This is a genomic window from Pseudooceanicola sediminis, from assembly GCF_003575965.1.
Taxonomy (GTDB): domain Bacteria; phylum Pseudomonadota; class Alphaproteobacteria; order Rhodobacterales; family Rhodobacteraceae; genus Pseudooceanicola; species Pseudooceanicola sediminis.
Genome location: NZ_QWJJ01000016.1, coordinates 1 through 56,047 on the forward strand (window position 1 = coordinate 1; position 56,047 = coordinate 56,047).

The 56,047-nt window shown below is 65.5% G+C and carries 53 protein-coding genes (1 of these 53 cut by a window edge); 29 read left to right on the forward strand and 24 right to left on the reverse strand.

What is annotated here, in order from left to right:
• The coding region (locus tag DL237_RS16465) for a lytic transglycosylase domain-containing protein (protein WP_147405370.1) at nt 1-1,908 on the forward strand (1,908 nt) is incomplete at its 5' end.
• On the opposite strand, the gene DL237_RS16470 is transcribed toward DL237_RS16465, so the two are convergent.
• Both DL237_RS16470 and mnmD read right to left on the reverse strand, forming a co-directional pair.
• Nucleotides 1,873-2,739 carry a DMT family transporter gene (locus DL237_RS16470; protein ID WP_119400190.1) on the reverse strand — a complete coding sequence of 289 codons (867 nt, stop codon included), beginning with the start codon at nt 2,737-2,739 and terminating at the stop codon, nt 1,873-1,875. The two genes, DL237_RS16465 and DL237_RS16470, sit on opposite strands and share 36 nt — an antisense overlap.
• Nucleotides 2,736-3,413 (reverse strand): tRNA (5-methylaminomethyl-2-thiouridine)(34)-methyltransferase MnmD, encoded by a 678-nt coding sequence (mnmD, locus tag DL237_RS16475; RefSeq protein ID WP_119400191.1) that lies wholly within the window; start codon nt 3,411-3,413, stop codon nt 2,736-2,738. Before mnmD ends, DL237_RS16470 begins: the two co-directional genes overlap by 4 nt.
• 86 nt (nt 3,414-3,499) lie before the next feature.
• Here mnmD and DL237_RS16480 point away from each other — a divergent pair, with 86 nt between their 5' ends.
• Nucleotides 3,500-4,534, forward strand: a complete 1,035-nt coding sequence (locus tag DL237_RS16480; protein WP_119400192.1) for an NAD(P)/FAD-dependent oxidoreductase — start codon at nt 3,500-3,502, stop codon at nt 4,532-4,534.
• 170 nt (nt 4,535-4,704) lie between these two features.
• On the opposite strand, the gene DL237_RS16485 is transcribed toward DL237_RS16480, so the two are convergent.
• Genes DL237_RS16485 through DL237_RS16525 form a run of 9 tightly spaced genes read right to left on the reverse strand, consistent with a single transcriptional unit; the run spans nt 4,705 to nt 12,647 of the window.
• Entirely contained in the window at nt 4,705-5,142 is a 438-nt protein-coding gene (locus tag DL237_RS16485; protein ID WP_199672126.1) for a PaaI family thioesterase, read from the reverse strand.
• A 20-nt stretch (nt 5,143-5,162) separates the two neighbouring features.
• The gene (locus tag DL237_RS16490; RefSeq protein ID WP_119400193.1) at nt 5,163-6,194 is read right to left on the reverse strand and encodes a phosphotransferase family protein; all 1,032 of its coding nucleotides are present in this window, start codon (nt 6,192-6,194) and stop codon (nt 5,163-5,165) included.
• Between the two features lie 8 nt (nt 6,195-6,202).
• On the reverse strand, nt 6,203-6,865 hold the full coding sequence (locus DL237_RS16495) for a histidine phosphatase family protein (protein WP_119400194.1): 663 nt from the start codon (nt 6,863-6,865) through the stop codon (nt 6,203-6,205).
• A 3-nt stretch (nt 6,866-6,868) separates the two neighbouring features.
• Nucleotides 6,869-8,071: an acetyl-CoA C-acyltransferase gene (locus tag DL237_RS16500; RefSeq protein WP_119400195.1), complete on the reverse strand. Its 1,203-nt coding sequence runs from the start codon at nt 8,069-8,071 to the stop codon at nt 6,869-6,871.
• A gap of 29 nt (nt 8,072-8,100) precedes the next feature.
• Nucleotides 8,101-9,027 (reverse strand): SDR family NAD(P)-dependent oxidoreductase, encoded by a 927-nt coding sequence (locus DL237_RS16505; protein WP_119400196.1) that lies wholly within the window; start codon nt 9,025-9,027, stop codon nt 8,101-8,103.
• The gene (locus DL237_RS16510; RefSeq protein ID WP_119400197.1) at nt 9,024-9,494 is read right to left on the reverse strand and encodes a MaoC family dehydratase; all 471 of its coding nucleotides are present in this window, start codon (nt 9,492-9,494) and stop codon (nt 9,024-9,026) included. Before DL237_RS16510 ends, DL237_RS16505 begins: the two co-directional genes overlap by 4 nt.
• The gene (locus DL237_RS16515) at nt 9,491-10,312 is read right to left on the reverse strand and encodes an SDR family NAD(P)-dependent oxidoreductase (RefSeq protein WP_119400287.1); all 822 of its coding nucleotides are present in this window, start codon (nt 10,310-10,312) and stop codon (nt 9,491-9,493) included. The genes DL237_RS16510 and DL237_RS16515 overlap by 4 nt, the downstream gene beginning before the upstream one ends.
• 7 nt (nt 10,313-10,319) lie before the next feature.
• Nucleotides 10,320-11,444, reverse strand: a complete 1,125-nt coding sequence (locus DL237_RS16520) for an acyl-CoA dehydrogenase family protein (RefSeq protein WP_233545034.1) — start codon at nt 11,442-11,444, stop codon at nt 10,320-10,322.
• 9 nt (nt 11,445-11,453) lie between these two features.
• Nucleotides 11,454-12,647: an acyl-CoA dehydrogenase family protein gene (locus DL237_RS16525; protein ID WP_119400198.1), complete on the reverse strand. Its 1,194-nt coding sequence runs from the start codon at nt 12,645-12,647 to the stop codon at nt 11,454-11,456.
• 142 nt (nt 12,648-12,789) lie between these two features.
• Between DL237_RS16525 and DL237_RS16530 the strand changes: the two genes are divergently transcribed.
• The 6 genes from DL237_RS16530 (at nt 12,790) to DL237_RS16555 (ending at nt 18,943) form a co-directional block, all read left to right on the forward strand.
• Nucleotides 12,790-14,025: a branched-chain amino acid ABC transporter substrate-binding protein gene (locus tag DL237_RS16530; protein WP_119400199.1), complete on the forward strand. Its 1,236-nt coding sequence runs from the start codon at nt 12,790-12,792 to the stop codon at nt 14,023-14,025.
• Nucleotides 14,026-14,124: 99 nt separating this feature from the next.
• The gene (locus DL237_RS16535; RefSeq protein ID WP_119400200.1) at nt 14,125-15,057 is read left to right on the forward strand and encodes a branched-chain amino acid ABC transporter permease; all 933 of its coding nucleotides are present in this window, start codon (nt 14,125-14,127) and stop codon (nt 15,055-15,057) included.
• The gene (locus tag DL237_RS16540; RefSeq protein ID WP_119400201.1) at nt 15,054-16,322 is read left to right on the forward strand and encodes a branched-chain amino acid ABC transporter permease; all 1,269 of its coding nucleotides are present in this window, start codon (nt 15,054-15,056) and stop codon (nt 16,320-16,322) included. Before DL237_RS16535 ends, DL237_RS16540 begins: the two co-directional genes overlap by 4 nt.
• On the forward strand, nt 16,319-17,086 hold the full coding sequence (locus tag DL237_RS16545) for an ABC transporter ATP-binding protein (protein WP_119400202.1): 768 nt from the start codon (nt 16,319-16,321) through the stop codon (nt 17,084-17,086). Before DL237_RS16540 ends, DL237_RS16545 begins: the two co-directional genes overlap by 4 nt.
• A complete protein-coding gene (locus DL237_RS16550; RefSeq protein ID WP_199672127.1) occupies nt 17,083-17,805 on the forward strand; it encodes an ABC transporter ATP-binding protein in 723 nt (240 codons plus the stop codon). The genes DL237_RS16545 and DL237_RS16550 overlap by 4 nt, the downstream gene beginning before the upstream one ends.
• Nucleotides 17,806-18,088: 283 nt before the next feature.
• Nucleotides 18,089-18,943 (forward strand): hypothetical protein, encoded by an 855-nt coding sequence (locus tag DL237_RS16555; protein ID WP_147405371.1) that lies wholly within the window; start codon nt 18,089-18,091, stop codon nt 18,941-18,943.
• Nucleotides 18,944-19,247: 304 nt separating this feature from the next.
• Here DL237_RS16555 and DL237_RS16560 read toward each other — a convergent pair whose 3' ends face one another.
• Nucleotides 19,248-19,997, reverse strand: coding sequence for a hypothetical protein (locus tag DL237_RS16560; RefSeq protein ID WP_119400204.1), 750 nt, complete (start codon nt 19,995-19,997; stop codon nt 19,248-19,250).
• A gap of 91 nt (nt 19,998-20,088) precedes the next feature.
• On the reverse strand, nt 20,089-21,729 hold the full coding sequence (locus DL237_RS16565) for a long-chain fatty acid--CoA ligase (protein ID WP_119400205.1): 1,641 nt from the start codon (nt 21,727-21,729) through the stop codon (nt 20,089-20,091).
• Nucleotides 21,730-21,996: 267 nt separating this feature from the next.
• On the opposite strand from DL237_RS16565, the gene DL237_RS16570 reads away from it, so the two are divergent.
• Nucleotides 21,997-22,965 (forward strand): NADPH:quinone oxidoreductase family protein, encoded by a 969-nt coding sequence (locus DL237_RS16570; protein WP_119400206.1) that lies wholly within the window; start codon nt 21,997-21,999, stop codon nt 22,963-22,965.
• A 185-nt stretch (nt 22,966-23,150) separates the two neighbouring features.
• On the opposite strand, the gene DL237_RS16575 is transcribed toward DL237_RS16570, so the two are convergent.
• The 4 genes from DL237_RS16575 to DL237_RS16590 all read right to left on the reverse strand — a co-directional run bounded on the left by DL237_RS16575 (nt 23,151) and on the right by DL237_RS16590 (nt 28,089).
• Entirely contained in the window at nt 23,151-23,969 is an 819-nt protein-coding gene (locus DL237_RS16575; RefSeq protein WP_147405372.1) for an IclR family transcriptional regulator, read from the reverse strand.
• A 93-nt stretch (nt 23,970-24,062) separates the two neighbouring features.
• On the reverse strand, nt 24,063-25,754 hold the full coding sequence (locus DL237_RS16580) for a long-chain-fatty-acid--CoA ligase (RefSeq protein WP_119400208.1): 1,692 nt from the start codon (nt 25,752-25,754) through the stop codon (nt 24,063-24,065).
• Nucleotides 25,754-26,527: an SDR family NAD(P)-dependent oxidoreductase gene (locus DL237_RS16585; RefSeq protein ID WP_119400209.1), complete on the reverse strand. Its 774-nt coding sequence runs from the start codon at nt 26,525-26,527 to the stop codon at nt 25,754-25,756. The genes DL237_RS16580 and DL237_RS16585 overlap by 1 nt, the downstream gene beginning before the upstream one ends.
• Nucleotides 26,524-28,089, reverse strand: coding sequence for a class I adenylate-forming enzyme family protein (locus DL237_RS16590; RefSeq protein WP_233545035.1), 1,566 nt, complete (start codon nt 28,087-28,089; stop codon nt 26,524-26,526). The genes DL237_RS16585 and DL237_RS16590 overlap by 4 nt, the downstream gene beginning before the upstream one ends.
• Before the next feature lie 127 nt (nt 28,090-28,216).
• On the opposite strand from DL237_RS16590, the gene DL237_RS16595 reads away from it, so the two are divergent.
• The 3 genes from DL237_RS16595 to rpe all read left to right on the forward strand — a co-directional run bounded on the left by DL237_RS16595 (nt 28,217) and on the right by rpe (nt 31,453).
• The gene (locus DL237_RS16595; RefSeq protein ID WP_119400210.1) at nt 28,217-29,437 is read left to right on the forward strand and encodes an acyl-CoA dehydrogenase family protein; all 1,221 of its coding nucleotides are present in this window, start codon (nt 28,217-28,219) and stop codon (nt 29,435-29,437) included.
• Between the two features lie 276 nt (nt 29,438-29,713).
• Complete coding sequence (locus tag DL237_RS16600; protein WP_119400211.1) at nt 29,714-30,655, forward strand: class 1 fructose-bisphosphatase; 942 nt, start codon at nt 29,714-29,716, stop codon at nt 30,653-30,655.
• A gap of 108 nt (nt 30,656-30,763) precedes the next feature.
• Nucleotides 30,764-31,453, forward strand: coding sequence for a ribulose-phosphate 3-epimerase (gene rpe / locus DL237_RS16605; protein ID WP_119400212.1), 690 nt, complete (start codon nt 30,764-30,766; stop codon nt 31,451-31,453).
• A 114-nt stretch (nt 31,454-31,567) separates the two neighbouring features.
• Here rpe and DL237_RS16610 read toward each other — a convergent pair whose 3' ends face one another.
• Together DL237_RS16610 and DL237_RS16615 are read right to left on the reverse strand one after the other, a co-directional pair.
• Nucleotides 31,568-32,704 carry a histidine kinase dimerization/phosphoacceptor domain -containing protein gene (locus DL237_RS16610; RefSeq protein ID WP_119400213.1) on the reverse strand — a complete coding sequence of 379 codons (1,137 nt, stop codon included), beginning with the start codon at nt 32,702-32,704 and terminating at the stop codon, nt 31,568-31,570.
• A 184-nt stretch (nt 32,705-32,888) separates the two neighbouring features.
• The gene (locus DL237_RS16615; protein ID WP_119400214.1) at nt 32,889-33,431 is read right to left on the reverse strand and encodes a PAS and helix-turn-helix domain-containing protein; all 543 of its coding nucleotides are present in this window, start codon (nt 33,429-33,431) and stop codon (nt 32,889-32,891) included.
• Between the two features lie 64 nt (nt 33,432-33,495).
• On the opposite strand from DL237_RS16615, the gene DL237_RS16620 reads away from it, so the two are divergent.
• From DL237_RS16620 to DL237_RS16650, 7 genes are all read left to right on the forward strand, one after another.
• On the forward strand, nt 33,496-34,785 hold the full coding sequence (locus DL237_RS16620) for an acetylornithine deacetylase/succinyl-diaminopimelate desuccinylase family protein (protein WP_119400215.1): 1,290 nt from the start codon (nt 33,496-33,498) through the stop codon (nt 34,783-34,785).
• A 174-nt stretch (nt 34,786-34,959) separates the two neighbouring features.
• Nucleotides 34,960-36,450 (forward strand): ABC transporter substrate-binding protein, encoded by a 1,491-nt coding sequence (locus DL237_RS16625; RefSeq protein WP_119400291.1) that lies wholly within the window; start codon nt 34,960-34,962, stop codon nt 36,448-36,450.
• Nucleotides 36,451-36,692: 242 nt separating this feature from the next.
• Nucleotides 36,693-37,640 (forward strand): ABC transporter permease, encoded by a 948-nt coding sequence (locus DL237_RS16630; protein ID WP_119400216.1) that lies wholly within the window; start codon nt 36,693-36,695, stop codon nt 37,638-37,640.
• Complete coding sequence (locus DL237_RS16635) at nt 37,637-38,509, forward strand: ABC transporter permease (RefSeq protein WP_119400217.1); 873 nt, start codon at nt 37,637-37,639, stop codon at nt 38,507-38,509. Before DL237_RS16630 ends, DL237_RS16635 begins: the two co-directional genes overlap by 4 nt.
• Nucleotides 38,506-40,092 (forward strand): ABC transporter ATP-binding protein, encoded by a 1,587-nt coding sequence (locus DL237_RS16640; RefSeq protein WP_119400218.1) that lies wholly within the window; start codon nt 38,506-38,508, stop codon nt 40,090-40,092. Before DL237_RS16635 ends, DL237_RS16640 begins: the two co-directional genes overlap by 4 nt.
• Before the next feature lie 40 nt (nt 40,093-40,132).
• Nucleotides 40,133-41,584 carry an aldehyde dehydrogenase family protein gene (locus DL237_RS16645; protein ID WP_119400219.1) on the forward strand — a complete coding sequence of 484 codons (1,452 nt, stop codon included), beginning with the start codon at nt 40,133-40,135 and terminating at the stop codon, nt 41,582-41,584.
• Between the two features lie 27 nt (nt 41,585-41,611).
• A complete protein-coding gene (locus DL237_RS16650; protein WP_119400220.1) occupies nt 41,612-42,352 on the forward strand; it encodes an SDR family oxidoreductase in 741 nt (246 codons plus the stop codon).
• A gap of 7 nt (nt 42,353-42,359) precedes the next feature.
• Here the strand turns inward: DL237_RS16650 and DL237_RS16655 are convergent, their stop codons facing one another.
• Nucleotides 42,360-43,268: an AEC family transporter gene (locus DL237_RS16655; protein WP_119400221.1), complete on the reverse strand. Its 909-nt coding sequence runs from the start codon at nt 43,266-43,268 to the stop codon at nt 42,360-42,362.
• Between the two features lie 243 nt (nt 43,269-43,511).
• Between DL237_RS16655 and DL237_RS16660 the strand changes: the two genes are divergently transcribed.
• Both DL237_RS16660 and DL237_RS16665 read left to right on the forward strand, forming a co-directional pair.
• Nucleotides 43,512-44,534 carry an aspartate-semialdehyde dehydrogenase gene (locus DL237_RS16660; RefSeq protein ID WP_119400222.1) on the forward strand — a complete coding sequence of 341 codons (1,023 nt, stop codon included), beginning with the start codon at nt 43,512-43,514 and terminating at the stop codon, nt 44,532-44,534.
• A 178-nt stretch (nt 44,535-44,712) separates the two neighbouring features.
• Nucleotides 44,713-46,347, forward strand: a complete 1,635-nt coding sequence (locus DL237_RS16665) for a DUF4139 domain-containing protein (RefSeq protein WP_119400223.1) — start codon at nt 44,713-44,715, stop codon at nt 46,345-46,347.
• Between the two features lie 259 nt (nt 46,348-46,606).
• Here the strand turns inward: DL237_RS16665 and DL237_RS16670 are convergent, their stop codons facing one another.
• Nucleotides 46,607-47,257, reverse strand: coding sequence for a carbonic anhydrase (locus DL237_RS16670; protein ID WP_119400224.1), 651 nt, complete (start codon nt 47,255-47,257; stop codon nt 46,607-46,609).
• Between the two features lie 207 nt (nt 47,258-47,464).
• Between DL237_RS16670 and DL237_RS16675 the strand changes: the two genes are divergently transcribed.
• The 3 genes from DL237_RS16675 (at nt 47,465) to DL237_RS16685 (ending at nt 50,238) form a co-directional block, all read left to right on the forward strand.
• Nucleotides 47,465-47,845 carry a hypothetical protein gene (locus DL237_RS16675; protein ID WP_199672129.1) on the forward strand — a complete coding sequence of 127 codons (381 nt, stop codon included), beginning with the start codon at nt 47,465-47,467 and terminating at the stop codon, nt 47,843-47,845.
• A 72-nt stretch (nt 47,846-47,917) separates the two neighbouring features.
• Nucleotides 47,918-49,345 (forward strand): leucyl aminopeptidase family protein, encoded by a 1,428-nt coding sequence (locus DL237_RS16680; RefSeq protein WP_119400225.1) that lies wholly within the window; start codon nt 47,918-47,920, stop codon nt 49,343-49,345.
• 5 nt (nt 49,346-49,350) lie between these two features.
• The gene (locus DL237_RS16685; protein WP_119400226.1) at nt 49,351-50,238 is read left to right on the forward strand and encodes a C40 family peptidase; all 888 of its coding nucleotides are present in this window, start codon (nt 49,351-49,353) and stop codon (nt 50,236-50,238) included.
• A gap of 197 nt (nt 50,239-50,435) precedes the next feature.
• On the opposite strand, the gene DL237_RS16690 is transcribed toward DL237_RS16685, so the two are convergent.
• Complete coding sequence (locus tag DL237_RS16690; protein WP_119400227.1) at nt 50,436-50,777, reverse strand: DUF2794 domain-containing protein; 342 nt, start codon at nt 50,775-50,777, stop codon at nt 50,436-50,438.
• Nucleotides 50,778-51,180: 403 nt separating this feature from the next.
• Here DL237_RS16690 and DL237_RS16695 point away from each other — a divergent pair, with 403 nt between their 5' ends.
• Nucleotides 51,181-51,618, forward strand: coding sequence for a c-type cytochrome (locus DL237_RS16695; RefSeq protein WP_158585670.1), 438 nt, complete (start codon nt 51,181-51,183; stop codon nt 51,616-51,618).
• 137 nt (nt 51,619-51,755) lie between these two features.
• Here the strand turns inward: DL237_RS16695 and DL237_RS16700 are convergent, their stop codons facing one another.
• Nucleotides 51,756-52,076, reverse strand: coding sequence for an I78 family peptidase inhibitor (locus DL237_RS16700; RefSeq protein WP_119400229.1), 321 nt, complete (start codon nt 52,074-52,076; stop codon nt 51,756-51,758).
• A gap of 148 nt (nt 52,077-52,224) precedes the next feature.
• Entirely contained in the window at nt 52,225-52,851 is a 627-nt protein-coding gene (locus tag DL237_RS16705; protein ID WP_119400293.1) for a TetR/AcrR family transcriptional regulator, read from the reverse strand.
• A 499-nt stretch (nt 52,852-53,350) separates the two neighbouring features.
• Between DL237_RS16705 and DL237_RS16710 the strand changes: the two genes are divergently transcribed.
• The 4 genes in view from DL237_RS16710 to DL237_RS16725 are tightly spaced (at most 48 nt apart) and all read left to right on the forward strand, a layout consistent with a single transcriptional unit that may run on beyond the window.
• Nucleotides 53,351-53,803 carry a YaiI/YqxD family protein gene (locus tag DL237_RS16710; protein ID WP_119400230.1) on the forward strand — a complete coding sequence of 151 codons (453 nt, stop codon included), beginning with the start codon at nt 53,351-53,353 and terminating at the stop codon, nt 53,801-53,803.
• 48 nt (nt 53,804-53,851) lie between these two features.
• Nucleotides 53,852-54,481, forward strand: coding sequence for an HAD-IA family hydrolase (locus DL237_RS16715; RefSeq protein ID WP_119400231.1), 630 nt, complete (start codon nt 53,852-53,854; stop codon nt 54,479-54,481).
• Nucleotides 54,478-55,395: an ornithine cyclodeaminase family protein gene (locus tag DL237_RS16720; protein WP_119400232.1), complete on the forward strand. Its 918-nt coding sequence runs from the start codon at nt 54,478-54,480 to the stop codon at nt 55,393-55,395. The genes DL237_RS16715 and DL237_RS16720 overlap by 4 nt, the downstream gene beginning before the upstream one ends.
• Nucleotides 55,392-56,047: the 5' portion of an alpha/beta fold hydrolase gene (locus DL237_RS16725; protein ID WP_158585671.1), read on the forward strand. 310 nt of this gene lie beyond the right edge of the window; 656 of the gene's 966 nt are visible here — the first part of the coding sequence; its start codon is at nt 55,392-55,394; its stop codon lies beyond the right edge, outside the window. The genes DL237_RS16720 and DL237_RS16725 overlap by 4 nt, the downstream gene beginning before the upstream one ends.

Sequence of the window (56,047 nt, forward strand, 5' to 3'; positions counted from 1 at the left end):
AGCCGGATGCCGCCGCGGCCGCTGGCCTGGGCGATGCAGGCGGCGCAGGACGGGGACTGGGCGCGCGCGGCCGAGGTTGCGCGGCGCGACGGCCCGGCGGCCGTGGCGCTGATCGAATGGCAACGGTTGCGGGCGGGTCTTGGCAGCCCGGACGAGGTGGAGCGCTTTCTGACCCGTCACGGGGACTGGCCCGGTCTGGACCTGCTGCGCCGACGTAGCGAGGCCGGCATGGCAAATGCCACGCCCGAGCAGATCATCGCGTTCTACGACGGTCGCAGCCCGACGACCGGCACCGGGGTGATCGCCCTGGCGGCGGCGTTGCGCGCGCGCGGCGCGGCGACGCAGGCGGATGGCGTCATCGTCAAGGCCTGGCAGACCATGCCCCTGACCGAAAGCGACGAGGCGGCGCTGTATGATGCGCAGGGCGACCTGCTGCGGATCTTCAACCGTGACCGGATGGAGATGCTGTTCTGGGAAGGTCAGCAAGAGGATCTGGACCGCATGAAGCCCCGCGTCGGTGAACGCGACTGGGCGCTGGCCCAGGCACGGCGGCTGGCGCGCGTCGGCGCGCCGGGCACGGCCGAGGCGATTGCCGCGCTGCCGGTGGCGGATCGCAAGGATGCCGCGCTGGTCTATGGACGTTTCAAGGCGCTGGTTGCCGTGGGCAAGACCGAACAGGCCCGCCTGCTGATGCGGACCCAGAGCCGTATCGAGGGCGGGTTGGGCCGCCCGGAAGCCTGGGCGAACGAACGCCGCATCTATGCGCGCGAAGAGATGCGGCGGGGCGACAACAGGCTGGCCTATGACCTGGCCGCCCACCACCAGCTGACGGAGGGCAGCGACTTTGCCGACCTGGAATGGCTGGCGGGGTTCATCGCGCTGCGCAAGCTGGCGCAGCCGCGGGTCGCGCTGAACCATTTCCTGGCGCTGGCCAACGGGGTCGAGACACCGATTTCGCTGGGGCGGGCCTATTACTGGATGGGGCGTGCCTATGAGGACCTGGGAGAGGCCGAGCAGGCAAAGGCGGCCTATACCGAGGGCGCGCGCCATCAGACCAGCTATTACGGGTTGCTGGCGGCCGAGCGCGCGGGCGTCGCGTCGGATCCGGCGCTGGGCGGGCAGGGCCCGCTGGCCGACTGGCAGGTGCCCGAGATCACGGGGTCGCTGCTGCGCGAGGCCAGCGCATTGCTGCTGGCCGCCGGTCAGCCCATCCAGGCCGAAATGTTCCTGATGCAGATGGCAGACGTGCAATCGGTCGCGGGGCTGAACCTGATGGGGGCGATGCTGGAATCGCGTAACGATGCACATATGCAGGTGATGCTGGGCAAGCGGGCCGCGGGCCGTGGCATCGTGCTGCCGCGCTATTACTACGCGCTGCATCCGCTGGCGCAGATGACGCTGCCGGTGGCGCCGGAGCTGGCGCTGGCGATTGCCCGGCGCGAAAGCGAGTTCGACATCGGCGTCAGTTCGGGGGCCGGGGCAGGGGGTCTGATGCAGCTGATGCCAGGCACCGCGAAGGAGGTCGCGCGCAACCTGGGGATCGACGACCACGACCAGGCGCGCCTGCTGTCGGACTGGCGCCACAACGCGACGCTCGGCTCGGCCTACCTGGCGCAGCTGGCGCGGCGGTTTTCCGGTAATGTCGTGCTGATTGCGGTCGGCTACAACGCCGGGCCGGGGCGGGCCGAACAGTGGATCGACCTGTTCGGTGATCCGCGCGACCCGGAGGTCGACGTCGTCGACTGGGTCGAGACGATCCCCTATCGCGAAACCCGCAACTACGTGCAGCGGGTTGCGGAAAGCCTGCCGGTGTACCGGGCGCGGCTGGGGGTGAACCCGCGACCCGTGCCCTTCAGCGCCGAACTGGGGGGATCAACGCTGCTGCCGCTCTCGCCAGAGAGTGAATAGGCCGGCGGCGATGATCAGCGCGGCGCCGATGGCGACGTTGGTGCGGATGCTTTCACCAAAGACGAAGATCCCGACAAGCGAGCCGAAGCCGAGCTGGAAATAGGCGAACGGCTGAACGGCGCTGGCCTCGGCCAGTTCGTAGACGCGGATCAGGGTATAGTGCCCGAGCGCCCCGGTGATGCACAGCACGGTCATCAGCGCCCAGTCAGGGCCGCTCATCGGTTCCCAGAACCAGATGCCGGTGGCGGTCATGACGACCGCGCCGGTCCAGCCGGTCCAGAAGAACGAGGTCGCCGAGGTATCGCGGCGCGCGACATACCGGTTCAGCAGGCCGTAGATGGCGAACATGAAGGCCGAGAGCAGGGGCAGGATGGCGGCGGGCGCAAAGACGCCGAAACCGGGTTCGAGGATGATCATCACGCCGACAAAGCCGACGCCGATGGCCGACCAGCGGCGCCAGCCGACGCTTTCGCCCAGGATCGGCCCCGACAGCGCCGCGATGATCAGCGGGTAGGCGATGAACACCGCCTGGCTTTCGATCAGGCCGAGGTAGGTAAAGCCCAGCACCATGACGCAGATTTCCAGCGCCAGCAGGACGCCACGCGTGGTTTGCAGGATCGGCTGGCTGGTCTTCGCGGCGGCGCGGATGCCACCGGCCTTGCGCGTCGCCACGGCGATCACGAAGGCGGCAAAGAACCAGTAGCGGATCATCACCACCATCATGACGTTGTATTCGCCCGCCAGATGGCGCGACAACCCGTCCTGAAGGGCAAAGATGAACGTGGTCAGGATCATCAGCCAGATCCCGAGCTTGGTGTTCTGTTCGGTCATGGGCGCAGATCTGGTCGCTGGGCCTGCGTCATGTGCCGTTTGCGCCCGAAGCCGGGGGCGCGGGTCACGGTGAACCCGGCAGAGGCAAGCTTGGCCCGGACATGGCCCGCGGCGGTATAGGTCGCCGCCGTGCCACCGGGGCGCGTATGGTCGTAGACGGCCTGCATCAGCGGCTCTTCCCACATTTCAGGGTTGCGGGCAGGCGAGAACCCGTCGAGGAACCACGCATCCGCCTGCCCCTGCCAGTCCGGCAGGATCTGTCGCGCATCGCCCTGTTGCATGGCAAAGTCCAGTCCGGGCAGGGTAAAGGCGGGTTTGCCCAGATGGGGGGCCATCTCGGCGGCGAGGTCGGCAATCTCGGGAAAGGCGGCCTGCGCGCGGGCCATGTCGGCGGGCGCCATGGGATAGGCCTCGAACGTGGTGAACCTCAGGGTGCCGGCCTGGCCGCTGTCGCGCCAGAGCCTGAGCGCGGCCAGCAAGTTCAGCCCGGTGCCGAAACCGAGCTCGGCAATGTGAAAGCCATCGTGAAAGCGCTCCGGCAGACCGTTCCCCGCCAGAAAGACATGCGCCGTTTCCGCCAGCCCGTTGCCAAGGCTGAAATAGGGGTCATCAAAGCGGGTGGCGACGGGCACATCGCCGTCTTTCCACTCAAGCTCGGGTGGCTGGCCCTGCATGGGGGGATCCTTTAGGTACGGGGTCTGAAAGCGGTTGCGCGGACGGTGTCATCAAGACGCGGCGACCATGCAGCGGAGGGCTGGCAATGGCAAGAATGGACGTGACGGTGCGCGGGGCGGGGATCTTTGGCCTGAGCTGCGCCTGGGCCTGTGTGCAGCGCGGCGCGCGCACGCGCATCGTCGACCCGTTCGGCGTGGGGGCCGGGGCCTCCGGCGGGATCGTGGGGGCGCTGGCGCCGCATGTGCCGGAGAACTGGAACGACAAGAAGGCCTTTCAACTCGACAGCCTGCTGATGGCCGAGCGATTCTGGGCCGGGGTCGAAGCGGTGTCGGGCATGGCCCCGGGCTATGGCCGCACGGGCCGGTTGCAACCGCTGGCCGATGACCATGCGGTCGCGCTGGCGCGTGGACGCGAAGCGACGGCGGCGCGGTTGTGGCAAGGGCACGCAGACTGGCAGGTCATCGCGGCGACCGGAGAGGGGGTCGAGCCGACCTCGCCCTCCGGCCTGCTGATCCGCGATACGCTGAGCGCGCGCATTCACCCTGGTCAGGCCTGTGCGGCCCTCGCCGCCGCCCTGCGTGCACGGGGGGCCGAGATCGCGACAGAAGCCCCGGACGAAGGCGCGGTGATCTGGGCCACCGGCGCCGCTGGGCTGGAAGAGATGAGCCGGCAAACCGGTCAGATGGTGGGCGTGGCGGTCAAGGGACAGGCCGCGTTGCTGGATTTCGACGCGCCCGGCGCGCCGCAGGTCTTTGCTGGCGGAGTCCATATCGTCCCGCATGCCGACGGTACGGTCGCCATAGGCTCGACCAGTGAACGCAGCTTCGAGGGCCTCGCAACGGATGCGCACCTTGACGCGGTGATCGCGGCGGCCCGTGCCGCCCTGCCGCTGCTTGCAGATGCCCGCGTGATTGCGCGCTGGGCCGGGTTGCGCCCCCGCGCGCGCAGCCGCGCCCCGATGCTGGGCCAGTGGCCCGGGCGCCAGGGGCATTTCATCGCCAACGGCGGCTTCAAGATCGGCTTCGGCATGGCCCCGAAAATCGCCGAGGTGATGGCTGATCTGGTGCTCGAAGGGCGTGACGCCATCCCCGAAGGCTTTCGCGCCGAAGCCCTCTTCTGAGGCACGACCTGCTCCCTGTCATCTGGCGGGAAATACCCCGGGGGAGGCAGGCGCAGCCTGACGGGGGCAGCGCCCCCATCCTACCCTCGGCAAGGGGCGCTGCCCCCCTGAGGCCATGCGGCCTCAGTTCCCCCGGGGTATTTTCGGCCAGATGAAAGAGCCTCGTCCGCTCAGCTGGCGCGCAGGCGAAAGACCCCCGTGGCGCGGGCTGACAATGTGCCCAGATCGTCGGTGATCGTCGCTTCGGCAAAAAACGTCCTGGCACCGCCGCCGGTCCGTCTTCCTTCGGCGATCAGGGTCGTACCCTTCATCTGGCCGATGAAGTTCACGCTGAGATTCAGCGTCATCGCCAGGTTGCGGTTTTCCGGATCGCCGGTGTAGGCGCCTGCGTAGCCCATGGCGGTGTCGCACATCAGCGAATGCACCCCGCCGTGCAGGATGCCGTAGCGGTTCATCAGGAAATCCTCCATCGGCAGTTCAAAGCGGGCGTAGCCCTGTGTCCAGTCGGTGATGTAGAAGCCGATGTGCCTTTGCAGCGGGTATGGGGGTTCAACCAGGGCCGGGTCGATCCTGGGTTCTGAGTTGGACGCGACGTTGCGGTCAGACATGGGGCCTTCTTCCTGTTCGTTCAGACGGTGCGGGCGGCATCGAGGCCCGCCGAGGCAAAGCGCGGCACGAGGGCCCCCATCTTGAGGGCGCGTTCCGGGTTCGAGGCATTGCCGTCGAGGGCGCGCTTGTAGACGCCCTGGATGATGCCTGCCATGCGGAACAAGGTGAAGGCCTGGTAAAAGCCAAACCCCTCGATCCCGGAAATATCTGCGTGCTGGCAGTAGGCATCGATGAAGGCGGCGTCGCTCATCAGGCCCTGCGCGTCGCGGTCCAGTCCCGCGAGGCCGCGCCCATCGGGGCCTGCGGGCATGTTCCATTGCATGATCACGGCGGCGACATCCGCAAACGGGTGGCCGATGGTCGAGAGTTCCCAATCCAGCACCGCAGCAATGCGGGGGCGGTCCTTTTCGAACAGCATGTTGTCGATACGGAAATCGCCATGCGCCAGCGTACGGCGCCCGTCATCGGCGGGGATGTTGGTGTCGAGCCAAGGGATCAGTTCTTCCATCGCCGCGATCCTGTCGGTCTCGGAGGCGCGGTATTGTTTGGTCCAGCGGTCGATCTGGCGGCGGTAGTAATTGCCGGTGGGGCCATAGTCGGAAAGGCCCGTCGCGGCGAGGTCGGTTGCATGGATTGCCGCGAGGACGCGGGCGATTTCCAGGTGGATCGGGCGGCGGTCCGCGACTGCCAGTTCGGGCAGGTCGGGCAGGTTGAAGTGGCGGCCCTGTACCTCGTCCATGACATAGAAGGGCGAGCCGATGACGCTGTCATCCTCGCACAGCACGTGCATTTTCGCGACCGGCACATCGGTCTCCGCCAAGGCCTTTTGCACGCGGAATTCGCGTTCGACCGCGTGGGCGGATTTCAGCAGCACGCCGGGCGGCTTGCGGCGCAGCACGTAGCGATGCGTCGGCGTGGTGAGGCGATAGGTGGGGTTGGACTGGCCGACATCGAACTTTTCGGCCCGTGCGGGGCCTTCGAAGCCGGGCAGGTGGCCGCGCAGCCAATGCTCGATTGCGGGCAGGTCCAGCTGGTTGGCATCTTTGGTCATGGCGGCCTCTAGCTGTAGGTCAGCAGGCGGTCTGCGGTGTCCGCCGTGATGAAGGGGGTGTCGTTGAAGCCGTGCAGGTAGCAATTGCGCGGCGAATAGACGAAGCGGGTGACCGCGCAGTTCTTGGTTTGCAGTTGCAGGGCCGTCTGGGTCTGGGGCGGGGCACCGAGTACGGCGGCGGTCATCTGGCCGATCGCGCCGCCAGAGGAGACGGCGAAGACGGTGGCGTCATCGCGCATCAGGTGGGCACGGGCGGCCTCGACCCGGGCCACGAAATCCGGCCAGGGTTCGGGGGCGTTTGCGATCTCGCCCCGCTGCCAGAGGTCCACGGTATCGCGCAGGGTGCGAAAGTGGCTCTTGCGGTCGTCGTGCAGGCCTTCGGGGGCGTCGCCGCCCGCAAAACGGGCGTTGAGCAGGGCCTTGAAGTCGAACTCGGACAGGCCGGGGTGAACCTCGGGCTGGGCGCTGTGCCCCATGCCGCGCAGGATCCCCTCCAACGTGTCGCGCTGGCGGCGCAGACCGCCGTGGGCGGTGCGGTCGGGCCGCACGCCTTGCGCCGCGAACCAGGCCCCGAGCGCCTGGGACTGTTCGTGCCCTATGTCGGAGAGCACGTCATAATCCGCAGCGCCGAAAGAGGCCTGGCCGTGACGTATGAGGTACAGGATGCCCAAGGGTCAGAGCACCTCGAACAGGCCGGCCGCGCCCATGCCACCGCCGACGCACATGGTGCAGACGACGTATTTCGCGCCGCGCCGCTTGCCTTCGATCAGGGCGTGGCCGACCATGCGGGCGCCGGACATGCCGTAGGGATGGCCGACCGAGATTGCGCCGCCGTTGACGTTGAGGATCTCGTCCGGGATGCCGAGGACGCGGGCCGAGTGCAGGACCTGGCAGGCGAAGGCTTCGTTCAGTTCCCACAGGCCGATGTCGTCCATTTTCAGCCCGTGCGCCTCGAGCAGTTTCGGCACGGCGTAGATCGGGCCGATGCCCATCTCGTCCGGGTTCAGGCCGGCGGCCATGACGCCGACGTAGCGGCCAAGCGGCGCGAGGCCGCGCTTTTCGGCCTCGCGCCCTTCCATGATGACGCAGGCAGAGGCCCCGTCGGAGAGCTGGCTGGCGTTGCCTGCGGTGATGAACCTGCCCTGCGCGACCTGCTGGCCGTCCTTGAAGACGGGGTCGAGGGAGGCGAGATTTTCCAGCGTGGTGGAGGGGCGGTTGCCTTCGTCCTGTTGCAACGTGACCTCCTTGAAGGAGACTTCCTTGGTCTGCTTGTCCATGACGCCCATGGTGCTGGTCAGCGGCACGATCTCGTCATCGAACTTGCCCGCCTGCTGGGCGGCGGCGGTGCGTTGCTGGCTGCGCAGGGCGTATTCATCCTGATCGTCGCGGCTGACGTTGTAGCGTTCGGCCACGATCTCGGCGGTTTCCAGCATCGACATGTAGAGCGCGGGCATGTGTTCGTTGATCCAGGGATCGCGGGCGCGGTCGGTGCGCATGTTCTGGTTCTGCACGAGAGAGATCGATTCGACCCCGCCGCCGATGGCGATCTGCATGCCGTCGTGGATCACCTGTTTCGCCGCCGTGGCGATGGCCATCATGCCCGAGGCGCACTGACGGTCCATCGACATGCCCGCGATGGTGTCGGGCAGCCCGGCGCGGATCACCGCCTGCCGTGCGATATTGCCGCCGGTGGAACCCTGTTGCAGGGCGGTGCCGATCAGGCAGTCCTGAATTTCCGAGCCATCCAGACCGGCGCGGCTGACCGCATGTTTCACGGCGTGGCCGATCAGCTCCTGTCCTTGGGTGTTGTTGAAGGCACCGCGAAAGGCCTTGCCGATGGGGGTGCGGGCGGTGGAGACGATGACTGCGTCACGCATGGGAGTATCCTTGGAAAATGTCAGGGAAATCAGGTTTCGGGAAGCTCGATGCCACGCTTTTCGGCGGCCATCCGGGCGTATTTGCGGGTCTGGGCGAAGGCGCCGGGCATGACCTGCTGGCCGTCTTGCGCGCGGATCCGGTCCATCGCGGCAAAGATCGTGTCGGGGTCGAGGTCGGCGTCCGAAAAGGCGAGGCCTTCGGTTTCATAGATGCGGGTTTCGGTGAAACAGCCGCCACCTGCACCGAGGATCATGCGGCTGGGCGCGTCTTCGTGCAGCAGGGTCAGCAGGCCGGGCGTGATGGTTTCGGGGCGCAGCAGGTCCAGCACCTGCTGGGGCAGCAGGCCCTCGGTCATGCGGGTCGCGGCGGTCGGGGCCAGCAGGTTGGCGCGGATGTCGAATTTCGCGCCTTCCTGGCAGAGCACGTTCATCAGCCCGACGAGAGAGGCCTTGGCCGCGCCATAGTTCGACTGGCCGAAGTTGCCGTAGAGCCCCGAGGCAGAGGTGGTGTAGACGATGCGCCCGTACTGGTTTTCGCGGAAATGATCCCAGAGCGCCTTGGTTGGCACGACGGAGCCCATCAGGTGCACATCGACGACGCGTGCGAAATCCGACAGGTCCATCTTGGCAAATGTCTTGTCACGCAGGATGCCTGCGTTGCAGACGAGGATGTCGACGCGGCCCCATTTGGCGATGGCGGTGTCGACCATGTCCTGCACCTGTTCGGCGTCGGTCACGTTGGCACCGTGGGCGATGGCGTCACCGCCCGCCGCGCGGATTTCCGCAACCACGGCATCTGCCTGCGCGGTGGAGGTTCCGGTGCCATCGGTGGCCACGCCGAGGTCGTTGACCACGACGCGTGCGCCGCGCGCGGCAAGGCCGAGGGCATGGCTGCGGCCAAGGCCGACACCGGCGCCGGTGACAATGGCCACGCGGCCGTCAAATCTGATCGTCATGCAGTCTCTCCAAAATAGCGCCGCCCAAGCCATTCCGCGACAAGGGCCGGTTTGTCCTGACCCTCGATCTCGACCGTCACGGTCATCGTGGTCTGGATTTCTGTCGGGCGGATGTCGTCGATCCGGTCGAGCGTGAAATGGCCCCGGATCCGCGCGCCCGAGGGCACGGGGCTGATGAAGCGCACCTTGTTCATTCCGTAGTTCACGCCCATCACCGCGCCTGCGACGGCGGGCATTTCATAGACCATCGCCGAGAGCATCGAGAGGGTCAGGAAGCCATGCGCGATGGTGGTGCCAAAGGGCGTTTCGGCGGCGCGCGCGGGGTCGATGTGGATGTACTGGTGATCTTCGGTGCAGTCCGCGAAGGCGTCGATGCGGTCCTGCCCGATCTCGTACCAGCGCGAGGTGCCGATGGTCTGGCCCACCCTTTCCTGAAATTGTGCGCGGGTCAGGGTCTGGCTGGTCATGCGTCATCCTCCAGGAACGCCGCCTGTGCGGTGGCGACCTGCATACCGCCCGACAGCGGGATGATCGCGCCGGTGATATAGCTGCCGCCGCGCCCGCAGAGGAATTGCAGGGTGCCGGCGATATCCTCTTCGCGACCGACCCGGCCCAGCGGGACCGATGCGGCAGTCTTGGCGCGCCCTTCCTCATGGCCGATGGCAAAGGCCATCATCTTGGACATGAAGGGCCCCGGCGCGATGGCGTTGACGGTGATGCGGTCGGCGGCCAGTTCATTGGCCAGCACGCGGGTCATGTGGTGCACCGCGCTTTTCGAAACGGCATAGGAATAGGCGCCCTGACCCTTGGGGATTTCGCCCATGACCGAGCCGACGTTGACGATGCGCGCGGGGTCGTCATCGGTGGCCGCGGCGCGCAGCAGATCCAGCAGGGTCTGCGTCAGGTGGAACATGCCGGTGACGTTCAGCCCCAGCACCTTGCCCCATGCCTCATAGGGAAAGTCGCCCATCGGCGCGCCCCAGGTGCGGCCCGCGTTGTTCATCAGGATGTGCAGCTTGTCGGTGCGCGCGCGCAGATCCCGGGACAGGGCCGTGATGCCCGCCTCGGTGCCGACATCGCCGCCGAAGCCTTCGGCGGTGCCGGGCAGGCCGAGGGCGTTGAGGTCCTCGGCCACCGCCGCGCAGGCCTCGGCCTTGCGCGAGGCGATCAGCACGCGTGCGCCAGCGGCAACCAGCCCTTCGGCGGCCATGCGGCCAATGCCGGTGGCTCCGCCGGTGACAAGGGCGACCTTGCCCGAGAGATCGTTGAGGGTGTGTGGTGTCATCTGCATGTCAAAAGCCCCTTGCGGCTGCGACGCGGGCGGCGTGATAGCCGTAATCGCCCAGCCATTCCGCGCCGACGCGGGCGCGTTTCATGAAAAATCCCATGTCGAAATCATCCGTCATGCCGATGCCGCCGTGCATCTGCACGCCTTCGCTGACCGCCAGTTTCGCGGTTGCCGTGGCGCGGGCCTTGGCGACGGAAACGGCCAGCGCGGCCTCCTCCGGGGTTTCGTCCAGGACGCGCCCGGCGTTTGCGATGGCGCTGGCGGTGATCTCGATCTCGCTCCACAGATGTGCGGCGCGGTGTTGCAGGGCCTGAAAGCTGCCGATGGTGCGGCCGAACTGGCGGCGGTCCTTGAGATAGGCGGCGGTCATGCCGAAGGCGCCTGCGGACAAGCCCAGCAATTCGCCCGCCAGCGCCGCCTGCCCGGCGTTCAGGGCGGGGCGCAGGACGGTCATGGCATCGTCGAGCGTGCCCACCACGTCCGCGCCGGTGGCGGCGACATCGGTCAGGTCAAGCTGCGCGTGGTCGCGGCTGTCGATGGTGGGGCGCGCGGTGCGGGTCACGCCCGCACGGTCGGCGTCGATATCGAACAGCGTCAGGCCCTGCGCGTCACCGGGGCTGCCGGAGGTGCGGGCGAGGATCAGCAGGCGGGTGGCACTGGCCCCGTCGGCCACAAAGCGTTTCTGGCCGGTCAGGCGAAATCCGTTGCCGCTGGCCGCGGCACGCAGGGCGGTGGCTTCGGGGGCGTGCTTGGTGCCCTCGTCCACCGCCAGCGCATAGGTGACGTCACCGCCCGCGATGTCGGTCAGGCGCGCGTGCGCTGCGGCGCGCAGGGCCGTGGCGGCGATGACGGCGGTGGAGAGGAACGGCGAAGCGGCGAGGACCTCGCCCATTTCCTCGGCCAGGATGCCGGCGGCGCGGTGCCCCATGTCGGCGCCGCCCGCATCCTCGGGCACCAGCACCCCGGCCCAGCCCATCTGTGCCATTTCGCGCCAGAGGCCGGGGTCAAAGGGGCGGTTGGCGTCACGGTTGTCACGCAGGGCCGACACCGGGCTGGCATCGGCCAGAAAGCCACGGGCCGCGTCGCGCAGCATCACTTCATCCGTCGTGGGGATCAGACTTTGCGTCATCGAATGTTCCTATTGGGTCGGCAGTTGCAGGACGCGTTTGGACAGGATGTCGAGCATCACCTCGCTGGTGCCGCCCTCGATCGAATTGGCCTTGGTGCGCAGCCAGTCGGGGGCGAGCGCGCCCTGCGGGCCGTCCCATTCCACGCCGTCGCTGCCGCTGACGGACATCAGAAGTTCATAGCGGCGCTTGTTCAGCTCGGTCCCGGCGTATTTCAGCATGGCGCTGGCATCGCCGACGCCGCCCTGCCTGGCCATGTCACCGTAGCGTTCCAGCGTCATGGCGGTGGCGAGGCTGTCGATTTCCAGCATCATCGCCTCGGCTCGCAGGATGGGATCGGCCATGATGCCCGGGTCTTGCGTCGCAAGGAACGCGCCGAGAGAGCGCCCGCCCAGCAGGCCACGCGCCCCGCCGCCGATCATTTCGCGTTCGTGGGTCAGCAGATGCTTTGCCACGTCCCAGCCGCCGTTCAGCGCGCCCACGATTCGGGAATTGCCGTTTTCATCCACCTTGGGGACGATGACGCCGTCAAAGAACGTCTCGCAGAAGGGCGATGCGCCCGAGATCAGGCGGATGGGGCGGGTGGTCACGCCTGCCGCCTCCATGTCGATCAGCATGAAGGAGATGCCCTTGTGCTTTGGCGCGTCGCGGTCGGTGCGCACCAGCGCAAAGATCCAGTCCGCCTGATCGGCATAGGATGTCCAGATTTTCGAGCCGGTGACGACCCAGTGATCGCCGCGATCCTCGGCGCGGGTCTGGACCGAGGCGAGGTCGCTGCCTGCGCCCGGTTCGGAATATCCCTGACACCAGCGAATCTCTCCGCGCGTGATCTGGGGCAGGTAGTGAAGCTTTTGTTCATGCGTGCCGAAGGCCAGCAGGGCAGGGCCAAGCATCCACAATCCGAAGCTTTCCAATGGTGTGGGTGCGCCGAGACGGGCCAGTTCCTCGCGGTAGATCTTGTCCTGCGCGCGGGTCAGCCCGGCCCCGCCATATTCGACCGGCCAGCGTGGCGCGGTCAGCCCTTCGGCGGCGGCGGCCTGCATCCAGTCGCGCTGTGCGTCGCTGTCGAAGGTCCAGCATTTGCCGCCCCAGCATATCTGATGGTCGGAGGGCGCGCGATTGCGCAGGGAGGGGGCGCAATGCGCCTCGATCCAGGTTGTGATTCCTGCGCGGAAACGCTCTGGTTTCTCAGAAAAGTCAAGCATCCCGTCCTCCCCTACGGTTGATGTTTTGCATTGCAGAATAGAATTTCACAGTTTGCTTGACAACCCGCGACGGAAACCTTTTCATCTGGTCAGGAGGACGGGAACAGCATACCCTGTTTTCCATCTTTGGGAGGAGACAACAATGCGATCAACTAGGACTGCCGTTCTCGCGGCTGCCGTTTCTGCGATTGCCGTGACGGCAGCGCATGCGGATACGATCAAGATGGCCTTTATCGACCCGCTGTCGGGCGCGATGGCATCATCGGGTGAACCGGCGCTGCAATCTTTCATGCTGGCGGCCGAACACATCAATGCAAACGGCGGCGTGAATGGCGACGACATCGAGATCGTCGGCTATGACAACAAGGTCAGCCCGAAAGAATCGCTGGTGCAATTGCAGAAGGCGATCGACAGCGGCGCGCGCTATATCATCCAGGGCAACGGGTCGTCCGTGGCCTCGGCGATCATCGAGGCGGTGAACAAGCACAACGCCCGTAACCCCGGCGAAGAGGTGATTTTCTTCAACTATGCCGCTGTGACGCCCGCCTTCACCAACGAAGCCTGCTCGTTCTGGCACTTTCGGTTCGATGCCCATACCGACATGAAGATGAACGCCATCACCGATTGGGTCGCCAAGCGTGACGACATCAAGAAGGTCTACATCATCGGTCAGGACTATGTTCATGGCGAGGCCGTCGCGGCCGCGGCCGTGTCGCAGCTGAAGGAAAAACGCCCCGACATCGAGATCGTCGGGAACGAGCTGCATCCGCTGGCCAAGGTCAAGGATTTCACCCCCTACGTGCAGAAGATCATCTCGTCCGGGGCGGATGCCGTGATCACCGGGAACTGGGGTCAGGACATGACGCTGCTGGTCAAGGCGGCAGCCGACGCTGGCCAGAAAATTCCATACCTGACCTTCTATGGCGGGTCGAACGGTGCAGTTGCCGCACTGGGTGAAGGGGCCGTCGACACCCTGTACCAGGTCAGCGAAGGCGTCACCAACCTGGAAGCTTCGGACGAACAGTACGCGATGATCGAGGAGTACAAGGAGCGTTTTCCGCAGTACGATTATTACTACGACCGCGCCTTTACGACGCTTCAGATGTTCGATGCCGCCGCCGAGAAAGCCGGCAGCGTCGAGCCGATCGCGGTGGCCAATGCCATGGAAGGCCTTGAGGTTGACGCGGCCTATGGCCCGGCCACCATGCGCGCCGAAGATCACCAGTTGCAACAGAACCTGTTCGTGACCACGGTGGCAAAAGACGTCAAGTACGGCGTCGACAACACCGATCTGGGCTGGAGACTGGTGGACGGCGGCAAGATTTCCGCCGAGGCGGCCTCGACGCCGACGACCTGTCAGATGGAACGGCCCGAGTAAGCTCGGGCACCTCTCTTTACCGCAATCCGGGCGTCATTCCCTTTTGGGCATGGCGCCCTCCGTTCCCTGACCGGGACGGCTCAGACCAGGGGGGACACCATGGAAACGGTTGTCTTTGCCGTGCTGAATGGCGTGATCTACGGGCTTCTGCTCTTCATGCTGTCCAGCGGGCTGACGCTCATCTTTTCGATGATGGGGGTTCTGAACTTCGCCCACGCCAGCTTTTACATGCTGGGGGCCTATTTCGCCTATACGTTGATGGAGGGGTCCAACTTCTGGATCGCGCTGTTCATTGCCCCGGTTCTGGTCGGGTTGGCGGGCATGGTGGTGGAGCGGTACGGGCTGCGCAAGGTGCACGCCCGGGGCCACGTGGCCGAGCTGTTGTTCACCTTCGGGCTGGCCTATCTGATCGACGAGGTCGTCAAGATCTTCTGGGGTCGGACGGCGGTGAATTACAAGGTGCCGGAGCTGCTGGATTTTCCGCTGTTCACGCTCTATGGCGCGCAATACCCCGCGTACCGCATCTTTATCCTGCTGGTGGCCATCCTGATGCTGGTCGCGTTGTGGTATCTGCTGCGCCGCACACGGGCGGGCCTGATCATTCAGGCCGCACTGACCCATCCGCATATGGTGGGGCACCTGGGGCATAACGTGCCGATGATCTTCATGATGGTGTTCGGCGCGGGCTGTGCGCTGGCGGGCCTGGCCGGGGTCATCGGTGGCAATTACTTCATCACCGATCCGGCGATGGCGGTGCAGATGGGGCCGATCGTCTTTGTGGTCGTGGTGGTCGGCGGGTTGGGCAGCCTGGAGGGCGCGTTCATCGCCGCGATGATCATCGGGCTGCTGCAAACCTCGGCGGTGTCGATCAACGCATCGCTGGCCGATATCTTTGGCTTTCTGGGGCTGGCGGGCACATCCGAGGTCGGCGGGATCACCATCGCCTCGATGGCGCCGATGCTGCCGTTCCTGTTGCTGGTGGTGGTGCTGATGGTGCGACCGACCGGATTGATGGGAGACCGTGAGGTATGACCGACATGACAACAACCTACGTCGATCTGGCCCCCAGCCGGGCCGAAAAGTTTCGCCAGCGCGTGCTGCCGATGATCCTGTTCGCACTGGCGCTGGCGGTGATCCCGCTGTTCGGGCCGTCGCGTTCGACGCTGACGCTGCTGAACCACATGGGGATCAACATTGTCTTTGCCCTGTCGTTCAACATGCTGCTGGGCCGTGCCGGGATGCTGTCCTTCGGCCATGCGGTTTACCTCGGGCTGGGCGGTTATTTCTGCGTGCACGTGATGAACTGGATCGCGGCGGACACCGGGATCTGGGGCGCGGTGCCGATCTTTACCATGCCCGCCTTCGGGTTTGGCGCAGGGGCACTGGCCGGGGCCGTCATCGGCTGGCCGTCGTGCCGCCGGGCCGGCACACCCTTCGCGATGATCTCGCTCGGCGTGGCCGAGCTGGTGGCGGCGGCGGGCTTCATGTTCGACAGCCTGTTCGGGGGCGAGATGGGGATTTCGGCCGACCGCATGGGCGGGCCTGAGTTCCTCGGCCTGTCGCTGGGGCCGCTGAACGAAGTCTACTGGTACATCGCCTTCTGGACCTTTGTCGGTGTCGTCGGCACCTATGCCTTTACCCGTACGCCGCTGGGCAAGCTGAGCGAGGCGACGCGCGACAACCCCGAGCGGGTCGAGTTCGTCGGCTATAATCCGCAGCGCGTGCGCTATCTGGTGTTCATCTTCGCCGGGGCCTTTGCCGGTATGGCCGGGGGCATGTCCGCCGTTCAGGATGAGATCTTCACGCCGGAAAACCTGTCGCTGGTGCCCTCGGGTGCGATCCTGATCGCGGCCTATGTGGGCGGCATCCGGTATTTCACCGGGCCGATCATGGGCGCCATCGTGATGACCTACATGGGCAGCAACCTGAGCGATTATACCGCCGGATGGCTGTTGTACCTGGGGCTGATGTTCGTCGGCGTCGTGATGTTCGTGCCCGACGGGATTGCCGGTGTCGTCTATGGCACCTGGGATGTGCTGCGCAGTGGCAGGCTGAACGAGGTCGCGGCCGGTTGGGCCATCCGCCTGCTGGGGCTGGCGCTGATGGCGGTCTCGACCATCACACTGGTCGAAGTCGCCTTTCGCTGGTCGGATGGCTATGGCGAGGTGTTCGAGCCGTTCGGTCTGGAACTGGCGCATGGCAGCCCGCTGACCTGGGTGGTGATCGTGCTGCCGTTTGTGATCGGTGCGCTGCTGCTGCGCCGGGTGGCCCGCAGCGAAAGCGAGGTGACGTCATGAGTAACGAAGCATTGCAACTGATTGATCTGAAAAAGTCCTTTGGACCGGCCAAGATCATCCAGGGCGTCAACCTGCAGGTGGCCAAGGGCGAAAGACATGCCATCATCGGGCCGAACGGCGCCGGTAAATCGACACTGTTCAACCTCATCTCGGGGCGGTTCCTGCCGACCTCGGGCGAGATCTGGCTGAATGGCGACAAGATTTCCGGCAAGAAACCGTTCGAGATCAACCGCATGGGATTGTCGCGCAGTTTTCAGGTGTCCAACATCTTTACCAACATGACGGTGCGGGAAAACGTCCGCTGTGGCGTGCTGTATTCGATGGGCTATGGCTATTCCTTCTGGCGCAACATCGGCAACCTGCGGGAAGTGTCGGAAAAGACCGCCGCAATTCTCGAGGATGTCGGGCTGATCGACAAGGCGCATCTGCCTGCGACGCTGCTGCCCTATGCAGACCAGCGGACGCTGGAAATCGCCATCACCATCGCGGGCGGGGCCGAGGTGATCCTGCTGGATGAACCGACCGCGGGGATGAGCCATTCGGAAACCGACCGCGCCGTGGCGCTGATCGAAAAGGCCAGCCAGGGCAAGACGTTGCTGATCGTCGAACATGACATGGGCGTGGTGTTCAACCTGGCCGACCGGATCAGCGTGCTGGTCTACGGAGAGATCATCGCGACCGGCACACCGGAGGAGATCCGCGGCGATCCGAAGGTGCGCGAAGCCTATCTGGGCGAGGAAGTCGAAGAGGGAGTGCCGGCATGAACGTCGCCACCAATATCGAGCCGATGCTGGCCATCAGGGACCTGCACGCCTATTACGGCAAATCCCACGTTCTGCACGGCGTGAACATGGAGATCATGCCGGGCGAGGTGATCGCGCTGCTGGGTCGCAACGGAGTCGGGCGCTCGACCACTGCCAAGGCGATCATGGGCGAGGTCAGTCCGATCGGGTCGATTCGGTTCAAGGGACAGGAGATTTCCGGTCTGGCGAACCACAAGATCGCTCGGCTGGGGTTGGGCTATGTGCCCGAAAGCCGCGACATCTTTCCGGCGATGACGGTGCGCCAGAACCTGCTGCTGGGGATCAAGGACATGCGCCGGCCGGGCAAGTGGAACATCCAGCAGATGCTGGACATGTTCCCCAACCTGGCGCGGCGCGCGGACAACCCGGCGGGGGTCCTGTCGGGTGGTGAAAAGCAGATGCTGACCATGTGCCGGACGCTGATGGGCGACCCGGACCTGATCATCATCGACGAGCCGACCGAGGGCCTGGCGCCGCTGATCGTGCAGCAAGTCGGTGACATGATTGCAGAAATTGCCAAGGCCGGGGTGTCGATCCTGCTGGTCGAGCAAAAGCTGTCGATCGCGCTGCGCATCGCTGACCGGGTCTACGTGATGGGCCACGGAGAGATCGTCTATGGCGGGACGCCCGACGATTTTGCCACCCGCGACGATATCCGAAAGGAATGGCTGGAGGTCTGAGGCGACCCGGCGCGCCCCCTTTTCGCCATGACCACAAGAGCCCGCCCGGAGCATCCTCCGGGCGGGTTTTGCATGCGCGGGATCGTGCCCGTTCGGAGCGACGCCGGTGATCCCTGCGCATGTCGGTCGCAACGTCGGTATCCGGGCGGTAAATGGTCGGTGGAATTCCGCGCATTTTACCTTATATTCAGGTCTCGCTCTGTATCACGTCAGGTGTTTCGTGATTGAGCATGGCGAAGCTAGTCGCCCTGGTTGGTTAAATCGTACCTATTGGCAGGTTGTCATGACACACTTCAAATCTCTTTCCTGTCTGTTGGGCGCCCTGTTTCTGCTTGGTGTCGCAATCGTCCCGGCCGCCCCTGCAAGTGCGCTGGAGGCCGGAACCGCAAACGTCACGACAACGACCGCCGAAGCGGTGAGCCAGCGCCTGCCCGTGCAAAGCTATCGTGCCGATTTCACGGCGCGGGTCGGGGATTGGTTCATCTATGCCCGCAAGAACGGATCGGACGAACCGCGCTGTTCCGCCGTGCGCGAGGAATGGAGCCAGTCTCTTTACCTGTCGCTGGACCAGGCCGGGTGGAGCGTCGGGACGGATTCGTTGTTCCGCGTGTCGGGTACACGTGAAATCACGTTGAATGGTGTGCAATACGTCGCCAGCTTTGACGACCGCAGCGGTCTGCCCAGCTTTACCCCCGACGCCGAGATGTTGCAGGCGCTGGGCGAGACGGGCGGTTTCATCGGATTTGCCCCCGGATCGGAACAGCGGATGTTTTCGCTGCACCAGTCCGGGCAGGCGTTGGACATGGTGCGGCTGTGCACTGAATCGCGCGGTCTGATGCCCGACACCCGCCCCGAGGTGAAACCGGCGCTGGCGAGTGATTGCCCCGACGTGTCGGCGTATACGCCCGCGTATGGCGATTTTACCGACCTGACCGTGAAGAACCTGCGCGATGATCCGGTGCAGGTCTATGTCCTGTCGCAATACAAGGACACGCCGGAATTCCTGGGCAGCGTGCTGCGCGAACACAGCCTGCAAACCTCGATCGGCAATATCTACCTTGTCGCCGACCTCAGCGGCCATTGCATCGGGTCACCCATGGTTGTCACCGAAAGCGGACAGGTCCTCACCGTTCAGTGAGGCCGAGGCGCGCCGCCACGGTGATCACAGAGGCAGCGCGCCGGTAGAATCGGTACGGGCAGGGGCATTCGCCAGGAATGATTGGCCCACCGATGACTGGCCCACTGATGCCTGGCCCAGGAATGACTGGCCCAGGAATGACTGCCCCCCCAAATTATTGCCCCCAAAATGACCGCCCCGGCATGACTGCGTGACCCGGGGCCGCGCGGGCCCGGCAGATCCGCGGAGCCTTGCCGGGCCGCAGGCGCCATACCTTTTCGGTGCGATGCGTGGGAACGACCTGCGCCGCACCCACAGGCACAGGTCAGAAACGCGGTGCCTCGGCGCGCCAGATTTTCAGCGGCCCGACCGACGCAAAGCCGATGCGCAGCATCCGGGCCAGCGCATCGCCCGCTTCATATCCGACCAGCGGTTTGTGCGGGGCGAGTTGGGTCGCCAATGCCGCGATCTGGCCGACCAGCCGGTCCGTCGGGTCGAGGGCAAAGATATTCGACAGGCCGATGCAGGACTCCGAGTGGTTGAGCAGGCATCCTGCGGTGATCCTGCCCTCCTCGGTCCGGGCGTGGATGCTGATGTCCGGGTGATCCAGCAGGGCAGGCGGAAAGACCTGGTGATCTCGCGGGGTACCCGTGTCCGCCCAGGCGCGCTCCCATGCGGCCAGGTCATCGGCCGTTTCGACACGGCGCCAGCCGGTGGTCGCTGGGTCGGTATCGGCCTCGGGCAATTGCGGCGCGCGCCAGATCCAGTCGGCCTTCTGGTTGACGTGAAAGTCGTGATAGGACAGGTCAAAACGCGCAAAGCTGTCCTTGACCACCAGCGGTCCCGGGGTCAGCGCGGCAATCGCGGTCAATTCCGCCAGCTGCGCCCCGGCATCGCCGGCGCTGAGCGTGACGAGGTTGGGATAGAACGGGGGCGGCGTCTGCAAGACCGCAAGGCAGTGATTTTCCGGCAATCGCCGGTAGGCCAGCCCGTGGGCGTCAAAGATGGCCTGGCACAGATCGGCATTGTTCGCGGCGGCGATGGCGACCCGGTTTTCGGTGAGGTAATCACTCATGAAACTGCTGAGTCCTGAAACAGTGGCAAAGCCTGCGATGCGGCAGCCCTCGGCGGTGGCGGGCAGGGCACGGGGTGCCCCGCCCCGGTGGTCAAACGGATTCGCGCAATTCGGGGTGCTGATAGTCGCCCAATTGCTGACGCAGGTTCAGCTTTGAAACCTTGCCGGTTGCCGTCATCGGCAAGGCATCGACCCAGACGACATCATCGGGCAACTGCCATTTGGCGAAATGCGCCGAGATATGGTCTCGGATCTCCTCGAGCGTCGGCTTCTGATCGCCCGCGGCGACGGCCACAAGGATCGGGCGTTCGTCCCAGCGCGGGTGCGCCACACCGATGGCCGCGCAATTGGCGATGCCGGGGTGCGACAGGCAGGCGTTTTCCAGGTCGATGGACGAGATCCATTCGCCGCCGGATTTGATCAGGTCCTTGGCGCGGTCCTGCACGGTCAGGAACCCTTCGGGGCAGATGCTGGCGACATCGCCGGTGCCGAACCAGCCCTCGGCGTCCAGGGCCTTGGCGCTTGCCTCCTCGTTGCGGAAATATCCCGCCGCAACGGTGTTGCCGCGCACGTACAGCTCTCCGACCGCCTTGCCATCGTGGGGCAGGCGCGCGCCATTGTCGTCGACGATCTTGAGGTCGACCCCGAAACAGCGGCGGCCCTGCTTGGCCTTCTGCGTCAGCTTTTCGGCTAGCGGCAGGCGATCCATCCAGAAGGGCAGCGTGCCATGGGTGCCAACGGGGGACATCTCGGTCATGCCCCAGGCGTGGCTGACGGTGACGTCCATCCGCTCGAACGCCTCGATCATGGATTTCGGCGCGGCCGAGCCCCCGATCACTACGTCGACAAACCCCTCGGGCTTGCGCCCCTGGGCGCGGATCTCGGCCAGCAGGCCCATCCAGACGGTCGGCACGCCCCAGGCGGAATGCACGCCCTCGCCATCCATCAGACGGAACAGGCTGGGCCCGTCGAGCGAGGGTCCGGGCATCACCAGCGACACGCCGGACATCAGGGCCGAATAGGGCAGCCCCCAGGCATTGACGTGGAACAGCGGCACGACCGGCAGCACCTTCTTGCCCTCGGCAAAGCTGCCGTTCAGCATCAGGGCGCTGATCATCGCGTGCAGCACGGTCGAGCGGTGCGAATACAGCGTGCCCTTGGGATTGCCCGTGGTGCCGGAGGTATAGCAGAGGCTGCAGGCGGTATCTTCGCTGAAGTCGGGCCAGTCGTAATGCTCGGGCCGACCGTCGATCAGCTCCTCGTAGCACAGCGCGGGAAAGGGCGTTTCGGGCATGTGCGCCCGGTCGGTCATGATCACATAGGTGACATCGGCGGGCAGCTGGTCCCGCACGGCGGCGATGATCGGCACGAATGTCGTGTCGAGAAAGATCAGCTTGTCCTCGGCGTGATTGACGATGTAGATCAGCTGCTCGGCGGACAGGCGCGGATTGATCGTATGGCAGACGGCGCCCATGCAGGACACCGCGTAATACAGCTCGAAATGACGATACCCGTTCCAGGCCAGCGTCGCGACGCGGTCGCTCATCCCGACGCCCCGCTCCCCGAGCGCGTGTGCCAGCTGGGCGATGCGCCGGCCGGCCTCCGGGTAGGTATAGCGGTGGATATCGCCTTCGGTGCGCTGGGAAATGACCTCGCTCCGGCGGTGGGCGCCGACCCCGTATTCCAGGATTTCCTTCACCAGCAATGGCCGGTGCATCATCATGCCGTCCATGTCGTCTCCTCCCTAAATCTCCTGTTCGGAAACTAGCGCCGATTCCCGGCAGACCCAAGGAAATCCGCCGAAGTGCGGAATATTTTTCCGTTGAAATTCCGCAGGCCGGAAGGGGCCGGCGAATGCTGCGATGCGGCGTTTAAATGAGTGGCGAAAACAGGCTTAAGAGACTGATTTTTCTAGCGTAAATGCCCATATTCCCTAGTCTGATCCGTACAGAGCAAACGCGGCAATTGCCGCCCGCGAATCGAGAAGGAGGAGCCCGAGGTGAAAGCCATTGTCTGCCATGAATTCGGACCGTTGGAGACGCTGTCGCTGGAGGATCTGCCCGACCCGACCCCCGGTGACGGCGAAGTGCTGATCCGGACCGAAGCCGCGGGGGTGAATTATCCCGACGGGCTGCTGGTGCAGGGCCTCTACCAGGCCAGGCCCGACCGCCCCTTCGTTCCCGGTAACGAGGTCGCGGGCGAGGTCCTGTCCGTGGGGGCGGGTGTGACGCATCTCGTGCCGGGCGACCGGGTGCTGGCGGCGGTGTCGGGCGGCGGCTACGCGGAAATGGCGGTCTGCGCGGCAGAGCGTTGCTTTGCCATGCCCCGGGGCATGGACGCCTCGGAAGCCTGCGCATTGCTGGTGGCCTACGGCACGTCGCACCACGCGCTGAAACAACGCGCGCAGCTCGTGGCGGGGGAATGGCTGGTGATCTTCGGCGCGGCGGGGGCGACGGGCATCGCCGCGATCCAGATCGGCAAGACGATGGGGGCAAAGGTGATTGCCGTCTGTTCAATCGACCAGAAACGCGCGCTCGCCCTGGAATGCGGCGCCGATCACGCGATCGGCTACGACACCCTGAAAGACGACGTCAGGCGGCTGACCGATGGCCATGGCGCCGACGTGGTCTACGACAGCGTGGGCGGCGATGCCTTCGCGGCGGCGTCCCGCTTCATGGCGCGCAATGGTCGCCTGCTGGTGATCGGCTTTGCCAGCGGCGAGATCCCCAAGCTGTCGGTGAACCTGACGCTGGTCAAGGAATATGCGGTGGTCGGTGTCTTCTGGGGCAACTGGACGCGCCATGACCCCGAGGCCTACCTTGACAACATGCAGGAACTCTTCGCGTGGCACCAAAGCGGCGCCGTCCGCCCGCATATCGAAGGTCGTTACGGCCTGGGCGATGCCGCGGATGTGCTCTCGCGGGTGCTGGGCCGGGGCGCCACCGGCAAGATCACCCTGGTCCCCTAACGCCCTTGCCTCAGCCACCGGCCCGCGGCTCCCTGTCATCTGGCCGAAAATACCCCGGGGGAATTGAGGCCGCCAGGCCTCAAGGGGGCAGCGCCCCCACCCTGCGCGCCTTGCACACTCATGACCAGACGCGGACAAGGTGCGGACCGGGCGCGCGGGTTTCTCTCAGGGCCTCGCCGCGGGTGTCAGTAACCGACGCGGCTGACCATGCGCGCCAGGTCGACCAGCTTCGGGCCGAGTTCATTCTCCATCCGCTCTTTCGTCAGGGAAAAGGCATAGCCTCCGAGGTTGAAGGCCAGCATCGGTGTATTGGGTTGCTGGCTGGCATAGGGAACCGAAACAGCGTGAACGTCTTTCTGCCAGCCGCCGATATTGGCATAGAAACCCTTGGCGGCAATCTGTTCCTGGGCGTCGTGAATGCCCTCCAGCACCTCGTTCAGGCGGTCGGCGGGATAACGGTCGCGGATGCGCTCGATGATCTCGGCGCGCTCGGTCTCGGTGGTGCCGGCGATATAGGCGCGCCCCATCGCCGACCGGGCGAGCGAGATTCGCGACCCGACATTGAGTTGCAGCGAGATGACCCCTTCGGACCGGGCGGCGGCGATATAGGTGATCGCCATGTCGTCGCGCCCGCCCAGGGCCACCAGCACACCGTCGCCGCAATCGTCCGCCAGCTTCTGCATGTAGACCTGCGCCGTCTCGCGCACCTGCATTCCCGCCAGGCAGGCATAGCCCAGCGATAGCACGGGAACGCCCATACGATAGCGTCCGGTGCCATCGTCATAGACCAGATAGCCGGATTTCAGCAACGTGAAGGTCAGGCGGGAAACGGTGGAATTGGGCAGGCCCGTACGGTCCGCCAGCTCGGAATTGCCCAGTCCCGCCTTGTCGGAGGGGCGGAAGGCGCGCAGGATTTCCAGCCCCCGGTGCAGCGCCGTGACGAACTGGCGGTCGCTGTCGCCCCGGTCGAGGTCTGTCGCTGGTTCGCTTGCTCTTTTGCGCAATTGCTCGTTCCTTGTTGCACGCCGTCGGGTGATGGGTCCCGCGCAGCTACCTATTGGGGCGTGGCCGGTCAAGCGCAGGCGCCCCGCATCGCGTCACACAGTTTCGGCGCTGACGCGCTTCGCCTCTTTTTCCGCCAGCGCCCGCCACATCACCTTTCCCGCGCCCGATTTCGGCAGGCTGTCGACGAATTCGACCTGCCTGGGGCATTTGTAGGTGGCCATTTCTGCCTTGCACCAGGCGATGACCTCGGCTTCGCTGACCTGTGAACCGGCCCGGCGCACCGCGATCGCCTTGACTGATTCCCCGCGGCGCGGGTCGGCGGTGCCGATGATGCAGACTTCGCTCAGATCCGGGTGGCGGTGCATCAGGGCCTCGACCTCGGCCGGCCAGACCTTGAACCCGGAGGCGTTGATCATCCGTTTGACCCGGTCGACCATGAAGAAATAGCCATCCTCGTCGTATTGCGCGATATCGCCGGTGCGAAAGAACGCCTTGCCGTCGATCTGCACGAAGGCTTCGGCCGTGGCCTCGGGGCGCTGCCAGTAGCCGCGAAACACCTGCGGTGCGTGGATGATGACCTCGCCCGGCTGGTTGGGGCCGAGTTCGGCCCCGGTCTGAAGGTCGATCACGCGGGAATCGACGTTGATCACGGGAATGCCCAGGCACTGCCGCTTTGGCCGGTGCACGGGGTTGATGTGGGTGCCGGCCATGGTTTCGGACAGGCCGTACCCTTCGAGATAGTCGAGACCGGTCAGGGCGTGCAGGCGATCTGCCACCGCTGCGGGCATGGCCGCGCCACCGCCGCCGATACCGCGCAGGCTGGACAGGTCATAGTGTTCGATATCGGGCGTGTTCAGCAGGTCGATTGCCATCGTCGCGATGTTGCGCCACCGGGTGACACGGTGGCGTTCGATCAGCTTGCAGGCGGTTTCGCGGTCCCAGCGGGTCAGGATCAGCATTTCCTGACCCAGCAGGATCGGGATCGACATGGAGCTTTGCATCCCCGTGACGTGAAACAGCGGCAGCGACACAAGGTGCACCGCGTCCGGTTCCGCCGAGGGGTTCCAGACCGCGCCGCCATGGATCGTGGCCTGAACGCTGGCGTGGGTGTGCACGCAGCCCTTGGGATTGCCGGTGGTGCCGGAACTGTAGGGGATGACGGCCAGATCTTCGGCCCCTGCGGTGATCGGGCCGGGGGTGTGCCCTTCGGCGATGGCGGCACGAAATGGCGTGACGCCGGGACCGTCGCACAGCACATCGGACTGACCCCGAAGCGTCTCGAACAGGGGGATGTCGCAGGTGGGGTCGGTCATGTCGGCATAGGCGGCCGCGACGATATGATCGAGCAGGCCATCGCTTACCAGCGGGGCAAGGTGGTCGACCAGCTCGGTACCGCACAGCGCGATACGCGCGCCGGTGTCGCGGGCCAGGTGTTCCAGTTCGGCGCGGCGGTTCATCGGGTTGACCGGCACGACGGCAGCATCGGCGCGCAGGATCGCGTAATAGGCAATCATGCACTGCGGGGCATTCTGCATGTACAGCAGCACCCGGTCGCCACGCACCACGCCGCGCGCCTGTAGCCAGCCAGCAAGCCGTTCAACCTGCGCCAGCATTTCCGCATAGGTCAGGGTGACCCCGTGAAACCGGATGGCGACCTGATCGGGCACGCGCGTTGCGCTGTCGATCAGGTTCCGCGCCACGGAATAGGTCGGCAGGGTCATGTCGGTGGGCAGGCCGGGTGGCCAGTGTTTCATGTGCAGCAGGTGGTTGGGTGTATCGGGCATCAGACCTTCATCCCCGGCAGGTTCAGCGACGCGGTATTGCCGCCATCCACCGGCAGGGCCTGCCCGGTGATATAGCTGGCATCCTCGGAGGCGAGAAAGGCGATGGCGGCGGCGATTTCCTCGGGCCGTCCATAGCGGCGCAATTCGCAGCGCGAGCCCAGTTTCGCCTCTTTCCCGGCGTCGCGGGCGTAATCGAAAACGAACCTGGTCATGCCGGTTTCGATCAGGCCCGGGCAGACGGCGTTGACCCGCACGCCCTGCCCGCCAAGGTCGCAGGCCGCCGTCATGGTCAGGTTGATCACCCCGGCCTTGGAGGCGGAATAGGCATTGCCCCCGGCCCCGGACCGGATGCCCGCGACCGAGGCGGTGTTGACGATGGCGCCACTGCCCTGGCCCACCATGACGCGGGCGGTGTGCTTGAGCATCATCGCAAGGCCGATCAGGTTGACCCCCAGCACCTTGTGCCACATCTCGATTGAGTTGCTGGTAATCGGCTCCTTGTCGCAGATCACCCCAGCGTTGTTGGCAAGGGCGTCGATACGGCCATACCGGGCGACCACGGCGGCGACGGCGGCCTCGACCTGCGCCTCGTCCGCGATATTGCAGGGGTGGGTCATGTGGTCACCGCCGGGGGCGGCGGCGGTCAGGGCATCCTGGTCGAGGTCGATCAGGCAGACCCGCGCACCTTCGGAGGCAAGGCGATGCGCCGTGGCGCGGCCAATGCCGCTGGCGGCGCCGGTGACAATCGCGACCTTTCCATCATAGCGTTTCATGCGGTCTCCTTGCTCCAATAGGGGGCGCGCAGATCCCGTTTCAGGATCTTGCCGATCTCGCTGCGCGGCAGATCGGCGCGAAATTCGACGGCACTGATGCGCTGCAACTTGCCAAGGCGGGCATTGGCCCATTGCCGCAGGTCTTCGGCATCTGTCGGCGTCTCGGCCACCACCAGCGCCAGCGGCGTCTCGCCCCAGTCGGCGCTGGGCACGGCGATCACGGCAACGTCGGCCACGGCGGGATGCGCGCGCAGCACGGCCTCAAGATCGGCGGCATAGACGTTGAAGCCGCCGGTGATGATCATGTCCTTCTTGCGATCCAGCAGGTGCAGAAAGCCGTCCGCGTCAAGCCGCCCCATGTCGCCGGTGCGGATGAAATCATTGCCCTGTGAATCGCGCCACGTCGCCTCGGCGGTCTTGTCGGGGGCATTGAGGTAGCCCGGCATCATCGAGCCGGATCGCCCGGCGATTTCGCCGTAACTGCCGGGGGGCAGTTCCTGGCCATCCTCGCCGATGATCCTGACCTCGGATCCTTCGGCGATGCTGCCGGCGGTGTCCCATTTCGTCGGGTGCGCTTCACAGTTCAGAACGGTCGACACGCCGCCCTCGGTCATGCCGTAAAACTCCACCAGGTTGCCGGGCCAGCGCGCCATGATCCGTGCAATCAGCGGGCCGGGCAGGGGGGCCGAGGTCGAGAACTTGCAGACATAGCTGCCGAGGTCGTAATCGTCGAACGTCGGTTCGGCCATCAGGCGCATGTACTGCACGGGCACCAGCATGGCGTGGGTGGCGCGGTGGCGCTGTGACAGGTCCAGAAAGCCGATGGTGTTGAATTTCGACATGCTGACGATGCAGCCACCGCCCACCAGCCCCGACAGCACCGCGACCAGCGTGGTGTTGGAATAGAGCGGCGTCGACATGATCTGCACCGCGTCCGCATCCAGCCCCAGGTCGCAAAAGCGGCCGAACTGGCGGGACCGAAAGCGGTGTTCGTGCACGATGCCCTTGGGCGTGCCGGTGGTGCCCGACGAATAGATGATGTCAAAGAAATCATCGGCCGTGACGGTGACGGGCGCGGCCTCAGGCCCTGCGGCAAAGGCCTCCAGCTCCTCCAGCGCGATGACCTCGGCGCCCAGCGTATCGGCAACGGCGCGGTGCGTGGCGCTGGCAAACAGCAGCCCGGCGCCGCAATCGCTGCGCATCCTGGTCAGGGCTTCGGGGCTGGCGGACCAGGGCAGGGGCACCATGCAGGCCCCGGCACTCAGCACCCCGGCATACAGCGCCAGATGGGCCGCGCTGTTTTCCGACAGGGACATGACGCGCGCACCGGGGCCGATGCCACGTTCGGCCAGCCGCCCGGCGACGCGGGCGACCAGCGCGGCGAACTGCGCCCAGGTCAGGCTGACCTGTTCGTCGATGACGGCGATCTTGTCGGGGTGGCGGGCGGCGGCCTCCCGGATCATCTGGCCGAAATCGTTGAATTCCTCATCAGCCACCTGCGGCGCGCGCAGGCGAAGCTCCTCTCCCAGCATGTCGGGACCCTCCTCCCAAAGGGGTGTCATTGCGGAATAGCCTGCCACGAAGCGGAACAGGTCGTCAATATTCCGCTGATCGGAAAAGTTTTCCACACTATTGACCGGCTGCCCCATGCCGGGCATCAAGTGGGGCAGGTGAGGAGGAGGAGAACCGATGTACGACCATTTCCCGATATCGGACCGGGCGCGCGACCTGCGCTCGAAACTGATCGCTTTCATGGAGGAGCATATCTTTCCGAACGAGGCGGTCTTCGCCGAGCAGCACGCTGCGGGTGATCGCTGGACCCACCCGCCGATCATGGAGGAGCTGAAGGTCAAGGCGCGCGAGGCCGGCCTGTGGAACATGTTCCTGCCGCACTCGAAAGAGGGCTACGAGGGGATGGGCCTGACCAACGTGGAATACGCCACGCTCTGCGAACAGATGGGCAAGTCGCCGATCGGATCCGAACCCTTCAACTGCTCCGCCCCCGACACCGGCAACATGGAAACGCTGTTCCTGTATGGTGACGCCGACCAGCGCGCCAAGTGGCTGCGCCCGCTGATGGACGGCGAGATCCGGTCGTGCTTTTCCATGACCGAACCCGCGGTGGCCTCCTCGGATGCGACCAATATCGAGACGGAAATTCGCCGCGATGGCGACGACTACGTCATCAATGGCGTGAAATGGTGGTCCTCGGGCGCCATGGACAAGGCGTGCAAGATCGCCATCGTCATGGGCAAGACGGACAAGACGGCGGAAAAGCACCGCCAGCAGAGCATGATCCTGGTGCCGCTCGACACGCCGGGGGTCAAGATCGTACGCCCGCTGCACGTGATCGGCTATGACCATGCGCCGCACGGTCATGCCGAAATCCACTATGACAACGTGCGCGTTCCGGCCTCCAACATCCTGCTCGGCGAAGGCCGCGGGTTCGAAATCGCCCAAGGTCGCCTGGGGCCGGGTCGCATCCACCACTGCATGAGGTCGATCGGCCAGGCGGAACGCGCACTGCAATCGATGTGCGAGCGCGGGCTGCAACGCACCGCCTTCGGCACAGCCATCGCCGACATGGGTGTCAGCAAGCACTGGATCGCGGAGAGCCGCTGCGAGATCGAGCAGGCCCGTCTGCTGACAATGCACGCCGCCTACATGATGGACACCGTCGGAAACAAGGCTGCCCGGAAGGAGATCGCGATGATCAAGGTCGTCGGTGCCAACATGGTCCAGCGGGTGGTTGATCGCGCGATCCAGTTTCACGGGGCGCAGGGCGTCAGCCAGGACACCTTCCTTGGCGCGGCCTTTGCCAATGCGCGCACGATGCGGCTCGTCGACGGCCCGGACGAGGTGCACCGCGAAACCATCGCCAAGCTGGAATTGAAGCAATACCGCAACTGATGCGTCGCATGGGGGCGCTGCCCCCGGCGGCTTTCGCCGCCTCCCCCGGGGTATTTTCAGCCAGATGATAAAGAGCCTTGCTTTGACCGAGGCAAGTGGGCCTCCCTGTCATCTGGCCAGAAATACCCCAGGGGGAGTCTCCCGAAGGGAGGCGGGGGCAGCGCCCCCCACACCTCTCAACAGGTGTTATCGCTCACAGTTGCGCGCGAGTGCCGAAAGGCATTTTGCTGCGGCGCGGTCTGTGGAATAACTCTGAGCAAACCTCAGGAGTTTTTCATGCCAGCTATTGATCCCGCCCTTGTTCCCGAAGACCTGTTTCCTGTCATTGATGCGCTTTGTGCCACGGGCGCGCAGCTTTCCGGCGTGATCGCGCGCGGTCCGTTGGGGCAATCGCTCGGTGCCGGTGTCGGGGAAAATTCCGACGGCGATCAGCAAAAGGCGCTGGATGTCATGGCGGATGAGTTGTTCGAGGCCGCGCTGAAGCCGGCGGGGGTTCGTCACTATGCCTCCGAGGAGCAGGAAGTCGTGCTGACACTGGATCCGGAGGGGGCTTATGCGCTGGCGATAGATCCGCTGGATGGGTCGTCGAATATCGACGTCAATGTCACCATCGGAACGATCTTTTCGATCTTCCAGGCCGCGGAGGACGCAACGGCGAGTTTCCTGCGCCCGGCCTCGGAGCAGATCGCCGCGGGCTATATCGCGTATGGGCCGCAGACCCTGCTGGCCGTGACCTTTGGGGCCGGGACGTTGCTGTATGTCCTGGACCCCGAAACCGGGCGCTTTTCCCTGGCCAGCGAGGCGATGTCCCTGCCTGAGGCGGCAAGGGAGTATTCGATCAATGCCTCGAACCGGCGGCACTGGACCGCGCCCGTCCTGGCCTATGTCGAGGAATGCGAAGGCGGCACCCAGGGCAGCAAGGGCAAGGACATGAATTTTCGCTGGGTCGGGTCGCTGGTGGCGGAAACGCATCGTATCCTGACACGGGGCGGGACGTTCCTGTACCCCTCGGATGCACGCAAGGGCTATGAAAAAGGCCGGTTGCGCATGGTTTACGAGGTCGCGCCGATGGCGTTCCTGGTCGAGCAGGCGGGCGGGCAGGCGACGGATGGCAAGACGCCGATCCTGTCGTTGCAGGCCGGTGCGCTGCATGAGCGGTGCCCACTGGTGTTCGGATCCTCCGAGGAAGTGGCGCGGATCGCAGCCCTGCACGACTAAGCCCTGAACGGTGAGGTCACGGCGGAGCGGGCGGCGGAACTGCGTGCTTTTCCCGCCCGTCCGCAGCGTCTATATCGTCGGGCAATCAGTCTGGTTCGGAGTACCCACATGTCCTTTTCGCGTGCGTTGAAAATCGCGCCGTCGATCCTGTCGGCGGATTTCGCCAATTTCGGTGCCGAGATCGAGGCGGTCGAGGCGCAGGGCGCCGACTGGATCCACGTCGACGTGATGGACGGGCACTTTGTTCCCAACCTGACCTTTGGCCCGCCCCTGTGCGCCGGTATTCGCAAGCACATCGGCACGGTGATGGACGTGCATCTGATGATCTCGCCCGTGGATGCGTATATCGAGGCCTATGCGGCTGCGGGTGCCGACATCCTGACCGCCCATGTCGAAGCGGGTCCGCACAGCCATCGCACCTTGCAGGCGATTCGCGGCGCCGGATGCAAGGCGGGCGTGGCATTGAACCCGGGTACGCCGGTGGAAGCAGTGGATTACCTGCTGGATATGGTCGACCTGGTCTGCGTCATGACGGTGAACCCCGGTTTCGGGGGGCAGAAATTCATTCACAGCCAGATCGACAAGGTAAGGCGCCTGCGGGCGATGATCGGTGACCGCCCCATTCATATCGAGATCGACGGCGGAGTGACCCCGGAAACCGCACCGCTGGTGCGCGCGGCAGGGGCCGATGTGCTGGTGGCGGGATCTGCCGTGTTCAAGGGCGGCAGCGTGGCCAACCCCGGCCCCTACGGCGACAATATCCGCGCCATCCGCACCGCCTGCGACACGGCTGTTTGAACGCGGCTGTTTGAACACGGTTGTTCAAGCCAAGGCGGTTCAACGCATGACCGTGACATGACCGTGACATGACCGTGCAGGGGCGTTTGCGCGCGGGGCGACCCGCGCGGAGTCCTACATGCGGGCGAGTGCGCCGTTCTCGTCAGGCCCGTTGTAATCGGGGTCCTGCAACGGGAAGTCCAGCGTGATCCGGGTGCCCGAGGGGCCGGATTCCAGCGAGAATGTTCCGCCTAGCTGACGGGCCGAGGCCTCGATCACCTGCATGCCCAGGCCCTGCTGGGCCGTCACGCCGCCGGGAAGGCCGACGCCATTGTCCGACAGTTCCAGTTCGCAGCGGCCATCGACCTCGGTCTGCACATGGCAGCGCACGACGCCGTCACGGCCATCCGGAAAGGCGTGCTTGAAGGCATTGGCGGCGAATTCGTTCAGGATCACGCCAAGGGCCGCCGCCACGTCGGCATCGACATCGACCAGCGGCCAGCTTGATTCGATCCGCACATTGGGCGGAGCCGAGCCGCCGATCAGGCGGCAGACGCTGGTGCCGAAGTGGTTCAGATTGATGGTTTCGCTCTGCTCGGCGCGATACAGCTGTTCGTGCAGCGAGGCGACCGTTTCGATCCGGCGCCGCACGTGTTCCAGCGCCGCGCGGGCCTCTTCGCCCTTGACGTCGCGGGCCTGCATCCGGGTGAGTGCCGAGACGGATTGCAGCGAATTCTTGACCCGGTGATCGACCTCGCGGCGCATCAGTTCGGCCTGGCGCAGGGACCGCCGCAATTCCATCTGCGAAATGACCTGACGCGCCAGCACCTTCAGCGCGTCGCGCTGCAACGGTGTCAGCTTGTTGGGCTGGGTGTCCAGCACGCAGAGCGACCCGATCGGATAGCCGTCATCGGACGTCAGCACCGCACCGGCGTAATAGCGCAGGTTCATGTCGCCCACGACCAGCGGGTTATCCCTGGTGCGCGGGTCGGCCGTGGTATCCGTGACCTCCAGAAAACCATCCTCGGCCAGGATCGCATGGGCGCAGATGGATTCCTCCAGCGTGGTCTGGCTCTCCTCGAGGCCGGTCTTCGCCTTGAACCACTGTCGGTCTTCGTCGACCAGGCTGATCAGCGAGATCGGCATGCCGCACAGCGCCGAGGCCAGCTTGACCACATCGTCAAACGGTTCCTCGGGGTCGGTGTCGAGCACTTCGAAGGAATTCAGTTCGGCCAATCGTCTGGCCTGGTCGTGGTGCAGCGGCGCTTGCATGATCGGTCTTTCGAGAAGGAAATTGCGGCGCACGATCGCCGAAACCGACCTGTGACCCAATGACGGGATATACCCATGCAACCCTGCCTTTGCAAATCAGAATGAACGGAGGAAGACAACTTCGCTGTTCTTGGTGAATTTTAGGCAATTTCTTTTTAACTCAGTAAGTTAACTTACCATTCGGTCAAAGACCTGGACCGGCGAGTCTGCGGATCAGCTCTGCCGCGTTGCGCACCGCGTGCTTGCGCAGCAATCGGGCGCGCACGTCCTCGATACTGCGCGGCGAAAGGCCGAGGCCGCGGGCGATTTCCTTGCTGGTCAGGCCGCGGGCCAGTCCCGCGACGACATCGCGTTCGCGCGGGGTCAGGCGGCTGGTTTCGGCGCGCGCCAGGGGGGCATAGCTCATCACCACGCGGTCCAGCGGGGCCTCGGGCGTCAGCGTGCGGGCGCGGAACCGCACCCAGAAGGTGCCACCCCCGGCGCGGTGCATCATCCGCTCGTCGCTGTAGACGCCGTGATCGTGCAGCGCGGTCATGCCGACATCGCGCACCGTGTCGAATTCTTGGTCGCTGGCATACAGAACGCGGAAAGATTGCCCGATCAGCGCGGTGCGTTCGCGCCCCATCATCGCCGCAAACGGCATGTTGCAGGCCCGGATAACCCGTTGTTCCGAAAGGACAAGACCCACCGGGGCCTGATCCCAGGCGATCTGTTCCATGCTGTCCATGCGTCCCCCATACCGTAATCATACGGTATTGGCACCGTAGTGCGGACGCGCGCAGCATGAAAGCATGAATGACCGCACCCCCCTTCACGTTTCGCTGCACGCAGCGATTGCCGACCGGCGCGACGACCTGATCGCGCTGACACAGGAGTTGATCCGTATCCCGACGCTGAACCCGCCGGGCGACAACTACCTCGAAATCTGCGAATACCTCGACCGGCGGCTTTCGGCCTCGGGGTTCGACACGCAGCTGATCCGGGCCTTTGGTGCGCCGGGTGACAGCGACAAGTACCCGCGCTGGAACATCGTCGCCCGGCGCGATGGCACGCGCAGCGGCGAATGCGTCCACTTCAACAGCCATATCGACGTGGTCGACGTCGGCAAGGGCTGGACGACGGACCCCTTCGGCGGCGAACTGAAGGATGGCAAGATCTATGGCCGGGGGGCCTGCGACATGAAGGGCGGCCTGGCCGCCAGCATCATCGCCGCCGAGGCGTTCCTTGCCGTCGTCCCCGACTGGGCCGGTGCGATCGAGATTTCCGGTACGGCGGACGAGGAATCGGGCGGCTTTGGCGGGGTCGCGTACCTGGCCGAAAAGGGCCATTTCGCCAACGTCCACCACGTCATCATTCCCGAACCGCTGAACGTCGATCGCATCTGCCTCGGCCATCGCGGCGTCTGGTGGGCCGAGATCGAGACCCATGGCGAAATCGCCCATGGCTCCATGCCGTTCCTCGGCGATTGCGCCGTGCGCCACATGGGCGCCGTCCTGCACGAGATGGAAGAGACGCTGTTCCCGGCGCTGGCGAACAAGCACACCGCGATGCCGGTGGTGCCCGAAGGCGCAAAGCAATCGACCTTGAACATCAACTCTCTGCATGGCGGGCAGGCCGAAATTTCGCGCGACGAAACCGGCCTGCCCAGCCCCTGCGTCCCCGACAGCGCCCGCATGGTGCTGGACCGCCGCTTTTTGATCGAGGAAAGCATCGAAGAGGTGATGGGCGAAATTCAGGGCGTGCTCGACCGCGTCTCGGCCCGCCGCCCGACCTTCAGCTACGACATGCGAGAGATGATGCGCGTGCTGCCCAGCATGACCGACAAGGACTCGCCCGTGGTGCAGACCGTGTCGCGCGCGATCAACGATACCCTGGGGCGCGCTCCGCAATACGTGGTGTCACCCGGCACCTATGACCAGAAACACATCGACCGGATCGGCAAGCTCAAGAACTGCATCGCCTATGGGCCGGGCATTCTGGATCTGGCGCACAAGCCCGACGAATATGTCGGGGTCGAGGACATGCTGCAATCGGCCGAAGTCATGGCCCTGTCGCTGGCAGAGCTGCTGGTGGATCGCTGAGCCCGCTCTTGCACCGCCTGCAATAACGGGGCCAACTGGCCGCAGATGCTGCGCGTGCGAAGTCTGGACGCGCGCGCCGTTTCCACCGATGATGACCCCGGCTTTGCGGGGGGCCTGGCCAAGGGTCCGCGCACCGGCAACAGCTCCAACGTGGGCAAGAACAGGGAGAACGACATGATTGCCAAGATTTCGGCAGCCGGGCTGGCCTCGGTGCTGGCACTGACACTGGGTGCGGGCGGCGCGCAGGCGCAAAAGATGGACCTGACGCTGGGCCTGCAACTCGAGCCGCCAAACCTCGATCCGACCTCTTCGGCGGCGGGGGCGATCGACCAGGTGGTCTATTCCAACATCTTCGAGGGGCTGACCCGTTTTGGCCCCGATGGCTCCGTCAATCCAGGCCTCGCGAAAAGCTGGGATATCTCGGACGACGGGCTGACCTATACCTTTCACCTGGTCGAGGGCGCCAAGTTCCACGATGGCACCGACTTCGAGGCGACGGACGTCAAGTTCTCGCTTGACCGGGCGCGCGCCGATGACAGCACCAATGCCCAGAAGGCCCTGTTCGCGGGCATCGCCTCGGTCGATGTCGTCGATCCCGCGACCGTCACTGTCACGCTGACCAGCCCGGATGGCTCCTTTCCGTTCAAGATGGCCTGGGGCGACGCCGTGATCGTGGCCCCCGAAAGCATCGATACCATCGCCAATGATCCGATCGGCACCGGCGCGTTCAAGTTCTCGAAGTGGGTGCAGGGCGATTCCGTGACGATGGTGAAGAACCCCGACTACTGGGGCACGCCGGCACAGCTCGACAGCGCGACGATCAAGTTCATCTCGGATCCGACAGCGGCCTTCGCTGCCGTGATGGCCGGCGATGTCGACGCCTTCGGCGCCTTCCCCGCCCCGGAAAACCTGCCCCAGTTCGAGGCCGACCCGCGCTTCCAGGTGCTGATCGGCTCGACCGAAGGCGAGACGATCCTGGCGATGAACAACGGCCGCCCGCCCTTCGACAACAAGCTGGTGCGCGAAGCCGTGGCCCACGCCATCAACCGCCCCGAAATCATCGACGGCGCGATGTTCGGCTACGGCACGCCGATCGGCACCTTCTTTGCACCGCACAACCCGGACTACGTCGATCTGACCAACCTGTCTGACTACGACCCGGAAAAATCGAAGGCGCTGCTGGAAGAGGCCGGCGTCGCCCTGCCGCTCAAGGTCAAGATGACCCTTCCGCCCCCCTCCTACGCCCGGCGCGGCGGTGAAATCGTCGCGGCCGAACTGCGTGCGGTGGGGATCGAACCCGAGATCGAGAATGTCGAATGGTCACAATGGCTCGAGACGACGTTCAAGGGCGCGCACGACTATGACCTGACGATCATCTCGCATACCGAACCGATGGATATCGGGATCTACGCCAACCCGGAATACTATTTCCAGTACGACAATCCGGAGTTTCAGAATCTGATGTCCGACCTGACCCGTGTCACGGACGAGGCGGAACGCTCGGATATGCTGAAACAGGCACAGACGATTCTGGCAGAAGACTACGTCAGCGGCTTCCTGTTCCAGCTGCCGATGCAGACGGTCGCCAATGCCAAGATCGAGGGACTCTGGGTCAACGCTCCGACGCAAGCCGCCGATCTGACTGCAGTCCACTGGGTCGACTGACATTTCGGGCTGCCGGGGTGACTTGCTCCGGCAGCTCGCCGCCCGCGGTTCCGTGCCTGTCGCGCGGGCAGATGCCTCCGGCGGGGGTATTTTGGGCCAGATGACAAAGAGCGCCTCCAAGGGGTTTCCCTGTCGGAAATATCCCGGGGGAGTCGCGCGGCACGCGCGGCGGGGGCAGCGCCCCCACCGCAGATGACAGATGGCATTGAGATCGACATGACACCGACTCGGGAAGATATTCCATGCTTCGCTACACATTGACGCGACTGACCTCGCTGATCCTCAGCCTGGTTGCGGCGTCTGTCGTGATCTTTGCCGCGATCGAGGTTCTGCCGGGTGATCCTGCGTCGGTCATGCTGGGGGTCAATGCGCAGGAAGACACCTTGGCGGCATTGCGCACCGAGCTTGGGTTGGACCAGGCACCGGCGGAGCGCTACGTCACGTGGGTGTCGGGCATGGTGCACGGGGATTTCGGCGTATCCTATACCTATCGCACGCCGGTGGCGCAGATGATCGTCGATCGTTTGCAGGTCTCGTTGCCGCTGGCGCTCTATGCGCTGGCGCTGACGGTACTGATTGCCTTTCCGGTCGGGATCTGGGCGGCGTCACGGCGCGGATCCGTTGCCGATGTTTCCGTCATGGGGCTGACACAGCTGGGGGTGGCCGTTCCCAACTTCTGGTTCGCCATGCTGATGGTGCTGGTCTTTGCCATCAATCTGCAATGGTTCTCTGCCGGGGGCTTTGCCGGCTGGAGCGAGGGGCCCTTGCTGGCGATCAAGTCGCTGACCCTGCCGGCCATCGCCCTGGCGTTGCCGCAGGCGTCGATCCTGGCGCGGGTCATGCGCTCGGCCCTGCTGGATACCCTGTCCGAGGATTTCATCCGCACCGCGCGGGCCAAGGGGCTGACACGCCGTCAGGCCTTGTGGCGGCATGCGTTGCGAAATGCGATGATCCCTGTCCTGACCATCATCGGCATGCAGTTTTCCTTTCTGCTGGCCGGCGGGATCATCATCGAGAACGTCTTTTATCTGCCCGGCCTGGGCAGGCTGATCTTTCAGGCAATTTCCGCGCGCGATCTGATCGTGGTGGAAAGCGTCGTCATGCTGCTGGTCTTTGCCGTCGTCATGGTCAATTTCCTGGTCGAGCTCGCCTATGCCTTCGTTGACCCCCGGCTGAGGGTGCGCAGATGAGCGAGCCGTCCCTGTCCCCCGCGCAGACGCCATCGACGCTGCGGATCGTCCTGCGGTCGCGCAGCCTGATCCTCGGGCTGGTGCTGACGCTGACCTTTGTCGCCGCTGCGCTGATCAGTTTTGTCTGGGTGCCCTACGACATCGCGACCCTGGACATCGCCAACAAGATCAAGGGGCCGAGCGGCGCGCACTGGCTGGGGACCGATCATTATGGCCGCGATATCGCCTCGATGATCATGCAGGGCGCGCGCACCTCGATTGCCGTGGCCGTGCTGGCGGTCGGCATCGGGATGCTGATCGGGGTGCCGCTGGGCCTGTGGGCCGCCGCGCGGCGGGGCAGCCTGCTGGACGAGGTCATCATGCGCACCAACGACCTGGTCTTTGCCTTTCCGTCGCTGCTGATCGCCGTCATGATCACCTCGGCCTTTGGCCCGTCTGCCACCAACGCTATCATTGCCATCGGCATCTTCAACATTCCCGTCTTTGCCCGGCTGACCCGCTCAAGCGCGCTGAGCCTGTGGCAGCGCGACTATATCCTGGCCGCCCGGGTTGCCGGCAAGGGCGCGGCGCGCATCAGCTGGGAACATATCCTGCCCAATATCACCAACATGATGATCGTGCAGGGCACCATCCAGTTTTCGCTGGGCATCCTGGCCGAGGCGGGCCTCAGCTATGTCGGGCTTGGCGCACAGCCGCCGACGCCAAGCTGGGGGCGCATGCTGGCGGACAGTCAGACGTTCATTTCGTTTGCTCCGCACATGGCGCTGTTTCCCGGTCTTGCCATCCTGCTGACCGTGCTGGGGCTGAACCTGATGGGCGACGGCTTGCGCGACCTCTTTGATCCCAAGCTGCGCAGGGGCCGTACATGAGCCTTTTGACAATCGAGAACCTGTCGCTGTCGATCCACGGCACGCCGATCCTGCATGACGTGTCGCTGTCCGTCGCACCGGGGCAGATCCTCGGCGTGATCGGGGAAAGCGGCTCGGGCAAGTCGATGACCGCCTTTGCCACCATGCAACTGCTGCCCGCGGGGGCGGCCTGCACCGGGCGCATTTCCCTGTCCGGGCAGGACGTGCTGGACCTGTCCGAGGCGCAGATGTGTGCGCTGCGCGGCAATGCCGTCGGCATGGTGTTCCAGGAGCCGATGACGGCGCTGAACCCGCTGAAGACCATTGGCGATCAGGTTGCCGAAACCATCCTGGTGCATGAACGGATCAGCCGGCGCGAGGCGATGGACCGCGCCCGCGACGCCCTGGCCCGCGCCGAGCTGCCCGAGGACCGCTTTCCGCTGACGCGCTATCCGCATGAGTTGTCGGGCGGTCAGCGGCAGCGGGTTGTCATCGCCATGGCCATCGCCCTGCGCCCGGCGCTGCTGATCGCGGATGAACCGACGACGGCGCTGGATGTGACCACGCAGGCGCAGATCCTGAAACTGCTGACGCGGCTGGTGCGCGAGGATGGCATGGGCCTGCTGATCATCAGTCACGACCTTGCCGTGGTGGCCGACATGGCGGACGAGATCGCGATCATGCAACGCGGCCGCGTGGTCGAACATGGCCCTGCCAGGACCCTGTTCCAGACCATGCAGCACCCCTATTCGCGCGCGCTGCTGGCGGCCTCGACCCATGCGCCGGACCGTGACCCGGTGATCAACGACGACGCGCTGCTGGTCGTGCAGGACGTGGTGCGCAGCTATACCCTGCCGCGCAAGGCGCTGTTCGGGCCGCCGCGCGTGATCCATGCGGTGCGCGGCGTGTCGTTTCAGATCAAGCGCGGCGAAAGCCTGGGGCTGGTGGGCGAATCCGGCTGCGGCAAATCCACCCTGACCCGCGCCATCCTGGGGCTGGAACAGGTGCAATCGGGCGAAATCACCCTTGGCGGTCAGCCGGTCTTCACCGGCCACCGGCCCAACCCGCAGGTGCGCCGCCGCCTTCAGGTGGTGTTTCAGGACCCCTACGGCAGCTTCAACCCCCGCCACCGGGTCGGGCGCCTTGTCACCGAACCGTTCCACCTGTCGGAAAACCCGCCGCAGGGCGCCGCACGCGCCGCCGCCATTGCCGAGGCGCTGGAGGCGGTCGGCCTGACGGCTGCGGATCAGCACAAGTACATCCACGAATTCAGCGGCGGCCAGCGCCAGCGCATCGCCATTGCCCGTGCCCTGATCACCAAACCCGACCTGATCATCCTGGACGAGGCCGTCAGCGCGCTCGACGTGCAGGTGCGCGCCCAGATCCTCGATCTGCTGGCAGATCTTTCGGATCGCTTCGGGCTGACGTATCTGTTCATCAGCCACGACCTGTCGGTCGTCCGCTCGATCACCGACCGCGTGCTGGTGATGCAGCTGGGCGAGATCGTCGAACAGGGGGCGACCGAACAGGTGCTCGACAACCCGCAGCATCCCTATACACAACAGCTGGTCGCGGCCGCGCCGCGCCTGCCCGAAGACGTCTGAGAGAAGGAGAGGCCCCCACGCCGGGGCCCGGAGGAATATCATGACTGCCATTCCCGAACTTTGGTTCGACCCGTCCCGTTGCCTGATTGCGGGCGAATGGGTGCCTGCCACCGCCGGTACGCTGCCCCTGCACGACCCCTCCACGGGCGAGGAGATTGGCGCCATCGCCCGTGGCGGCAAAGCCGAGATCGACGCCGCCGTGACCGCCGCGACCGACGCCTTTGATGGCATCTGGCATCGCACGCCCGCCGTCGAACGCGGCCGCATCCTGACCCGCCTCGGCCAGCTGGTGCTGGACCGGATCGATGCGCTTGCGATTCTCGAGGCGCGCGATGTCGGCAAGCCGATGAAACAGGCGCGGGCCGATGTCGTGGCGCTGGCGCGCTATATGGAATTCTACGGCGGCGCCGCGGACAAGCTGCTGGGCCAGACCATTCCGTTCATGGATGGCTACACCGTCTATACCCTGCGCGAACCGCATGGCGTGACCGGCCATATCGTGCCGTGGAACTATCCGATGCAGATCATCGGGCGCTCTGTCGGGGCGGCCCTGGCGGCGGGCAACACCTGCGTGCTGAAACCGGCCGAGGATGCCTGCCTGACGGCGCTGGCCTTTGCCGACCTGGCGAAACAGGCCGGTCTGCCCGATGGTGTGCTGAACGTCGTGACGGGCCTGGGGGCCGAGGCCGGGGCCGCACTGACCGCCCATCCCGGTCTGCACCACATCTCCTTCACCGGCTCGGTGGCCACGGGCGCCGCGGTTCAGATCGCCGCCGGGGCGAATGTCATTCCCGTCACGCTGGAACTGGGCGGCAAGAGCCCTCAGATCGTGTTCGACGATGCAGACCTCGATGCCGCGCTGCCGTTCCTCGTCAACGCGGGCATTCAGAACGCCGGTCAGACCTGCTCTGCCTCCTCGCGCATCCTGGTCCAGCGCGCCCGCTACGACGAAGTGGTTGAAAAGATGGCCGCCCGCTATGGCGCGCTGCGGGTCGGCGCTGCGGTCGATGACCTCGACGTCGGGCCGCTGATCTCGGCCAGGCAAAAGGGGCTGGTGTCGGGCTTCATCGACCAGGGGCACGATCTGCAGCTGGCCGGGCAGGCGACCCTGGGCGATCTGCCCTCGGGGGGCTATTACGTGCCGCCGACCCTGTTCGCCGGGGTTTCGCCGGATCACACGCTGGCCCAGACCGAGGTGTTCGGCCCGGTGCAGGTCGTCATCCCCTTCGATGACGAAGCCGAGGCCATCGCCATCGCCAACGGCACCGAATACGGCCTTGTCGCCAGTGTCTGGTCCGACAGCGGCGCGCGCCAGATGCGTCTGGCAAAGGCGATCCGGGCCGGTCAGGTGTTCCTGAACAACTACGGTGCCGCAGGGGGCGTCGAACTGCCCTTTGGCGGTGTCGGCAAATCCGGCCATGGCCGCGAAAAGGGGTTCGAGGCCCTCTACGGCTTCACCACGCTCAAGACCGTCGCGGCCTTTCACGGCTGACACGCTGATATTATCGGAGGAAACTACATGAGACTTCAGGGCAAGACCGCCATCGTCACCGGCGCGGCACAGGGATTTGGCGAAGGCATCGCACGCCGCTTTGCCGAGGAAGGCGCACGCGTCATGGTCGCGGACCTCAAGGGCGAACTGGCCCATGACGTCGCCAGCCAGATCGGCGGCCTCGGGCATGGCATCGACATCACCGACCCCGACAGCCTGCTGACCATGTTCGACCGCGCCGAGGCCGAGCTTGGCCCCGTCGACATCCTGGTCAACAACGCCGGCGTCACCCACCTGCCGAAACCGATGGAGGATGTCTCCGAAGAGGATTTCGACCTGATCTATGCCGTCAACGTCAAGGCGATCTACCGCGCCGCGAAAATCCTGGTGCCGCGCATGAAGCAGCAGGGCAGCGGCGCGATCCTCAACATCTCGTCCACCGCCGGGATCAGCCCGCGCCCGAACCTGACGTGGTACAACGCGTCAAAGGGCTGGGTGAACACCGCGACACGCTCGATGGCGGTCGAACTCGCCCCCTTCGGCATCCGCGTGAACGCGGTGAACCCCGTCGCGGGCGAAACGCCCCTGCTGCAAAGCTTCATGGGCGAAGACACCCCCGAAGTGCGGGCCAAGTTCCTGTCCTCGATCCCGATGGGCCGGTTCACCACGCCCAAGGATATCGCGGATGCCGCGCTCTATCTCTGCTCGGACGAGGCCGGGATGGTCACCGGCATGTGCATGACCGTCGACGGCGGCCGCTGCATCTGATCGGCCCCTAGCGGTATCCGAACAGCATGAGAACGACGGGGATCGTCACCACCGCGGCCAGCGTCTGCGCGGTGACGATCCCCGCCATCAACGTGCCGTCGCCGTTCATCTGGCGCGTCAGGACATAGGCGGTCGGCGCTGTCGGGATCGCGCAAAAGATCACCAGCACCAGCGCCTCCACCCCGTTCAGGCCGAACAGCCCCCCGATGACCGCCCCCAGCACTGGCATGGCCAGCAGGCGCAGCGCGCTGTTGCCCGCCAGCGCCGTGACCTCGCGCCGCAGCGCCGCCGGTTGCAGGGCTGCCCCGACGCACAGCAGGCCTAACGGCAGGCTGCCCTGCGCCAGCAGTTTCACCAGCCGGTCGGACCCGAAGGGCAGGCCGATCCCCGACAGCGCAAGGGTCATCCCAGCGATACAGGCCAGGATCAGCGGATTGCGCAGGATCGTGCGGATCAGCAGGGTCGCTGATTGCCCCTCGCTCCGCTCGCTCAGCGCGATGATCGACAGCACGTTCACCAGCGGCACCAGCACCGCCAGCACCACCGCCGCGCGGCCCAGCCCCTCCGGTCCGGCCAGCGTCGCCGTCACCGCCAGCCCGAGGTAGGTGTTGAACCGCACCACCCCCTGCAACGCAGGCCCGAAGCGCGCCGCCGGAACCGGGCGCAGCCGCCGCAGCACGACCAGGCCCGCACTGGCCAGCAGGACGGTCGCCACCGCCGCACCGCCCAGCCGCAGGATCGCCGGATCGCGCAGCGGGGCCGCCACCAGGCTCGACACCAGCAGCGCCGGAAACAGGACGAAATAATTGAACCGTTCGGCCGCGGGCCAGAACGCCTCTGACGGGAACCTGCTCCGCGCCAGGATGAAGCCCAGGCAGATCATCGCGAAAAGCGGCCAAATGGTGAAAAACAGCAAAGGGATACCTCGCCCGGGGCGGATCGGAAACGTGCATCCCCGTGCTAGCCTGCCCGCCCGCGGACTTCCAGCGCGCTTGATGCCCAGGCGCCCCGATGCGCCACTCCCATGGCCGATCATAGGGGGCGCGTGGCCCCTGCGATCCATGACATCGGTTGATATGCGCCATCACCGCGCTACCCCTTCCAACCGAACCGCACATGGGGTATGCACCCCCGTCCCGATTGATAGGAGTCTTTCACTATGGGTTACAAAGTCGTCGTCGCAGGCGCCACGGGCAACGTGGGCCGCGAAATGCTGAACATTCTGGCCGAGCGTGAGTTCCCGATTGACGAGATCGCCGTGCTGGCATCCCGCAAGTCGCTGGGAACCGAGATCAGCTTTGGCGACAAGACCCTCAAGACCAAGGACCTCGACACCTTCGATTTCACCGGCTGGGACATCGCCCTGTTCGCCGTCGGCTCGACTGCGACCAAGGAATATGCGCCCAAGGCGGCGGCCGCCGGTTGCATCGTGATCGATAACTCCTCGCTCTACCGCTACGACCCCGACGTGCCGCTGGTGGTGCCGGAAGTGAACGCGGACGCGGTCCTCGGCTACGCGAAAAAGAACATCATCGCGAACCCCAACTGCTCGACCGCGCAGATGGTCGTGGCGCTGAAACCGCTGCATGACCGCGCCCGGATCAAGCGCGTTGTCGTGTCGACCTACCAGTCGGTTTCCGGCTCGGGCAAGGCGGGCATCGACACGCTCTGGGATGAAACCAAGTCGATCTACAACCCGACCGACAATTATTCGTCCGAAACCTACCCCAAGCAGATCGCCTTCAACGTCATTCCCCATATCGACGTCTTCATGGAAGACGGCTCGACCAAGGAAGAATGGAAGATGGTCGCGGAAACGAAAAAGATCATCGATCCCGCCATCAAGGTCACCGCGACCTGCGTGCGCGTGCCGGTGTTCGTCGGCCACTCCGAAGCGGTCAACATCGAATTCGAGGATTTCCTCGATGAAGACGAAGCCCGTGACATCCTGCGCGAAGCGCCCGGCTGCATGGTCATCGACAAGCGCGAGGATGGCGGCTACGTCACCCCTGTCGAATGCGTCGGCGACTATGCCACCTTCATCAGCCGCATCCGCCAGGACAGCACCATCGACAACGGCCTGAACATCTGGGTCGTGTCGGACAACCTGCGCAAGGGCGCGGCCCTGAACGCCGTTCAGATCGCCGAAGTCCTGGGCCAGAAAGTGCTGAAAAAAGGCTGATCCTCAGTCAACCAGGTTGCAAACGGGCGTCCCGGCGGGGCGCCCGTTTTGCGTTCTGACCCCGGGGCGCGGGCGCGAAACTGCTGAAACCCGCCGATCACGCGATTGTCGACAAGACCTCCTTGGAACGCTTCCCCGGACATGACCATCATGGGGAAATTCAAAGACGAGGTTCCCCATGCGCTCCGCCTTCATCGCCCTCTGCCTGCTGACGCCCTCTGCCCTGCTGGCCGAGGATGTCGTCATTTCCAGTTCCGTCAGCGACGTGACGGTCTTTCCCGACGGCGCCTCGGTGCATCGTCAGTCCAGCTACGACATTCCCGCCGGGGCGCACCGTCTGGTGCTGACCGACATGCCCTTCGTCGACCCCTCCAGCCTGCGCCTGTCGACCTCGGCGGCCAGCATCGGGGCGGTCGCCTACCGCGATGATTTCGTCCCGCCCCGCAGCGACGCCGAAACCGCGGCGATCGAGGCCGCGCAAACCCGCATCGACGCCGTGAAGGACCAGATCGCAGCCGTCGAACGCCGCGCCCGTGACGCGGAGCTTGAGGCCGACGCGGCCCAGGCGCGTCTCGACTTCCTCGTGCAACTGGGCCGTTCCGACAGCACCGGCGCGGCAGACCCGGCCCGCCTGCGCGATCTGCTCGACCTTGTCGGCACCGAAGGTCTGGCCGCCCGCAAGGACGCCGCCGAGGCACGCGACCGCGCCGAGGCGATCAGGAAGGAGGCCGAGCCCTTGCAAGATGACCTTGCCATGGCGCAGGCCGCGCTCAAGGCGGTGCAGAACGAAAACACCCAACGCAGCTATCTGACGATCGAGGTCGAATCCGATGCCGACGTCTCCGGCACGCTGGACCTGACCTACACCAGCTACGATGCCGGCTGGCAGCCCGCCTATGACATGTCGCTGACCACCACCGACGCGCCGGCGCTGACCGTCGACCGGGCCGCCTACGTGCACCAGTCGACCGGCGAAAACTGGACCGATGTTGTGCTGACGCTGTCGACCGCCCGCCCCTCGGGGCAGGTGCAGCCGGGCGACCTCTGGCCCGACCTGCGCCAGATCACGGATGAACCGGTGCGCCCGATGCCACTGGCGCGCGGGCTGAGCAGCGCCAAGGTCACCGCCACTGCCGAAGGCGCGATGATGATGGACGCCCCCGCGCCGATCACCGCCAGCACGGGCACGCTGAACGGCGTCACCTTTACCTATGATTACCCGCGCAAGGTCTCGGTCGCCAGCGCCGCCGACGCGCTGAAACTCGACCTCGGCACGCTGGACCTGACGCCGCAGGTCTTTGCCCGCGCCGTCCCGATGCTGGACCCGACCGCCTATCTTGTCGCCAGCTTTACCAATGACAGCGGCGAGATGCTGTTGCCCACCGACGCCGTTCAGCTGTTCCTCGACGGCACCTTCGTCGGCCGTCGCAGCATCGACCTGCTGGCCGACGGGGACGAGGCGGAATATGCCTTCGGTCCCATCGACGGGCTGCGCCTGGAACGCCGCGTCAACGACCGTATCGAAGGCGACCGGGGCATCATCGCGCGCTCGAACGAACGCCGCGAAGAGGTGACGATCACCCTCGACAACCTGACCGCGCGCGACTGGGACGTGCGCCTGATCGACCGCGTGCCCTATTCCGAACAGGAAGACCTCAAGATTGCCTGGCAGGCCGATCCGATGCCCGAAGTGACGGACGTGGACGGCAAGCGCGGCATCCTGGAATGGCGCTTTCCGCTGGCTGCCGGGGCCAGCCGCGAGGTTTCGCTCGATCACCAGATCACCTGGCCCGAGGGTAAATTCCTCAACTGATCAGAGCGTGAGAGATCTGATCCGGATGCCGGTCATCCCCGCCGCGCACCCGGTTCAGCCCGCCAGCCCCGCGCCTATCGGCCGGGGCTGGTTTTTTCGTGCCAAGGGCGGGGGCGTGCCAAGGACGGGCGTGCCAAGGACGGGCGTGCCAAGGACGGGCGTGCCAAGGACGGGCGTGCCCAGGACGGGGCGTAGCTTAGGCGGTTGTGGCCCCAAAGGCGGGCACCGTGCCGTGCCTTTGGCGCAGCCCGCCCGCCGCTCAGATCGGTTTGAACGACTTGTCGGCGGGCAGGTACTGCTCGACCGCGCCGTTGCCGATGTCGTGCCACAGCCCGTGCACCGACAGGTCGCCCGTGGCGACACGTTCCTCGACAAAGGGAAAGGTCATCAGGTTTTCCAGCGACACCAGCACCGCCTCGCGTTCCAGCGCGCTGCGCTGCGCGTCATAGCCGTCCAGATCCTTGACCCGTTCGTAACCGGGGCGCAGCAGGTCCATCCAGCGGCCGACAAAGCTGGATTTCTCCTCCAGCTCGGGGGCGCGACCCGAACACATGTCCAGGCACCCCTGAACACCGCCGCAACCCGAATGCCCCATGATCACGACATGGGCGACCTTCAGCGCCGTCACCGCGTATTCCAGCGCGGCGGATGTCCCGTGCTGCTGGCCGTCGGGCTGGTGCGGCGGAATCAGGTTGGCGATGTTGCGGTGAATAAAGAATTCCCCCTGGTCGGCACCAAAGATGCCGGTCACATGCACGCGGCTGTCGCAGCACGAAATCACCATGGTCTTGGGGCGCTGGCCTTCATCGGCCAGTCGCTTGTACCACGCCCGGTTTTCGGAAAAGGCCGTGGCTTTCCACCCGTGATAGCGCTGCACCAGAAGGGAGGGAAGTGGCTTGGCTTTGTCCATCGAAGGCTCCTCGGATGCGTCAGCTTCAGGGTCTTATAGGCCCCTGTCGACGCCGGTGAAACGTATTAACAGCGAATTGCCCGAAAAACCTTTGCAAATACACCTTTTTTCGCCGCCGTTTTCCGGCCCCTCCGCAAGGATTTGGGAAGGTCGAGGGGTCATCTTGTCCATTGGCCGTGGGGGCTATGGAAGAAGGGTGAGTATATCGTGGAACATGTATTGGTTCTGGCGCAGCAGGAGGTCGTGCGTGTCGATCCCGACCGCCTGCAGGCGCTGTATCTGCAACTTGGCGATTCCGGGGCCGAAGACGTGCTCTGCCGCGCGATGGAGGAGGTCGCGGTGCGGCTCAGCCATACCGAACGCCTCTACCGGCAGGACCGGATGGGCGACATGCGCAAATCGGCGCGCAGCCTCGTGGCGATTGCCGACCAGATCGGCATGAATGCCCTTGCGCGCGTGTCGACGGATGTGACGCGCTGCATCGACGTGGGCGATCCTGTTGCATTGGCCGCCACGCTGGCCCGCTTGCTGCGCGTCGGCGAACGCTCTCTCACCGCGGTGTGGGATTTGCAGGATATCACCGTCTGACACCTGATGCGGGGGCTTGCGGCTGGGCGGCACAGGTCTACCCTATGGTCAGACCACAGCAGGATTGCCCCGATGCCCGAGACCACCGCGCCGAACATTGCACCGCACACCGCCCTGACCTTCGCCCCCGATTCGTCCGACGCCCTGCCGTTGCATGTCGTCGAAAGCGATGCGCTGGCGGCCTTCCTCAAGGATCAGCCCGACGCCGTCGCCACCTGGGTGGCGGCCACCGGTTTTACCGGCGGTCTGCGTCAGGCCTGCGTTGTCCCCGGCAGCGACGGCGCGCCGATCATGGCGCTGGTGGGCTATGGCGATGCCGCCGCCCGCGCCCGGGGCCGCTTCTGGCTGGCGGCGGCGGCGGAAAAACTGCCAAAGGGCAGCTATCGCATTGCCTCCGGCCTGCCCGAGGACATGGCCGAGGTCGAGGCGCTCGGATGGCTGTTCGCCGGCTACCGCTTCGACCGGTACAAGACGCAATCCCCCCTTGCCGCCCGCCTTGTCGCGCCGGAGGGCCTGCCCGCCGACCGGCTTGAGGCGATCGCCACGGGCGAGGCGCTGACCCGTGACCTGATCAACACGCCCGCCTCAGACATGGGCCCGGCCGACCTTGAACAGGCCGCGCGCGCCCTTGCCGATCGCTTTGGCGCGGACACCTCCGTCATCACCGGCGACGACCTGCTGGCGCAGAACTTTCCGATGATCCACGCCGTTGGCCGCGCCGCCGCACCCCATCGCGCGCCCCGCCTGATCGATCTCCGCTGGGGCACCAACGGCCCGACACTGACGCTGGTGGGCAAGGGCGTGTGTTTCGACACCGGCGGGCTGAACATCAAGCCCGGTGCCTCGATGGGCCTGATGAAAAAGGACATGGGCGGCGCGGCGACCGTGCTGGGGCTGGCGCAGATGATCATGGCGCGCGACCTGCCGGTGCGCCTGCGCGTGCTGATCCCGGCGGTCGAAAACGCGATTGCGGGCGATGCCTTCCGTCCGCAGGATATCCTGACGGCGCGCAACGGCCTGACGGTCGAGATCAACAATACCGATGCCGAAGGGCGCCTCGTGCTGGCCGATGCCCTTGCCCTCGGGGCCGAGGAAACGCCGGACCTGATGATTTCCATGGCGACGCTGACCGGCGCGGCGCGCGTCGCGGTCGGCCCCGACCTGGCGCCATTCTTCACCGACGATTCCGAAATTGCCACCGCGTTGCAGAACACAGGTGGCGTCGTGGCCGACCCGGTCTGGCGCCTGCCATTCTGGGAACCATACGAGACGATGATCGAACCGGGGATCGCAGACCTGGACAATGCGCCAAAGGGCGGTTTTGCCGGGTCCATCACCGCTGCGCTGTTCCTGCGCCGCTTTGCCGGAACCGCCAGCCGCTATACCCACTTTGACATCTACGGCTGGAACCCCACCGCCGCCCCCGCCCGCGCCAAGGGCGGCACGGGGCAGGGCGCACGGGCGCTGTTCTCGGCTCTTCCCCTGTTGCTGGGGCTCTAGGCACGATGCGCGACGCTGACCAAAGGCCCGATAAAAGGCCCGATCAAAGCCCACAACACCGGCCCGACCGCCGCCGCTGGCCCGCCAATGCCCATGTCGCCGCCAGCCGGCTGCGCGGCCAGGCGCGCGCCGAAACCTACAGCGACGGCACCCCGGCGCAGGTGGTGGTACCCGTGGCCGACCTCTGCGCCAGCCCCGGCGGCACCCGGGATCGCCAGTTGCTGCTGGGCGCGCAGGTCACCGTCTACGACACGCGCGACGGCTGGTCCTTTGTCGAGGCGTTGCAGGACGGCTACACCGGTTACCTGACCGAGGCCTCCCTTGGTCCGCAGACCACCGCGACCCATGTCATCACCGCCCGCGCCAGCCATGCCTACACGGCCGCAGACCTGAAAACGCCGGACCGCGCGGCGCTGTCGATGGGCAGCGCGCTGGCCGTCACCGGCTGGCACAACGGTTTCGCAGAAACCGATCTCGGCTTTGTTCCGGGCCAGCATGTCACGCCGCTCGGGGCCACCCTGCGCGACCCCGTCACCCTGGCCGAGGGGCTGCTGGGCACGCCGTACCTCTGGGGCGGCAATTCCGCCTTCGGGATCGATTGTTCGGGGCTGGTCCAATTGCCCCTCCAGATGCTTGGGCACGATTGCCCCGGCGACAGCGACATGCAGGCGTCCGAACTCGGGGTCCCGCTGGAGGACGGCGCACCGCTGAAACGCGGCGACCTCTTGTTCTGGCGCGGGCATGTCGCCTGGGTGGCCGACCCGACGCGCATCCTGCACGCCAACGCCGGCTCGATGAGCACGGCGTTCGAAGACCTTCAGGGCGCGATCGCCCGCATCGCCGCGGCCGGGGATGGCCCCATCACGGCGCGGCGGCGCCTGCCTTTCTTGTGATGCGGCGCCACTTTTGATGCGGCCCTACCTTTGATGCGGCGCGTTCCGTCATAAGGTTGGTGCGGGCTGCGGGCCGGCGTCGCTCGGGGCCGCGCGGCGGGCCAGATGCGGGCACCTTGCGCCGGCCTGCTCATCACCGCGCCGCTATCCGGGCCGATCAAGCCCGACCCTGTCAAAACGCGACACCCAGGCGCGGCCTAGTCGACCGCGCGGATCAGCTTGCGTTCCAGCACCCGCAGCACGGTTTTCAGGTCGTGACCGCGCCGCAGGATCTGACCGTCCATGCCATGCACCGTGTACATGCCCTGACGTGCCCGCAGCTTTGGCCGCTTCTCGATCCGGTACAGGGGGTTTTCGGCGGTCCGGCGAAAGATCGAAAATACCGCGACTTCGCTCAGGTTGGAAATGCCGTAATCGCGCCATTCCCCCGCAGCGACCATTCTGCCGTACAGCGACAGGATCACGTTCATCTCGGTTCGGTGGAACGCCACCTGAGAGGGCGATATCCCCGGAACGGGGGCAGGGCCTTGTATCGTCATGTCGGAATCCTGCGCCCCCCGCCTGGCAAAATCAAGCCGCTTTCGCACCGCATTGCGCGCAATGCCCCGACGGCCCGCCGCTTGCCCCCGCCCCATCGCACGCCGCGTTAACCCGTCTCGGCGCTGAAGGCCGCACCGCCCGGATACCGTTCGGATACCGACGCAGGCACCGACGTGCCGTTTTCGCCCTTGGCCCTTGTTAACCTGGGGTGTGCGGGCGATTCGCGGCTGATCCGGTAAAACGGCACCGCACCGCAGGTTTGTCGACCCGCACCGCAGGTTTGTCTACGAAGTGCTCCGCCACGTGTTCCGGCATCTAATCTTTTCGTGATCAGCGCCCGAGGCACCTTGGCGCATCCGTGGATGCGGGTAAGGTGGACGCAATGACAATAGGGAGATGACGATGAAACACTTCATCCTGACGATGACGATTGGCGCGATGACCCTGACCGGCGCCGCCCTTGCCAACGCCGAGGTCAGCAACCCGGCGGTAAAGGACCGCATGGACCTGATGGGCACGATCCGTGGCAGCTTTGCCGTTCTTGGCGGCATGGCGCAGGGCAAGGTTGATTTCGATGCGGACAAGGCAACGTCGGCCCAGGCCACGCTGGTCGAAGCCGCCGCGAAGATCCCCGCGAAGTTCGAGCCGAACGAGGCCGATCCGGAATCCGAGGCGCTGCCCGCGATCTGGGAAAACTGGGATGATTTCGTCGACCACGCCGCGGCGCTTGAAACCGCGGCAGCGGCGCTGGACCCCTCCTCGCTGGAGACCGTCAAGGCCGGTGTCGGCAAGATCGGGGCATCCTGCGGCGGCTGCCACCAGACCTATCGCATGAAGTAAACCCGCGCAGGGGTTGGGAAATTTTCGCCCCATCCCCTGCACGTCGACCCGGGTTCAAGTGCCGGAAGCGGCCTGACCCCTGATCCTGAACAGGCTTGGCGCGGCTCTCCGCGCCGGCACTTCCCGGGGCTATGTGCTCAGCCGCAGCTCAGGCTTTCGACCCGGCCATCCTCGTCCAGGCGGACGTTCAGGCGGCCGATCACGTAATCCATGGTGGCCATGGAACCCTTTTCCAGCACCCGCAACTTGCCGTCGTAATCCCCCAGCAACTCGGGCGACCAGATCTTGCCGATCAGGTCGTTGAAATCCTCGGCTCCGCAGGTGGTTTCGGACGCGGGCGGTACGGGCACCGTCTTGCCCGGCGCCGGATCGGGCGCGCCCCCGGCAATCGCTGAGCATCCGCTGCCCAGCATCGCAAGGCAGATCATCAGGGCAAAATGGCTGTGGCGGCGGGGCATTGCGATCCTCGGGTCAGTGTTCGATGCGCCAGCCTAGCCCGTGGGCAGGGGCGCTACAAACGCCAAACCCGTCGAATGCGCGATAAGGGGCGGCATGGGCAAGGGGCTGCCGATCGCACCGCCGATCACGCCGCCGATCACGCCGCGCCTAATCCTGCGTGACGCCGTAGCGCGCCAGGAACATCTCCACCGCTTCGGCCGCGACAAAGCTGGATTCCTGCGGTGAAATGCGCTTGTCCACGCCGAACGCCAGCCGCGCGAAAATGCCTGCCTTGCACAGCTCGGCGAACTGATTTGCAGCAAATTCAGGGTGTTCGACGTTCAGCTCGCCGCGTTCCGTCGCCTCACGCAGATAGGCCCCCAGCTTGGTCTGCGCCATCAATGGGCCGTTGCGATAGAACTCCTGCGCAAGGTCGGGAAACCGCTCGGCCTCGGCGACGCAGAGGCGAAAGATGGACAGCGACAACGACGAGTTGAAAAAGCTGACCATCCGCGTCGCGATGAAACTCAGCATGTCACGCACGGGCAGATTCTGCGGCATGATGCTCTTGGCTTCGTCGCCCTGGCGCTTGCATTCCAACCGGGCAATTTCGATGAACAACAGGCGCTTATCCGGGAAATAGCTGTACAGCGTCGCCTTGGAGACACCCGCGTTGCGCGCGATGTCATCCACGCCGGCACCGTCGAATCCGTCTTGCAGGAACGCCTGACGCGCCCCTTCCAGAACCTGATCGTACTTGCGTCCCTTGCGCCGTTCCGGCGTCAAATTGTTCATCTTTTCTGCCTGTCTCGAAGCCATGTCATGCTCGGTCAGACCCGACAGCACATGCTGGTCCCGTAACGTGTATACCCCAGTTGATGCCGCATGTCCCGATTGTGGCCCGCGCGGCCAAGAAACTGTTCAACAGCGTCAATGTCCAGCCGCGAAATGGCAACAGGGTGGTCTTGCCAGACGCGGCCTCAGGTTGACGGCCCCGGCCACTCTGCGATGATCCGGTGCGGACAAAGCATAGGAAATACGCGATGTATGACAAGGGCCGGAGTGCCGGTGCCGCCTGCACCAGCGGCGAAAGGGCGGCCGCATGCCGGTCCGCGCGGCCAAGGCATTTCGTCGCAATGGCCGTATCTGCCACCAAATCGGGCACAGCCGCAGGCACAGTTCCCGGCACCAGCGCAGACACTCGCCGCCCTGCCTGTCGCCTGCGGGGCGCGGGGCCAGTGACGCGCCCTGACCATATCCCGAACCGCGCCCCAACCACGACAGGACTCACCCCATGACCACGATCTACGTCGATGCCGATGCCTGCCCGGTCAAGGACGAGGCGGAAAAGGTCGCCACCCGGCACAAGCTGCCGGTCATCATGGTGTCGAACGGCGGCTTGCGCCCCTCTCCCAACCCCTATGTCGAACATGTCATCGTGGCCGCCGGCCCGGACGAGGCGGACCGCTGGATTGCCGAGCGGTGCGGCCCGCAGGATGTCGTGATCACGGGCGACATTCCCCTTGCGGCGAAATGCGTCGAGGCCGGGGCGGAAACCCTGCGACATAACGGCGACCGCTTTACCGCCGCGAATATCGGCCAGCAGCTTGCGATGCGCGACCTGATGGCGGATCTGCGCGCGGCGGACCCATTTCGCCAGGGCGGCGGCAAGGGCTTTACAAAGGCCGACCGCTCCCGTTTCTTGGATGCGCTGGAACGTGCGCTGCGCGCCGCGAAAAGCAGGTAACAGGCCAGCAATAGGCCGTGGACCGGAAACAGGGAATAGGCGGAGAGAATGCAGAAAGAACTGGCCAAGGCCGTTGTCTTCGACATTGGCAACGTCCTGATCGGGTGGAACCCGGAACGCCATTATGACGCGGTAATCGGGCCGGAGCGGCGCAAGGCGCTGTTCGAGGCGGTGGACCTTCATGCCATGAACGACACCGTCGACCGGGGCGGCGACCTTGCCGAACTGACCGCGACACTGGCCGAGGCGACGCCGGAATGGCGCGACGAGATCCTGATGTGGCATCGCGACTGGCTGACGATGGCCGCTCCTGCGATCCCGCATTCGGCGCGTCTGCTGCGCGCCCTGCGCGCCAGAGGCATTCCGGTCTTTGCGCTCAGCAATTTCGGCATCGGCACCTTTGACATCGCCTGCCGCGCCTATCCCGTGCTGACCGAATTCGACCGCAAATATATCTCGGGGCACATGCAGGTGATCAAGCCCGCCGCGCAGATCTACGAGATGCTTGAGGCCGACAGCGGTCTCTCCGGGGCCGAGCTGCTTTTTACCGACGACCGGGCCGACAATATCGCCGCCGCCAATGCGCGCGGCTGGCAGACGCACCAGTTCACCGCACCCGAAGGCTGGGCCGCGCGTCTGGTGGCCGATGGCTATCTGACGGCCGAGGAAGCGGCGTGAGCGTTCCCCAGATATCCTTTGAGCAGGGCGAGGCGGTCCTGAACTGGCTCACCCTGACGGACGCTCTTGCCGCTGCCCACGATCTGCCCAAGGCCGAGATCGGCGATACCTTTCTCTATCGCGGGGGGGACACGCTGCTGACCCGCTCAGCCTGGATCGACGGGCTGGGGGTGGCGGTCAAGGCGGCGACCATCTTTCCCGGCAACAAGGACAGCGGCAAACCGGCGATCAATGGCGCCGTCAATCTGCTGTCAGATCAGGACGGCACGCTTGAGGCGCTGGTGGATTTTCACCTTGTGACCAAGTGGAAGACCGCCGGCGACAGCCTGCTTGCCGCCCGCCGTCTGGCCCGCCCGGACAGCAAGGTCATCCTGATCGTCGGCGCAGGCGCGGTGGCCGCGACCCTGCGTCAGGCCTATGGTGCAGCCTTTCCCGACGCGCGCTTTCTGATCTGGAACCGCACCCCCGCCGGGGCAGAGGCGCTTGCAGCTCAGTATCCCGACTGCACCGTTGCCCCCGACCTGCCCGCCGCCGTGGCCGAGGCCGATATCGTCACCTCCGCCACCATGGCGGTTGAGCCGTTCCTTCAGGGCGATTGGTTCCGACCCGGCCAGCACATCGACCTGATCGGTGCCTATCGTCCCGACATGCGCGAGGCGCAGGATAGCGTGCTGCAACGTGCCAGCATCTTTGTCGACAGCTTCGACACGACGCTGGATCACATCGGCGAAATGAAGATCCCCCTCGCCTCGGGCGCGATCGCCCGCGCAGACGTGCGGGCCGACTACTATGATCTGCCCGCATTCCAGCGCAGCAGCGACGACCAGATCACCCTGTTCAAGAATGGCGGCGGTGCGCATCTGGATCTGATGACCGCGCGCCATATCCTCGATGCATGGCGGGCGGCCAAGTGACGCTCTGGTGGGGTCTCGGCGCCGCTCTGGTGCTGCTGATCCTGTTCCCCGTCGTGCAAGAGGCGCGCCGCACCAGCGTCGCCAGCCTGCGCCGCCGGCAACGGGCGACCTCGGGGGCCTTTGCCTCGTTGTCGCAGGGCATCACGCATTACCGCTGGCACGGGCCAAAGGACGACCCCGATGCGCCGGTGCTGGTGATGGTGCATGGCCTCACCACCTCCTCCTATGTCTGGGATGCGATGATCCCCGGCCTGGTCGATGCCGGGGTGCGGGTGCTGACATATGATCTTTACGGGCGCGGCCTGTCGGACCGCCCGCATGGCCGCCAGGACCGGTACTTTTTCAAGCGCCAGATCCTGGACCTGCTTGACTCCCAAGGCCTAACCGCCCCTGTCACCCTCGTTGGCTATTCCCTTGGCGGGGGGATCGCTGCGGCCTTCGCCGCTGCCCGCCCGGCGCAGGTCGCCAGCCTGATCCTGATCGCGCCCGCCGGGTTTGGCGACACGCCGTCGCGCTTTGCCGAATTCACCCGCAAGACGCCGATCCTCGGCACATGGGCCAACATGGTACTGGGCGATGCCGAATTGCGCAGCAAGGTCGGGCGCGGTGCGCCCTCGGTGGTCCCCGACATTGCCGCGCGTCAACTGGCCGA

What these genes read in the sequence shown, in the direction of transcription:
- DL237_RS16470 (WP_119400190.1), bottom strand. Translation starts at nt 2,739, where the DNA reads ATGACCGAACAGAACACCAAGCTCGGGATCTGGCTGATGATCCTGACC.
- mnmD (WP_119400191.1), bottom strand. Translation starts at nt 3,413, where the DNA reads ATGCAGGGCCAGCCACCCGAGCTTGAGTGGAAAGACGGCGATGTGCCC.
- DL237_RS16480 (WP_119400192.1), top strand. Translation starts at nt 3,500, where the DNA reads ATGGCAAGAATGGACGTGACGGTGCGCGGGGCGGGGATCTTTGGCCTG.
- DL237_RS16485 (WP_199672126.1), bottom strand. Translation starts at nt 5,142, where the DNA reads ATGTCTGACCGCAACGTCGCGTCCAACTCAGAACCCAGGATCGACCCG.
- DL237_RS16490 (WP_119400193.1), bottom strand. Translation starts at nt 6,194, where the DNA reads ATGACCAAAGATGCCAACCAGCTGGACCTGCCCGCAATCGAGCATTGG.
- DL237_RS16500 (WP_119400195.1), bottom strand. Translation starts at nt 8,071, where the DNA reads ATGCGTGACGCAGTCATCGTCTCCACCGCCCGCACCCCCATCGGCAAG.
- DL237_RS16505 (WP_119400196.1), bottom strand. Translation starts at nt 9,027, where the DNA reads ATGACGATCAGATTTGACGGCCGCGTGGCCATTGTCACCGGCGCCGGT.
- DL237_RS16510 (WP_119400197.1), bottom strand. Translation starts at nt 9,494, where the DNA reads ATGACCAGCCAGACCCTGACCCGCGCACAATTTCAGGAAAGGGTGGGC.
- DL237_RS16515 (WP_119400287.1), bottom strand. Translation starts at nt 10,312, where the DNA reads ATGACACCACACACCCTCAACGATCTCTCGGGCAAGGTCGCCCTTGTC.
- DL237_RS16520 (WP_233545034.1), bottom strand. Translation starts at nt 11,444, where the DNA reads ATGACGCAAAGTCTGATCCCCACGACGGATGAAGTGATGCTGCGCGAC.
- DL237_RS16525 (WP_119400198.1), bottom strand. Translation starts at nt 12,647, where the DNA reads ATGCTTGACTTTTCTGAGAAACCAGAGCGTTTCCGCGCAGGAATCACA.
- DL237_RS16530 (WP_119400199.1), top strand. Translation starts at nt 12,790, where the DNA reads ATGCGATCAACTAGGACTGCCGTTCTCGCGGCTGCCGTTTCTGCGATT.
- DL237_RS16535 (WP_119400200.1), top strand. Translation starts at nt 14,125, where the DNA reads ATGGAAACGGTTGTCTTTGCCGTGCTGAATGGCGTGATCTACGGGCTT.
- DL237_RS16540 (WP_119400201.1), top strand. Translation starts at nt 15,054, where the DNA reads ATGACCGACATGACAACAACCTACGTCGATCTGGCCCCCAGCCGGGCC.
- DL237_RS16545 (WP_119400202.1), top strand. Translation starts at nt 16,319, where the DNA reads ATGAGTAACGAAGCATTGCAACTGATTGATCTGAAAAAGTCCTTTGGA.
- DL237_RS16550 (WP_199672127.1), top strand. Translation starts at nt 17,083, where the DNA reads ATGAACGTCGCCACCAATATCGAGCCGATGCTGGCCATCAGGGACCTG.
- DL237_RS16555 (WP_147405371.1), top strand. Translation starts at nt 18,089, where the DNA reads ATGACACACTTCAAATCTCTTTCCTGTCTGTTGGGCGCCCTGTTTCTG.
- DL237_RS16560 (WP_119400204.1), bottom strand. Translation starts at nt 19,997, where the DNA reads ATGAGTGATTACCTCACCGAAAACCGGGTCGCCATCGCCGCCGCGAAC.
- DL237_RS16565 (WP_119400205.1), bottom strand. Translation starts at nt 21,729, where the DNA reads ATGGACGGCATGATGATGCACCGGCCATTGCTGGTGAAGGAAATCCTG.
- DL237_RS16580 (WP_119400208.1), bottom strand. Translation starts at nt 25,754, where the DNA reads ATGCCCGATACACCCAACCACCTGCTGCACATGAAACACTGGCCACCC.
- DL237_RS16585 (WP_119400209.1), bottom strand. Translation starts at nt 26,527, where the DNA reads ATGAAACGCTATGATGGAAAGGTCGCGATTGTCACCGGCGCCGCCAGC.
- DL237_RS16590 (WP_233545035.1), bottom strand. Translation starts at nt 28,089, where the DNA reads ATGACACCCCTTTGGGAGGAGGGTCCCGACATGCTGGGAGAGGAGCTT.
- DL237_RS16595 (WP_119400210.1), top strand. Translation starts at nt 28,217, where the DNA reads ATGTACGACCATTTCCCGATATCGGACCGGGCGCGCGACCTGCGCTCG.
- DL237_RS16600 (WP_119400211.1), top strand. Translation starts at nt 29,714, where the DNA reads ATGCCAGCTATTGATCCCGCCCTTGTTCCCGAAGACCTGTTTCCTGTC.
- rpe (WP_119400212.1), top strand. Translation starts at nt 30,764, where the DNA reads ATGTCCTTTTCGCGTGCGTTGAAAATCGCGCCGTCGATCCTGTCGGCG.
- DL237_RS16610 (WP_119400213.1), bottom strand. Translation starts at nt 32,704, where the DNA reads ATGCAAGCGCCGCTGCACCACGACCAGGCCAGACGATTGGCCGAACTG.
- DL237_RS16615 (WP_119400214.1), bottom strand. Translation starts at nt 33,431, where the DNA reads ATGGACAGCATGGAACAGATCGCCTGGGATCAGGCCCCGGTGGGTCTT.
- DL237_RS16620 (WP_119400215.1), top strand. Translation starts at nt 33,496, where the DNA reads ATGAATGACCGCACCCCCCTTCACGTTTCGCTGCACGCAGCGATTGCC.
- DL237_RS16625 (WP_119400291.1), top strand. Translation starts at nt 34,960, where the DNA reads ATGATTGCCAAGATTTCGGCAGCCGGGCTGGCCTCGGTGCTGGCACTG.
- DL237_RS16630 (WP_119400216.1), top strand. Translation starts at nt 36,693, where the DNA reads ATGCTTCGCTACACATTGACGCGACTGACCTCGCTGATCCTCAGCCTG.
- DL237_RS16635 (WP_119400217.1), top strand. Translation starts at nt 37,637, where the DNA reads ATGAGCGAGCCGTCCCTGTCCCCCGCGCAGACGCCATCGACGCTGCGG.
- DL237_RS16640 (WP_119400218.1), top strand. Translation starts at nt 38,506, where the DNA reads ATGAGCCTTTTGACAATCGAGAACCTGTCGCTGTCGATCCACGGCACG.
- DL237_RS16645 (WP_119400219.1), top strand. Translation starts at nt 40,133, where the DNA reads ATGACTGCCATTCCCGAACTTTGGTTCGACCCGTCCCGTTGCCTGATT.
- DL237_RS16650 (WP_119400220.1), top strand. Translation starts at nt 41,612, where the DNA reads ATGAGACTTCAGGGCAAGACCGCCATCGTCACCGGCGCGGCACAGGGA.
- DL237_RS16660 (WP_119400222.1), top strand. Translation starts at nt 43,512, where the DNA reads ATGGGTTACAAAGTCGTCGTCGCAGGCGCCACGGGCAACGTGGGCCGC.
- DL237_RS16665 (WP_119400223.1), top strand. Translation starts at nt 44,713, where the DNA reads ATGCGCTCCGCCTTCATCGCCCTCTGCCTGCTGACGCCCTCTGCCCTG.
- DL237_RS16670 (WP_119400224.1), bottom strand. Translation starts at nt 47,257, where the DNA reads ATGGACAAAGCCAAGCCACTTCCCTCCCTTCTGGTGCAGCGCTATCAC.
- DL237_RS16680 (WP_119400225.1), top strand. Translation starts at nt 47,918, where the DNA reads ATGCCCGAGACCACCGCGCCGAACATTGCACCGCACACCGCCCTGACC.
- DL237_RS16685 (WP_119400226.1), top strand. Translation starts at nt 49,351, where the DNA reads ATGCGCGACGCTGACCAAAGGCCCGATAAAAGGCCCGATCAAAGCCCA.
- DL237_RS16690 (WP_119400227.1), bottom strand. Translation starts at nt 50,777, where the DNA reads ATGACGATACAAGGCCCTGCCCCCGTTCCGGGGATATCGCCCTCTCAG.
- DL237_RS16695 (WP_158585670.1), top strand. Translation starts at nt 51,181, where the DNA reads ATGAAACACTTCATCCTGACGATGACGATTGGCGCGATGACCCTGACC.
- DL237_RS16700 (WP_119400229.1), bottom strand. Translation starts at nt 52,076, where the DNA reads ATGCCCCGCCGCCACAGCCATTTTGCCCTGATGATCTGCCTTGCGATG.
- DL237_RS16705 (WP_119400293.1), bottom strand. Translation starts at nt 52,851, where the DNA reads ATGAACAATTTGACGCCGGAACGGCGCAAGGGACGCAAGTACGATCAG.
- DL237_RS16710 (WP_119400230.1), top strand. Translation starts at nt 53,351, where the DNA reads ATGACCACGATCTACGTCGATGCCGATGCCTGCCCGGTCAAGGACGAG.
- DL237_RS16715 (WP_119400231.1), top strand. Translation starts at nt 53,852, where the DNA reads ATGCAGAAAGAACTGGCCAAGGCCGTTGTCTTCGACATTGGCAACGTC.